This is a genomic window from Methylobacter psychrophilus, from assembly GCF_025583945.1.
Classification (GTDB): domain Bacteria; phylum Pseudomonadota; class Gammaproteobacteria; order Methylococcales; family Methylomonadaceae; genus Methylobacter_C; species Methylobacter_C psychrophilus.
This window is the reverse complement of the sequence record NZ_JAOEGU010000024.1, coordinates 1-57,671: the sequence shown is the minus strand read 5'-3', so window position 1 is coordinate 57,671 and position 57,671 is coordinate 1. Positions and strand designations below refer to the sequence as shown.

General features: G+C 40.6%; 40 protein-coding genes (1 of these 40 running past the window's edge). 9 read left to right on the top strand and 31 right to left on the bottom strand.

Features of this window, described 5'->3' with window-relative positions:
• The 8 genes from N7974_RS12370 to N7974_RS12335 form a co-directional block, all read right to left on the bottom strand.
• A protein-coding gene (locus N7974_RS12370) for a lipid II:glycine glycyltransferase FemX (RefSeq protein ID WP_262965916.1) crosses the window boundary here: on the bottom strand, positions 1–525 show its beginning. Its footprint begins 576 nt before the window's first position; 525 of the gene's 1,101 nt are visible here — the first part of the coding sequence; it begins with the start codon at positions 523–525; its stop codon lies off the left edge, out of view.
• A gap of 772 nt (positions 526–1,297) precedes the next feature.
• Positions 1,298–2,203: a glycosyltransferase family 2 protein gene (locus N7974_RS12365; protein ID WP_262965915.1), complete on the bottom strand. Its 906-nt coding sequence runs from the start codon at positions 2,201–2,203 to the stop codon at positions 1,298–1,300.
• Between the two features lie 571 nt (positions 2,204–2,774).
• Positions 2,775–4,202 carry a right-handed parallel beta-helix repeat-containing protein gene (locus N7974_RS12360; protein ID WP_262965914.1) on the bottom strand — a complete coding sequence of 476 codons (1,428 nt, stop codon included), beginning with the start codon at positions 4,200–4,202 and terminating at the stop codon, positions 2,775–2,777.
• A 172-nt stretch (positions 4,203–4,374) separates the two neighbouring features.
• Positions 4,375–6,399, bottom strand: a complete 2,025-nt coding sequence (locus tag N7974_RS12355) for a LamG-like jellyroll fold domain-containing protein (protein WP_262965913.1) — start codon at positions 6,397–6,399, stop codon at positions 4,375–4,377.
• Between the two features lie 1,666 nt (positions 6,400–8,065).
• Positions 8,066–9,283, bottom strand: coding sequence for a TonB-dependent receptor (locus tag N7974_RS12350; protein WP_262965912.1), 1,218 nt, complete (start codon positions 9,281–9,283; stop codon positions 8,066–8,068).
• 34 nt (positions 9,284–9,317) lie between these two features.
• Positions 9,318–9,917 carry a polysaccharide biosynthesis/export family protein gene (locus N7974_RS12345; protein WP_262965911.1) on the bottom strand — a complete coding sequence of 200 codons (600 nt, stop codon included), beginning with the start codon at positions 9,915–9,917 and terminating at the stop codon, positions 9,318–9,320.
• Positions 9,918–10,292: 375 nt separating this feature from the next.
• Positions 10,293–10,997, bottom strand: coding sequence for a transglutaminase-like cysteine peptidase (locus N7974_RS12340; protein ID WP_262965910.1), 705 nt, complete (start codon positions 10,995–10,997; stop codon positions 10,293–10,295).
• Positions 10,984–12,888: a bifunctional diguanylate cyclase/phosphodiesterase gene (locus N7974_RS12335; protein WP_262965909.1), complete on the bottom strand. Its 1,905-nt coding sequence runs from the start codon at positions 12,886–12,888 to the stop codon at positions 10,984–10,986. The genes N7974_RS12340 and N7974_RS12335 overlap by 14 nt, the downstream gene beginning before the upstream one ends.
• Positions 12,889–13,947: 1,059 nt before the next feature.
• Here N7974_RS12335 and N7974_RS12330 point away from each other — a divergent pair.
• The 6 genes from N7974_RS12330 to N7974_RS20770 all read left to right on the top strand — a co-directional run bounded on the left by N7974_RS12330 (position 13,948) and on the right by N7974_RS20770 (position 18,826).
• Positions 13,948–14,925 carry a helix-turn-helix transcriptional regulator gene (locus N7974_RS12330; protein WP_262965908.1) on the top strand — a complete coding sequence of 326 codons (978 nt, stop codon included), beginning with the start codon at positions 13,948–13,950 and terminating at the stop codon, positions 14,923–14,925.
• A gap of 145 nt (positions 14,926–15,070) precedes the next feature.
• A complete protein-coding gene (locus N7974_RS12325; RefSeq protein WP_262965907.1) occupies positions 15,071–16,483 on the top strand; it encodes an NUDIX hydrolase in 1,413 nt (470 codons plus the stop codon).
• Positions 16,480–16,719: a hypothetical protein gene (locus N7974_RS12320; RefSeq protein ID WP_262965906.1), complete on the top strand. Its 240-nt coding sequence runs from the start codon at positions 16,480–16,482 to the stop codon at positions 16,717–16,719. Before N7974_RS12325 ends, N7974_RS12320 begins: the two co-directional genes overlap by 4 nt.
• 52 nt (positions 16,720–16,771) lie before the next feature.
• Positions 16,772–17,602, top strand: a complete 831-nt coding sequence (locus tag N7974_RS12315) for an arginase family protein (RefSeq protein ID WP_262965905.1) — start codon at positions 16,772–16,774, stop codon at positions 17,600–17,602.
• Between the two features lie 214 nt (positions 17,603–17,816).
• Positions 17,817–18,653 (top strand): GIY-YIG nuclease family protein, encoded by an 837-nt coding sequence (locus tag N7974_RS12310; protein ID WP_262965904.1) that lies wholly within the window; start codon positions 17,817–17,819, stop codon positions 18,651–18,653.
• The gene (locus tag N7974_RS20770) at positions 18,599–18,826 is read left to right on the top strand and encodes a DUF4357 domain-containing protein (RefSeq protein ID WP_394813116.1); all 228 of its coding nucleotides are present in this window, start codon (positions 18,599–18,601) and stop codon (positions 18,824–18,826) included. Before N7974_RS12310 ends, N7974_RS20770 begins: the two co-directional genes overlap by 55 nt.
• An 852-nt stretch (positions 18,827–19,678) precedes the next feature.
• Here the strand turns inward: N7974_RS20770 and N7974_RS12305 are convergent.
• From N7974_RS12305 to N7974_RS12210, 20 genes are all read right to left on the bottom strand, one after another.
• Complete coding sequence (locus tag N7974_RS12305; RefSeq protein ID WP_262965903.1) at positions 19,679–20,974, bottom strand: PDDEXK-like family protein; 1,296 nt, start codon at positions 20,972–20,974, stop codon at positions 19,679–19,681.
• A gap of 314 nt (positions 20,975–21,288) precedes the next feature.
• A complete protein-coding gene (locus N7974_RS12300; RefSeq protein WP_262965902.1) occupies positions 21,289–21,762 on the bottom strand; it encodes an arginase family protein in 474 nt (157 codons plus the stop codon).
• 7 nt (positions 21,763–21,769) lie between these two features.
• Positions 21,770–22,141: an arginase family protein gene (locus N7974_RS12295; protein WP_262965901.1), complete on the bottom strand. Its 372-nt coding sequence runs from the start codon at positions 22,139–22,141 to the stop codon at positions 21,770–21,772.
• A 57-nt stretch (positions 22,142–22,198) separates the two neighbouring features.
• Entirely contained in the window at positions 22,199–22,438 is a 240-nt protein-coding gene (locus N7974_RS12290; protein ID WP_262965900.1) for a hypothetical protein, read from the bottom strand.
• Positions 22,439–22,449: 11 nt separating this feature from the next.
• The gene (locus tag N7974_RS12285) at positions 22,450–23,841 is read right to left on the bottom strand and encodes an NUDIX hydrolase (RefSeq protein WP_262965899.1); all 1,392 of its coding nucleotides are present in this window, start codon (positions 23,839–23,841) and stop codon (positions 22,450–22,452) included.
• A gap of 141 nt (positions 23,842–23,982) precedes the next feature.
• Positions 23,983–24,963 (bottom strand): helix-turn-helix transcriptional regulator, encoded by a 981-nt coding sequence (locus N7974_RS12280; protein WP_262965898.1) that lies wholly within the window; start codon positions 24,961–24,963, stop codon positions 23,983–23,985.
• A gap of 703 nt (positions 24,964–25,666) precedes the next feature.
• A complete protein-coding gene (locus tag N7974_RS12275) occupies positions 25,667–26,866 on the bottom strand; it encodes an ankyrin repeat domain-containing protein (protein ID WP_262965897.1) in 1,200 nt (399 codons plus the stop codon).
• Between the two features lie 209 nt (positions 26,867–27,075).
• Positions 27,076–28,185: a hypothetical protein gene (locus tag N7974_RS12270; RefSeq protein WP_262965896.1), complete on the bottom strand. Its 1,110-nt coding sequence runs from the start codon at positions 28,183–28,185 to the stop codon at positions 27,076–27,078.
• 455 nt (positions 28,186–28,640) lie between these two features.
• Complete coding sequence (gene brxL, locus N7974_RS12265; RefSeq protein WP_262965895.1) at positions 28,641–30,722, bottom strand: protease Lon-related BREX system protein BrxL; 2,082 nt, start codon at positions 30,720–30,722, stop codon at positions 28,641–28,643.
• Positions 30,723–30,734: 12 nt separating this feature from the next.
• Positions 30,735–33,335, bottom strand: coding sequence for a BREX-1 system phosphatase PglZ type A (pglZ, locus tag N7974_RS12260; RefSeq protein WP_262965894.1), 2,601 nt, complete (start codon positions 33,333–33,335; stop codon positions 30,735–30,737).
• 140 nt (positions 33,336–33,475) lie between these two features.
• Positions 33,476–34,153, bottom strand: coding sequence for a DUF3226 domain-containing protein (locus tag N7974_RS12255; protein WP_262965893.1), 678 nt, complete (start codon positions 34,151–34,153; stop codon positions 33,476–33,478).
• Positions 34,153–35,298, bottom strand: coding sequence for an AAA family ATPase (locus tag N7974_RS12250; protein ID WP_262965892.1), 1,146 nt, complete (start codon positions 35,296–35,298; stop codon positions 34,153–34,155). The genes N7974_RS12255 and N7974_RS12250 overlap by 1 nt, the downstream gene beginning before the upstream one ends.
• 36 nt (positions 35,299–35,334) lie before the next feature.
• Positions 35,335–39,081, bottom strand: a complete 3,747-nt coding sequence (pglX, locus tag N7974_RS12245) for a BREX-1 system adenine-specific DNA-methyltransferase PglX (RefSeq protein ID WP_262965891.1) — start codon at positions 39,079–39,081, stop codon at positions 35,335–35,337.
• A gap of 31 nt (positions 39,082–39,112) precedes the next feature.
• Positions 39,113–42,175, bottom strand: coding sequence for an AAA family ATPase (locus N7974_RS12240; protein ID WP_262965890.1), 3,063 nt, complete (start codon positions 42,173–42,175; stop codon positions 39,113–39,115).
• A complete protein-coding gene (locus N7974_RS12235) occupies positions 42,172–43,317 on the bottom strand; it encodes an exonuclease SbcCD subunit D (protein WP_262965889.1) in 1,146 nt (381 codons plus the stop codon). The genes N7974_RS12240 and N7974_RS12235 overlap by 4 nt, the downstream gene beginning before the upstream one ends.
• A 9-nt stretch (positions 43,318–43,326) precedes the next feature.
• Positions 43,327–46,965 carry a BREX system P-loop protein BrxC gene (brxC, locus tag N7974_RS12230; protein ID WP_262965888.1) on the bottom strand — a complete coding sequence of 1,213 codons (3,639 nt, stop codon included), beginning with the start codon at positions 46,963–46,965 and terminating at the stop codon, positions 43,327–43,329.
• On the bottom strand, positions 46,962–47,564 hold the full coding sequence (locus N7974_RS12225) for a DUF1788 domain-containing protein (RefSeq protein ID WP_262965887.1): 603 nt from the start codon (positions 47,562–47,564) through the stop codon (positions 46,962–46,964). The genes brxC and N7974_RS12225 overlap by 4 nt, the downstream gene beginning before the upstream one ends.
• Complete coding sequence (locus N7974_RS12220; RefSeq protein WP_262965886.1) at positions 47,561–48,178, bottom strand: DUF1819 family protein; 618 nt, start codon at positions 48,176–48,178, stop codon at positions 47,561–47,563. Before N7974_RS12220 ends, N7974_RS12225 begins: the two co-directional genes overlap by 4 nt.
• Positions 48,171–49,079: a WYL domain-containing protein gene (locus tag N7974_RS12215; RefSeq protein ID WP_262965885.1), complete on the bottom strand. Its 909-nt coding sequence runs from the start codon at positions 49,077–49,079 to the stop codon at positions 48,171–48,173. The genes N7974_RS12220 and N7974_RS12215 overlap by 8 nt, the downstream gene beginning before the upstream one ends.
• A gap of 378 nt (positions 49,080–49,457) precedes the next feature.
• Positions 49,458–49,754: a hypothetical protein gene (locus N7974_RS12210; protein ID WP_262965884.1), complete on the bottom strand. Its 297-nt coding sequence runs from the start codon at positions 49,752–49,754 to the stop codon at positions 49,458–49,460.
• 915 nt (positions 49,755–50,669) lie between these two features.
• Between N7974_RS12210 and N7974_RS12205 the strand changes: the two genes are divergently transcribed.
• The gene (locus N7974_RS12205) at positions 50,670–51,398 is read left to right on the top strand and encodes a transposase (protein ID WP_262965883.1); all 729 of its coding nucleotides are present in this window, start codon (positions 50,670–50,672) and stop codon (positions 51,396–51,398) included.
• A gap of 200 nt (positions 51,399–51,598) precedes the next feature.
• On the opposite strand, the gene N7974_RS12200 is transcribed toward N7974_RS12205, so the two are convergent.
• Positions 51,599–52,039, bottom strand: coding sequence for a hypothetical protein (locus N7974_RS12200; RefSeq protein WP_262965882.1), 441 nt, complete (start codon positions 52,037–52,039; stop codon positions 51,599–51,601).
• A gap of 96 nt (positions 52,040–52,135) precedes the next feature.
• Entirely contained in the window at positions 52,136–53,851 is a 1,716-nt protein-coding gene (locus tag N7974_RS12195) for an AAA family ATPase (RefSeq protein WP_262965881.1), read from the bottom strand.
• A gap of 1,613 nt (positions 53,852–55,464) precedes the next feature.
• On the opposite strand from N7974_RS12195, the gene N7974_RS12190 reads away from it, so the two are divergent.
• A complete protein-coding gene (locus N7974_RS12190; protein ID WP_262965880.1) occupies positions 55,465–56,196 on the top strand; it encodes a hypothetical protein in 732 nt (243 codons plus the stop codon).
• A 204-nt stretch (positions 56,197–56,400) separates the two neighbouring features.
• On the top strand, positions 56,401–57,039 hold the full coding sequence (locus N7974_RS12185) for a hypothetical protein (RefSeq protein ID WP_262965879.1): 639 nt from the start codon (positions 56,401–56,403) through the stop codon (positions 57,037–57,039).
• A 431-nt stretch (positions 57,040–57,470) separates the two neighbouring features.
• Here N7974_RS12185 and N7974_RS12180 read toward each other — a convergent pair.
• Positions 57,471–57,671, bottom strand: a 201-nt coding sequence (locus tag N7974_RS12180; protein WP_262965878.1) for a hypothetical protein, incomplete at its 5' end; no start/stop codon positions are given.

Genomic DNA, 57,671 nt, shown 5'->3' with positions numbered 1-57,671 from the left:
AAGACAATTTCGCCACTTCTGATCAAGAGTGACTCTCAACTCATCAAGAGAGGGTGTAAGATCTCTGATTAATGTTCGGTCAGTCTTGCTATTGTCTTGGTACTTATAGCCCTCTTCCTGAAGAATTATATTCAACTCCGCATCACAATCCCGGTAGGCCAGAGGGTAAATTTGCAGAACCAATCCCCTGCGATGGGAAAACTCATTACGAAGGGCGCGGAGTGCCTGGCGAAAAACTTCAGTTTCGTCCTGATTATCCTTTAACCGCCACATCGGCCCCCATCTTAAGTAAGCAATCCCGATTTTTGTTCCTGGCAATCGTAGAACTCTTGCTTGCGCTGCCGCGACAATTGTTTCCTTTTGTTTCAGGATCATGTGTATAACGCCAGAACGTCCATAACGTATAGTATCGTAGGGATGAGTCTGATAAATATTTGCATCCTGGAAGGTCTCCATGAGATTCCCCCAATACTCATTATCGAAATGACCAAATTCCGAACTATATTCTCCGCTTAATACTTTCATATATACCCATTTTCTCTAAACGTAAATTAAGTTTTTTGGTTTTACAAAGCCAATTCTTGACTGGCCAGTCATAAACGAAAGGTCGCGAAAAAATATTTTCAACTTTGCCTGACTAACACAAGAATATAAAAATATAATAATCACAATTTTTTAATTTAAAAATCAGCCAACTCTTATAAAGATAAGTAGGTACCTATAAATTTTCAGATAATTAATTTCTATACCAACAGATACCATCTCTTGAAGCATATAGATTTTCAGAAATTAAATTTCCATTCGCTTCGCTGTAAACTTCTACGGATACCATCCCTTCAAGGGATGTTATCCGTTAGTATCGAAATTATTTATCTGAAAATCTATAGCTACACAAGTCCTACGGCTCCTTCTCCAAAGGGAGAAGGTTGGGATAAGGGAATGTAACTGCTTGATTTTACTCTCCTCGGCAATTGCTCCTGCATTGCTCTACCTCCTGCATCCGTGCAGTCGTCGGCAATTGCTCCTGCATTGCTCTACCTCCTGCATCCGTGCAGTCGTCGGCAATTGCTCCTGCATTGCTCTACCTCCTGCATCCGTCACCCCAGCCCTCTCCAACAAGAGATGGAGCTTGGCGCTTCTGCAACTCGTTGTTTTTATTATGAGGAAAATTTGTGTAGATACCTATGCTCTTGAAGGGCTGGTATCTGCATAAGCTTTAAATAACGCGTAGTAGAAATTTAAATTCTGAAAGTATATATATTAACGGTCATTGCCCTATTATCATGGACGCCATATATTAAAAATCTCTTTCTTTTATGATCTCTATTCCGTATTTGGCCAACAACTTACCTATATGATCACAATCTTTAATGAGATATTTCATGAATAAATGGTGTCCTAAAAATAAAAGAAATGGTAAGGCAAAAGTATACAAATGACACGCGACTAGCGATTTTAGAACTTCCCGCCTTGGTATTGAACGAAGCCTTGCCTCGCTTACACCCCTCAGTAAAGCTCTTTTTATTAAATATGTTCTCGTAAAGCGCTCTAATGGTACTGTCTCATATACATTTGCTTCATTACACCATACGAAAACGTGGCCTTTTCCAATCATTCTTCTGAAAAAATCACTATCTTCACCTCCAGACCTTCCAAATTGTGGATCAAATGGACTCTCATCGCCGTCAAGTATTTTTCTGTCAAATAAAAGGTTGCCTGTACGCGTATATTCAGCTTTAAGTACCATACCGGTTATGAATGATGTGCGCTCAAGTAACCCGCTTTTTGTAAGCCATTGTGGAGGTTTAATCGCGAAATGCGGTATCACAGGACCTAACACGCCATCAGATGTTGTTGAAACCCAAGTTAAGTATAGGTTATTAAGCCAAGTATTTTCCGGGAATTCATCATCATCAATGAAGGCGATTAAATCTCCCGAAGAATTTGCAACAGCCTTGTTTCTTGCCAAAGAGATATTTTGCTCAGATTCAACATGATAATGGATTTCAACAGAAGAGCGCTTTCTCCAGTCATCTACGATTGCTTTGGCAGATTGATTACTGTCATTATCTACGACCACGATTGAAAAATTAAATTTTCCACGTTGTTGATTTTGCAATTCTTGCAAACATCTATCAAGCATTGCGGGCCGTTTGTAGGTGAGTATACAAACCGAGATACAATGGTTATTTTTATTAGTCATTATTTGTTTGCAATGTCCATTATTTCTTATATTGTGTAAGTAATGATTCAAAAGTCTTTCAATATTTTTAACATTACCAAGCTCTTCAAATAATTATAGTCTATGAAATCTACCGTATGTGATTTTGTTAAAATACTTTTGATCAGCGACTTAATAGGTATTTATGAAGTGTTTCTTCATCGAATACACCAATCTTGAATTTATGGATAGTTCTCCACGCGTATCTAACTCTGCCAGCTGCAGTCAACATCTTCTTGGCGATATAGGCGACCAAAACCTGGTGGCAAGAGAAAAATTCGAAACTGACTAATGCTCTCAACGAGAAGTTCACTTTCGCAACTGTTATACCACAAACCTTTGGCTTTTTTGGGGGGCACTGAATAATTAGTAATGACCTTGCAGTTTCTCTACGTAAATCTACAAGATTAAATACACACATGGGTCTGTCAACTCATTCTATCGTTTAAAGCATTTTATTCTAAACGAAGTGCATTGAAGAGAGCCTTCCCTGGCACTCCCATAATCATGGTTAAAATTAAACTAATTGCGTACTGATAAAGAAATACTTAATCTAAAGTATTCGTAAGTTGGTCGGAGCGGCAGGTGGAGTTGGCGTTGGAACAATAACACCGCCTTGCAAAGGATGAGGATAAGTGTAGGGGGTATAATAAGCCGTCCAGGTGTTGTTTGCTGTACATTTATATAATGTACCGGATAGAGGTGTAGAGGGATGCGCTCCTACCATTCCCGTTAGGTTTGTTGTTGATTGATCTGTTGCCCAATACCCTACTTCTTTTGTACACGTTGCAGGACGATTAGCCAGGGTTCCTGCTCCCATTCCTGATGTTCCGTTAAAAGATGCGGTGTAGTCGTAATAGTCTCTATTTGCTTTGATATGATTACCTGACGAATTGATAACCATAAACGGAACGTTACCATTTGTCTCGGTTCTATTAAGCCAACCATACACGGGAACAAGCGGTTGATTATATCCCGCTGGAGGAGAATTAACCCATAACGCTGCATCTCCGCCGCGCCCTATCTGATCACGGCACGGATAGCCGGTTGCATCCTGATTGCCGTCCCACAGTGAGGTTCCATTGCATTGACCGCCAGAGCCTACCGCAGAATAACTTCTGACATTATCAAGAGCAATTCCGTCGTTGCTCCAATTCCCGATGACACTATTGTAAAACACAACCCCTGTTCCGCCACGAATACGGAAAGGAAAATAAATGTTGGAGCCAGTATTATTTATAATATTACCGTAAATCTCCCATTTTCTCTCAGCTCTGTTATCACCCATAACCGAATGCGCTTCTGTATCTAATCCGTTCATAGTGTTATACCGGAATACATACCTCCCGCCATAGTTTCCGTCTACGCAATTTACACCGCCTGACCCTGTATTACAGATATTATCTTCGATATATACGGCTGATGGTCCGCCAATATCAAGATTGGTTATCCACAACTGGTTTTGCATTGTACCCTCCACCATCATATAGTTGGTTCCGTCTATACGAACGCGCATGTTGTTGAGTTCGTTATTGTCAACCAGTCCAGTTACAATCACAGGGGGGTTAATGTTTCTTGACATGACGGCAATACCATCAGTCCACGTCGAAAATGTGAGTCGGCAATGATCGATGCGGAAATTGTATCCATCGGCATTAATTATACCTCCTGAAAAGCCGAACCCCGTGACTCTTGATCCGGACTGACCCAGATTGAACGCTCCTCCAGAAATTATCGTTGAGTTCATCCCGGCGCCCATCAAGGTTAACTTCTTTGTATTCGCTATGGTTAAGTTGCCCGACCATGTACAGTTCCCGGCAGGAACGGAGACTATATCTCCCGTATTGGAAGAATTTATAGCCGTTTGAACGTTTGCTTGCGAACAACTCGCTGCTGTGATTGTTGCAGCGTACACTCCACCAATCAGAAAAAAGTAGATGGCTAAAACCATCGCTATAAATATCGTTAATCGTTTTTTCATGTCAAAGTCCTCGTTGATTTTTCTGTTTGCTAGGTATTGAAATAGATCCAGCCTCGTAAAAAATATAGAATAATTTTGCTGAAATTATATTTAAATATAGACGTTTAACTTAGTCAAAATCTGGCGATTACTGCCAACTATTTGGAGTAATTGGCAGTAATCAGCGAACCAATCAATACCCCAGCCCAAACACAGACATAGCCGAATTGGTTTGGTATGCTGTTCCCGTCCAGGTACCAGGTAATGTAGTCAGTCTGTTGGAAGAACTTGATTCCATCCGGCCTGTTGCAGAGCCTATTCGGTTAAGGTATGCAATTTGTCCTTTCGACCCCAGTATTGCAATCCAATAGGGTTGTGTAGCAGTAACCGAGGCTACCGGAATCGGTACCGTATTCCATGCTCCTGACTTAAGTGTGCTCAGTGAACCTTGAGCAACAAGCGCTCCTGGATGACCGTTATTGTCTTTATAGACACCGGCAACCAGTGCCGTAGCCGTTGAACTGGCATGCAGATATACCTGTACAGCATTTACTATTCCGGACTTTTGAGGAACTGTCTGGAATGCTTGTGCCTTGCCCTGAGTATTATAACCAACCCAAGGCTCCAGGGTCTGATTGCCCATGATAAACTTCGGCGGATTTGTCACACTGATTGCGGTCGCCAGATTATAGCTAACTTCCGCTGCGGTCAGAGCTCGATTGTAGATACGTACCTCGTCAATATAGCCTTGAAAAAACTCACTCCACATATTGTTTCCACCGATACGTAACACACCTGCAGATTGTTGGATCAAACCATTCTGCGTTTGCATACCGACTTGTAAGCCATTGACATAAAGCCGCTGATATTGTCCATCATAGGTTGCTACAAGGTGCGACCACTTATTCACCAGCAATTGACTGGGGCCTGAGACGTAACTGTAACTTCCAGCATTGATAAATGAAATAGGTACAGGGTTATGCTCCATCGAATAGAGACTATATAACTCATGCGTAGAGTTTTCTTTCAATATTACAGTCCTGTCACCAGTTGTGGATTGTGGATATACCCATGCCTCGAGCGTCATCCCTATTGAAAGATCCAGTGAAGGACTGTCATTGACAGTAATCCAGTCATTTACACCGTCAAATTTTAGCGCTTTCCCGCTATGCCCGTTAGGGATACTGACGGCTTCTCTAATTGTGCCATGATTACCATTTCCTGAAGCATCAGCAACAGTCGTACCACTGATTTCCTCAAAACCATAGGCCGCTACCAAGCCAACTAAACTACTGACTGCAACTGGTGGAGGAGGAGGCAAAACAATTGGTGGTGGTGGCGGTGGCAATGGTGCCGTGACAGTAATTAGATTCGGATAAGTCTTGGAAATGCTTCCACTGGGTGAAACTGCAGTCAAACTGACTGAATAAGTCCCTGCGGTTGGATAGGTCACGCTAACAACTTGAGCCGTTGAGTTCGTGACAGAAGGTGTCGATGATCCTGGAAAAGCCCATACCCAACTCGTAACTGTCCCCGTTGTCTTGGGTGTAAAATTCACCATCAAATTCTCGACACCACTGGTTACGCTTGGTGTAAAATCCGCCGTTACTATAGGTGTAACAGGTACCGTTAACGTCGCTTCATTGGAATAAGCACTCTGGATAGTTCGTGTTGTATCATAGGCCTTCAACCTGAAATAGTAGGTAGCGCCTTCTTGCAAGCCCTGAACGGTATAACTGGTCGTTTTACCTACATCAACGTTTGCCGTATAATTGCCGCTATTTTGACCATAATACAATATATAACCACCTACATTGGTTGACGTACTGGCATCCCACGCCAAATTTGTGCTTGCTCCTACCACCGAGGTTGGTGGCTGATAGTTAAACATATAGGCCTTCCATGAGCCGGCGATTAACAGGGCAATCAGAACTCCCAGCACTGCTCCACCCAAAGTTGCCGAATAAAATGTCTTGGGCTTTGAGCTATTAAGTTCTCGCCAGCGAGGATATGCAACCAAGGCTAATAATGCTAATCCGGCAAAGATGATGGCCAGTACCAGCGCTAAAATCCATTCCGGTCGACCATAAAACCAAAACAGCCAATTGGGAATGCCTTCCCCATTACTCGCTGAGGCTGTTTGCCACAACAGGAAACCTAATATCATTGAAAAGCCCGCGCTAATAAACGAGCTGCGTAAATCGATTCTAATATTCATAACCGCACCCTCACCTAAGTTTAACTTATTGATTCAACTACGAAATGGCTATTTTAGATATAGACTTTCAGAAATTAAATTTCCATTCGCATCGCTGTAAACTCCTACGGATACCATCCCTTCAAGGGATGTTATCCGTTAGCATCGAAATTATTTATCTGAAAATCTATAGTCCCTTGAAAATATAAACATCTACACAAGTTTTACTGCCTGTTTAACAGAACAGGGAGTTTTATATCTTTATAACTCATTGTTTTTATTATGCAGAAAAATTGTATGAATACCTATGTTTTAAAAGGGCAATATATTCCAAGTAATTAATATTTATTGTAATTTTATCTATTTATACGACAAGAATTATCTTTATATATCGCTGAGTCCAATCGTTTAGTTAAAAGCATAAATAATTGAAGAAAAGGCTTCTGTATATTAACTCTTTCTTTTTTCAGGATATTCGGTAAAAACAACCCCATTGGACTATTTCTATTACCTTTAAAATTTATGGTTATTATAAATAATAACCGATTCTGCTGGCAACTTTAAAAACAATATATCTCATAAGAAAATGTGCTTACTTTTACCGCGACTCACAGTTTGAAATACAGACTTGACCAGATATCTTAAATTACTGATAACAACTTATTATTTACATTAAAAGTAGATAACCAATTGATTTATAAATATCGTTTTCAATATATTAGGAGGCCATAAAGCCCCTGTAAAAACTGTATTTAATCTTCATAACAAACACAAAAACTATTTGTATAAATATATGTTGATGCAATAAATATAATCTTTTGAATTTTTTAAATAGACTGACTATATCTCGATAAAATGAATTTTTATATCTAACGTTAAAACATACGCGCAAGCATTAGTCAGATCGTAAGAAATAACAAACCAGCATGGTTAAGCACCCTCCCCCTTTGAAAATTGGGAATCAGGGGTAAAGTAAAACGAATGGTATATTTAAAACTTCCTCTTTCTAATCGGCAACCATTACATGAATCACCTGGAGCACCTACTTTTAGTGTTTTTGATATTTGCTGCAGATTAGATGTACCTTCTGCCATTCATGGCTGCGTCACTCCAGTATAATCTACAAGGACCAACTGAATACAGAGTTTACAAGAACAAATATCTGTCCATACAAGAAGGCTGTTTCAAAGAGGGGAAGCAAATTATTTGTATCATTTTATTGCGAGCAATCTTGGACAAAATGATAGGATCAGAACACGCATGAAAAAAGTTGGGCAACTTAAAACACACACTCAGTTCATCTGTCTATAAATTAATACCCTTCTGGTAAATTTATGCATGTTTCATAGATTGCAATTAGAAGCTATACTCCGTGCAATTACTATTACGGATTCTTAAATGCACTTAACACCATATATTACAAAGGGTTAATGTGTTTCTGTTTTATGTTTTCCGCATTCGTTACCGTGCAGAGTATAACAACGGACTATTGTTAACAGTAATATATAAAATGTTCATAATTCCAGTAGCCGGAAAAATAGTAGCACTACAACCATCAATAAACAATACGTACAAATACCTACAGATACTAACTAAAAATCAAATTACTTTGCTATTCCAAGCGCTCACTTAAGAAACTGTTGAGCAGTTTAAGAAAAAAACCAAGCATTGATACTGCTTGAGCAAGTTAATTTTTTATGGGAAAGCCATGCATTCCATCCCAAGAATAGTTTAGAGAAAGCATCACTAAATTAGAATCGCTCACCCCCGTATTTATATTGGCTACATTGTTGTCTTGCTGATAATCCTGCCAACGATAACTATAACTGCCTCTCAGTCTCCAGTTTTTTTCAAGCTCCCAGACAATGCCTGGAGATGCAGTAAAGTAACTACGGTTAAATTGGCTGGTTATATTATCAGTCGACTGCCCGCCGATTGATTCGCTACGTGAATAACTACTGACAAGATCCAGCACAACATGCCGGGATAATCGGTACGAATAATTGGCAAATATGGATCTGGTTTGTAGTGTTTGCCCAATGGCACTCGGATTAACCGAGTTAGAATATCCGCCAGAAAATTTGGCCAACTGGCCATTAAAATTTAAACTGATATTGGCAATACTCCCTAAAGACAACGAAGAGGCCTGTCCAGACGAACTTTGTTTGGTATCAACCCAAACTGGGCCACCGCTCGCACTGACTGCCCAATAGTGGTTAATGGTGTAATTGGTTCCCAGTTGAAAGCCAAACAGATTTTGAGTCGATGAGTCTGACCCTGTGTATTGGATATTGGAAAAAACAAGCTTTCCATTTAAAGAAAGCCGTCGACTCCATAGATGATTAGCACTCAGATTAACAGCGTAAGTATCATTACCACTGAAACCTATGTCAGTATTTGAAGCGATGCCACCTAAAGAGTTGCTGTAGCTTGTTTTGGAATATGAAGAAGCCAGGATCATTTGATCACGAGCTGTCCACTGCCAAGTCCACGAGGGTGCCACTCGATAATCTGTAGACTGACTATTAGGTACCAATATCCCGGTCTGGGTGAGTTGTTGAGCATAAGAACAGCTAACGGTATACCCGCCATTTAAACTAAAGACACTGCGCTTGGTGCGGTAAGCATTGTTTAAACCCAGATTATAATTATCACAATCCCAACGCGAATCATCGTAACGACGAATATCACCCTGCCCTTGAAAGCCAATATCCAAGGATTCTGTCTTGCGGGCGGCTTGTAAAACTGGTGTTAAAAGGTATCCAACAACAGCTTCTTTGCCAATAGTACTCAAGGCAATATTATCATTATACTGAAATTGTTGTCCCAAAGATCCTTTCAACGTCCATTCGGCTGCACTTAACTCTCTCCCGCAGCCAATACAGGCGATAACAAGCAATGTCATTATTTGGTTCCAGCGCATGCTTTTCTGAAACAAATCAAGGTACAACGATAGTATCGCCGCTTTGCAACAGGATATTCGATTCTATGTTTTTTCCATCCTCAATATCGCCATACTCGAAGGGCAAAGATTTATTACGTCCGTCTGTTTCACTCCTTAAAACGATGATGTCATTTTTTTTTGCAAATGTCGTCAAACCACCCGCCATGCTCAAGGCTTGTATAACATTTGTGGGCCTTTTCATGACGAATGCACCCGGATGAGCGACCTCGCCGGCAACATAAATTATATTACCCTCTGCAGCAAGCAGCCTGACATTTATTTGGGAGTCAGGAATAAATTTACTCAACCGTTCCCGCAGCAAGCTAACCAAGTCTTCAGTCGTTTTACCGGCAGCAGCGACGTGACCAACCAAGGGAAAAGAGATCGTACCATCCGGCAGCACAACGACCTCCTGTTTTAAGTCCTCCTCCTGCCAAACCGTAATTTCCAGCTTGTCACCTGGGTTAAGTCGATAAATATCTGCCGCAAAGGCAAAAGACTGGCTAGACAGCCAAAGTATGCAACCGAAAAAAAACACCACGGCATTGCCCCTATAATATGAAAAAATCAAACTCTTTAAGATGAATCTGGTCATTTGTTAGTAATCCGAAATCGTCGCGTTAATTTATCAACGTATGTTTTAATCGCATATTTATCGTTTCTATACGCTTGGCATTTTTAAAAACAAGCATACCTTTTCAAATAAATAATTTTCCTGCGGCATCAAGAACATCACTGATTTTAAAAATCTCTTGTAAGTATAGTTGGAAATTTAATTTCCGGACGTGAGTAGGAACGTTTTTTCGTTTCTACAACTTAGGCGATTTCTGAACAAAACTTGACTCACTAATGTATAGCTGTAGCTATACATTTTCAGATAAATAACTTCTATACCAACAGATACCACCCTTGAATGATGGTATCTGTAATGGCTTTAACCCACTATTTATTAATAGATGAGTAGTTACGATTAAAGCAATTTTTCCAACATCCGTCGCTTAAGATCAGCCCACTGATTTAGCTGATCGGCATTACCGACCAGTTGCCCACTACCTTTGATTTTCGCCAACCATAAACTGCGGCCATTAAAACTATAAACCGGTAACAAATCATTACGATCTGTCGCATAACGGATATTAGGCTTGAGGCTGTCTAATACCAAAGGTACAGCCTGAGGAGATTCAAAATAAGTCAGTACCATATGCGAGAGATTAAAATCCAATGCCTTAACATAAGTAATTCGCAGTTTACTTTCATCAACGCCAATTTCTAGTAATGTAAAATATTTGGCAATTGAAAAATCCTCGCAATCACCAGCGCCCTTGGCTAAAAATTCGAGAGGTGTCGCCCAATAGTCGTTCTTTAGCCATAAAACGGAGTCGTCGACAAAGTTGATATTACGATTAAAAAAATTATTAACCTGCTCGAGTTTATCTTGCTCTGTCATTATTTTTCCAGTGTCCATCAATTTCTGCCAACCAACAAAGCGCTGCCTCGCGGCCGAACCATATTTTTTCTCAATCTTATCCAGCATAACAGGCTGAAGTTGCAACCAACCTTCAACACTGCTTGGTTCTGAAAAAAATGCACTAATGATAAATACACTATAAAGTATAACTATAACAACAATTATAACAATAATGCGACTAGCTATAAGGTATTTAACGGCTGGCACCGGCAATCCCTATTGTCTTTAAAAAAAGATAGTCGTTATCAGCATGAACATTTTCAGCCAATACCGTAATATCCAACAAGACTCCCATTTGTTGGATAGCCTGAACAAACCGGTACTTTTTTTCGGACAGACTGATACCGTTGCCAATTTCTCTGGCAAGCCTTATAAAATCGGGGTTAAGCTTTTTTGTAAGCTCAGGTGGCATTGATTGGCTTTCAAAGCGCTTAATCATCACTCTGCCGCCCCATTGATGTACTACATCAATAAAATCAATATAGGTCTCCAAATCTTGGGCTACTGCATATGCTGAAAAACTAAATACCAGCTGTTGAGTTACCAATGGATTATTTTTAATAAGCTTTTCCAACCAAAGGCGAAAACCGATATTTTTGATGGTGTCAGTTGACAAGTTAACAGCAACAGCATGTGAAATCTGAGCGTTAAAAATATAATCCAACACCTTATTGATTACGCCTTTATCCAGATCGATAATTTTAGCGAGTTTCTCGGCAATTGAGATAAAAGGCCCAATGGCGACTAATTGGCCGCTCTTGTCATGTACTTGAGTAAAAGCTTCTTCCATGACAAGCTGTTCAGTTTGAAAACAGGTAATTTGACCAACATAAGACAGCGAATAGTCGGCATTATCAATACAATTAAAAACCAATTCCTTCCAGGCAAAAATGTCTCTGGCAAAGCTCTCGTCGGAACGAATGTAATAACTGTTTGGGCCGATTAATCGTGCCTGTTCATAAGCCTCATGAGCAGACTCCAGTATGCTTTCAGGAGTACCTATTGAATTAACCGGGGCTATACCAATATGCGTCAGGCCAGACTTGGCATATTTTTCGCCAAGTTCGAAAAAATCGTTGCTTAATGCTTTGGCAATTGATTCAATCAGCTCACTATTGGCGTTCTTGATCAACATTGCAAATTCGCCACCATAAAAACGGTAAGTTTTCATTATGGTATCTGCATGTTGTTCTTCCGAAATTTTCAATTTTTCAGCAACGGCTTGCAGAAGTTCGTCAATAATATCGTTGCCTCTCTCTCTGGCAAGATTAGGTAAGCTGTCCACTCTGATTATCATCAGATAAGCCGGACTATAAGCCATCATTAGATTCATAATATCAGTTTCGAATACCGCTTTTTTATAAAGCCCGGTTAAATCGTCACGCAATAGACTTGCACCCATTTTGTCTAACTTACTGTTAAGAGCAATAATGGTATTTTCTATTTTTTTCGACATCTTATTGATCGATACCGTGATATTTCTTACTTCAGTAGTCCATGGCAAGTTTTCTATTGTTTCAAAATGGCCGTCAGCAATGTGTAGAGCACAGTCATTAATTCTTTTTAATGATGACAATGTTATTTGCAATAACAGCACTAACAATATAATCGATAATGCAAAAGTCATTAACGAATAGTAAAACGAAGTTTTAGCCTGTTGATAGAGTTTACTATAAGCAAAAGAAGGATTTATAGTGACATACACCACACCGCGTATCATCCAGTTGTAACTTATTTCGCTTTGCGCAATAATTAAAGGCATAGGCAAATAACTGATAAACCAACTTGGTACCCCGTCAATACTTTTACCATTAGTCAAAGAGATCAACTCTTTATTATTGGCATCAACCAGACGAATTTCCTGATAATACCCCATATCGAAAATGGCGCTGACCATGGTTTTTATTATTGGATCACTAGTATCCATCATGTAGGGACTTAGCGACAAACCTAAAGAGGTTGCCGTATCTTGCGCATGACTTTGCGATTCGCCTTCCAGATAAGTCTTGATATTTTTGACACTTAATACAAAGTTGACACTAAAAAGTATTAAAAATAAGGCTGAAATTAATATTAACAGTTGTTTTGATAAGGACATTTATACACCAGAATTTATGCGCTTGGCACTAAGAATTAATGTCGAATGAAGGTCGTTGTTTAATCTGGTTACTTCCAAAAGCTTTACCAGCTTTTTAAGGTCTCTCCAACTATAGTCTTTTAGAAGTTAAGTTTCCAAATATAACAGAAAAAAGCGTTTAAAATCAATGTTATTTCATATACTAATTGGAAGTTATTTATCTAAAAGTCTATAGGTAGAAAAAATAATTATAGCGCCCAAAAAGCTTGAATCAATCATTGTGCATCCTAAATTCTTATATCCGGTTTTTTAGTTTATCACTCATCTTTTTTAACATGGGGATGTGGGATTCTAAATAGTCGTAAATCTTCGCTTCGGTTTTTGCATGATGCAACCGATCAACATATTGAGCTAAGGTGATATCCGAGAATTAATATACCCAAGTCAATATCTTCGTCAATTTGCATGAGTAATTTATAGATATCTGAGGAAGAAGAAAGGTCAGAGAAAATGAAATACAGCCTCTAACAAAGTATTTGGAGTATTTTTATTTTAGGCATAAAAAAAGCAATTACTGATTAAATCTAACTGCTTGTTTTTATTTATTATTTGATGGTTGATCGTGCGCGATTCGAATGCGCAACCATCGCATTAAAATTCCCCAACCTACTACTTTAAACTCCTTTTATCTTCCTATAATTAACAGGATAGCACACATAAAAAGTAGCTCCAAGTAGTTGTGCATCGTTCTAAGTATTTGATTGTTTTTTGGCGATGCGCATTATTTGTACACCAAAATGCGATGTTTAGCTTTGATTTAACGTGGGATCAAGACATTGCCTAAACACTTCTTACCGATATTTCAACAGCCTTAAAAAAACTCACACAGACTATTGCTTATAATAATTTCAAGAATGTTGTCAGGATCTAATCACGCCCATTAATATGAAATATTCCGGGGCCGCCTTCTTTACAATGTAATGGGAAACCGGTAGAACTCTACGTAAGCAATCTCAATGCCGATAACAACTGGTAATGGGATTGGAAAATATCAATCGACATTCTACGAAAAAACTCACTATGAACCGTACCGAACGCTTTTATCGTATTGACCAGCTACTGACTTCCCACAAGTTGCTAACCCGCCAAGCATTGTTGGATGACCTGGGCATTTCCTGGGCGACCTTAAAACGTGATCTTGCTTACCTGAAGGATCGATTCAATGCACCCATCATCTTTGATTACTCGGCTGGGGGTTACCGCTTCGATACAGCCAATGTCGGCCCAGCCTATGAGTTACCGGGGCTATGGTTCAATGCTGATGAGACCTATGCACTATTGACTATGCATCGCTTGTTGTCCGAACTGGAGCCCGGCTTACTGGCTCCGCATGTTGCCCCCTTGCTCTCTCGTTTAAACAGCATTTTGGCGCAAAATACGGTTGAGTCATCTCAAGTGATCGAACGCATACAACTCACCAGCATTGGTAAACGCCTTAAAAATCCAACTTATTTTGGTCTGGTATCACGTGCCACCTTGGCTCGACAACAACTCAATGTTCGTCATTACTCCCGAGAACAGAACCATTACACTGATCGCATACTTTCGCCGCAGCGACTGGTCTTTTATCGCAATAATTGGTACCTGGATGCCTGGTGTCATCAACGGCAGGCATTACGACGCTTCTCGGTAGATGCATTAGAAACCATTGAGCTACTTGCTGAACCGGCTCATGAGGTTTCTGATGCCGACATGGCAGCAGAATTTGCCAGTAGTTATGGTATTTATTCAGGTTCCGAAGCGCATAGCGCCCGTCTGCGTTTTTCACCGGCAGCGGCACGTTGGGTAGCTGATGAATCGTGGCATCCAGACCAGATTGGACAGTACGATACGGAAGGCTACTATATTCTGGAAGTACCTTATGCCGAGCCGACTGAATTGCTCATGGATATTTTGCGGCACGGACTGCATGTTGAGGTACTTGCCCCCCCAGCGCTACGACAAACGATCTGTGAGGTTATTCAAGGCATGACGAAGTTATACCCGGCAGCAAAATAATAAACCGGAAAAAACTTATCTTTTTTCAAAAGGCGCACTATTTGAGCCTAATGCACGCTACACTCATTTCTATTGCGGTCGAACAGCCGCAGTAAACCCATCGAACGGTTTTTATCAGCGTTAACTCATAAGGTGCTCAACACAAATGTCACATCATTCGCGTAAAATTTCTACTGTATTAGCGGCTGTTTCTTCCTTCATTTCTTACCATGATAAAGCAGATTATGAAGGGGTTATCATTGTTGTGCGCCAGAGAAACGGTCTCTATGATGCCTTTACTGGCGGTAGCGCCGATGATCCTGATTACGCCGAAGACTGGGGTGCGGCCCAATTTATTGTCGAAGCGATATTCGAGGATATGGCTGCCATGGCTGAGGACAATACGCCGCAACTACAGGTGATTGGCGGAGGCGATACACCGATGCCAGTGGAATCTGCCATTCCCCAACTAAGCGATTACCCCGAGATAATGCAAAAAGTCTACCATAAATCACTACACCCCGGCACTCGCCTTAATGACAAGGGTGAGCTTGTTGATGACCCCGGTGTTTGTCATCCCCGACTTAACGATCAAGGCAAATGGGTATCCATCTATCATCCCACAACACCCCAACCCATGTCGGCGTTTGCTGATCCGTGCAGCGCTGCCGTGATGTTACCCAATGGCCAAGCACCAGCGATCTTAAATGGCATTGACTTTCAGGCTTGGCAGTCAGCGCCCACAACTCTCGCAGGCTGGGTACACGTTGATGGGCAACTGGTTATGGATGAACCCGTCTTAGTGCCAAAACAAGGTAAAAAACTGGCAGCAGGGGTTGTAATTATGGAACCTGATGGTCGCTTTTGGCTGGTGGCTCCAACCAATGCTTTTGGTGGTTACAAGACCACTTTTCCCAAAGGTCGCCTGGAACCGGGCATGAATCCTCAGTCAACAGCAATCAAAGAGGCTTTTGAAGAAGCCGGATTGCAGGTCGAAATCACGGGACTGATCGGCGACTTTGAACGCACAATGACGATCACCCGATACTACACGGCACGTCGGCTTGGTGGCTTGCCTACCCAAATGGATTGGGAATCACAAGCAGTACTGCTGGTGCCAAAACTGCAACTGTTGAAGGTACTCAACCATGCCAATGATCATGCGGTGATTCAGGTGATGAACAAACTTAATCTTGGAGTGAACAGGAATAACGACAAAATTTTGATAGCCTCTATAGGTGGTGAAGGCGGCGGAGCAACTATTTATGGCCGCCAAACCGATAATACCTGGGCATTTTGGCGCGAAGGCTCTTCCATGGATGATGACGACATTGATATCTGGATTCCTTACCGCTCGGAGCCCGTTCCGGAACTGGATGAAGCACTACCTCCCTGGTGGATGAACGCTTACCCGACGGAAATCAATCCGTCGTTTATACATTGGTTCAGAGAGCGCTATGAACAGCACTGCAAAAACGCTTCGGTATTCCCAGAGGACTCTTACTGCAGTGATAGAGACAGAGAAAGATGGTTGGAAATTCTGTATAAAAATCAGAAAATTCAACGGCAAGAGCTATGAATCTGCTTTTAGCCGCTGTAGCTGCGGCCAACTGTTACCACCTGCCGGCTGATCAACTTGCCTACTGCCGTGCACTTGAACATCAGGAGGTCGCTCACTGTTACAGTATTCAGGACAGTGCTTTGCGCACCGAATGTCGGGCACTATTACATCAGCAGCCCACGCTATGCGATGGTGTAACAAACCCTACCGAGCGCCGACTATGCCGATCGAAAGTTGAGAATAAGGCGCGGTAACCCATGCGATTACTCATCCTTTGTCTTAATTTTTTATTAACAGGACGTTGTTATGAAAGTATTTTATACGCCAAAAATGGTTGCCGACTCTGAATCATTCTCACCCAGCGCTTCCAAACCAACGTTAGTTGTTGAGTCATGGCTGGCGCATGGCTTCACTATTGATATTAGTGAACCAAGCCCGGTAACTCTTGAACAGCTATATCGTGCGCACAAGCCGAATTATGTCGATGGCGTCTTAACCTGCCGAATAGCTAACGGCTTTTACAATCATTCCAAAGCCGTGGCAAAGTCATTGATTTACACCAGTGGTGCAATGCTTGATGCCGCCAAATCTGCTATTTTAACAGGCGATGTTGCTTGTGCTCCCGTATCGGGTTTTCATCATGCTTGTTGGAATCAGAGCGGCGGATATTGCACCTTCAATGGCCTGATGGTTACCGCATTATCCTTGCTTGATGACGGTCTGGCCAAAAAGGTTGGCATTCTGGATTGTGACCAACATTATGGCAATGGCACCGATGATATTATTGATGAGCTCGGTATTCGGGATTTAGTACATCATCATACCGTTGGTAAGCGAAGCATTATGCCAGCTGATTTTTTTATTAAATTACCTGAATTGGTCTGGTCATTTGCTGATTGTGAGATTTTACTTTATCAGGCGGGTGCCGATCCACAGATTAACGATCCGCTGGGAGGTTGGCTAACCACTGAACAGTTAAGGTTACGTGATCAGGTTGTTTTTGAAACAGCAAAAGATATGGGCTTGCCGGTTGCCTGGAATCTCGCTGGAGGCTATCAGCGCGATAAGCAGGGAACCATTCGTCCTGTTCTCGATATCCACGACAATACCATGAGAGTTTGTCTTTTTGGGCATTAATAAAGCCATTGCAATAATTAATTGCAATATCCATCGGTTACAATGGAAAGAGGCAGAGAATATCTTATTGATTTCTTTCACATTCTTTTCGGAATGAATAAATAACTGGTGTAAATTCTATTAGCAGATTAATTGCTTTCTCTGGTTTAACTTTTGAGACCAGCCAGCGACAATAAAATTTTTAAATTACCTACCTGACAATATTAAAAAAACAATGGCCAATAATAAAGCAAGATCAATCAAAATATTTCTACTTGATGGCGACCCAGATGGAGTTCGGACGGCTGAAATAGACATGTCAACCATTCAGGCCATCGCCTTTCGACGTAGCCAGTTAGCTCGTGTAAAAGATGAGTTTAAAGAGATAAGCCGCCCAGGAGTCTATCTATTGTTAGGCACGAACCCAGATGATCCTGATAGCAACATTGTCTACATTGGGGAATCGGATGATGTTGCTAGGCGTTTATATATTCATAACAGCAATCATAGACAAAAACTAGAATTCTGGACTGACACTATTGCGTTAGTGAGTAAAGATGAGAATTTAACCAAATCCCATGCCCGGTATGTTGAAGCGATATTAATCAAAGCCGCCAGTGAAAATAATCGATGGAAATTAATTAACGACCAGCAGCCAACAGAAGCAGGAAAGTTACCTCGTCCTGATGCGGCAGCAATGAATAAATTTATAGAGCAATCAAAAACGATTACAGGAACATTGGGTTGGGATCTGTTTAAGCCGGTCACGGGTCATCATTTGGCAACACAGACCGATTCTGTTCAGCCCGGCAGCACTGAAAATCTGGACAGCCCGGAATTTTCTTTTTCAGGAGGAGGATTTTCGGCTAAAGCAATTGTTTCTGGTACGACAGGAAATTGGATCATTAAAGAAAATTCTATAGCCAAGCTCCAAGCTGCGCCTAAGATTCCGGAAAGCGCTAAAAAGTACCGCAATCAACTTATAGCGGATGGAATTTTAATCGAAAATTCCGGGGGTTGGTTTTTTCAAAAGATTGTTCAGTCAAATCACCCTCGATTGCTGCGTCTATAATCTGTGGAACGGCAAAAGCTGGCCCCACTGCCTGGAAACTGCCCTCTAATAAAACCTATGCGGAATGGGATATGGAAAGGATGGCCGGCGATTCTACTGCCAGTTTCAGCGAAGCGACGCTCATTTTACCTGATATGGACCTTGCTTTGGATGAAGCCGCTTTAGACAATTAAAGCCCGATCTTTTCTAACTTTACGCTTGTTATAGACTTTCAAAAATTAAATCTCCACTATGCCTTATTTAAGGCTTATACAGATACCATCCTTTCAAGGAATGTTATCTGTATACATAGAAATTATTTATCTGAAAATCTATAGGTAGGGACTACTCATAAGGCCATTTATTTGGCCTATGCAGCCATGGGAAATTTCAGACATAAAAAAAGCACTTCGACTAATCGTAAGTGCTTGATTTATTTTATCTTTGGTGGTGGGTCGTGCGCGATTCGAACGCGCGACCATCGCATTAAAAGTGGTGTCGTTAATTTTAACCAGTTGATTTATATACAATAAAATAACCAGGATTTACCGTTGCTATCTGTATTAATCCTCTTTGATCTGTATAGAGTTACCCAAAAGTTACCACAGCCACTTTAGTAGAGAAATTCAACATTACTGATTTTAAATATCGATTAGTACCCAAAAATGCCGTTCAAAAGTAGCCATGTCTCAAATTAAAAGTACCTTACACAACAACTTGAAACAACACCTTAATCCTTATACATATATACGCAGTTTCAAGTTGTTTCGATATTTAAAAAAAGAATAAATGGGACAGCGCCAATCTGCTGTAACGGAATTGATGCCCTCTTAATTTGGCTTAAATATTGTATGGACAATGAAGCCCACTTTAGTGTGGGTGCGAATCGCGCACTTAAAACCGCAGTCATAAAACGGTTTTATTTTCACCACAATCTATTATTGTTTTCTGTCGGTAGCCTATTAGGTTTTTCCTCTGACATGAAAAATGTTGCGCGATGCCTGCCCTACGCGGCTACCCGTTAATAAAATGGTATAATAAAAAATTTATTCATGTACTTCATAGCTAAGAAGAGGAATTTTTTTTGTAACTTTTTTAATAAAATTCTGAATATTACCTACCCCCCAATTTCTAGCAACGTAGTATCCTTTGTTATCAAAAATTAATTCTGGTTCTGTATTTGGCCTGTATTTACTGTACCTTATTTCTGTTTGCGTCATTTCCTCTTTTAGTTTCAATAACTGAAATGAACAACTTCTATCATTGCTTAGAAAAGAAAACATTTCTTGATCAATTAGGTTTTTCTCATCAAGTAGATGCACAGTGCTATATCCAAGATCGGATTTTTTTATTTTATCCACCTGTAATTCACCATTATAGAAAATTGAAAGCAGGCTTCTATCTTTTTGGTTACTAGAAATACTTTTTAAGGCGGAACTTATATTGTCCCTTATATCTTTCTCTTGATCTGGATCTGAGCTTATTGCATAAAGTGCAGATAAAATTAATTTTTGATTTTTATCCCAAAACTTAGTTAATAAATCTCTTTCTTCATTCCCTATTGCCATGATTAACCCTTGTCGATGTTCTTCATCTTCATTGTTTTGTGTTGGTTGACTTAGAGCTTGTAAATATTCTTTTATAATATTTTCTGTTTTTCGGGAAATGTTTTTATTAAGAATCGGCTCAAGCAGATAATCAACTAAATTTTGATAATTTGTTTGAATATACTCTTTACATAAACATTCAGGCTCTGAAAGCTCACTAAGCTCAATACCTGATAGTGGAGTTAAATAAATATATAGATTGTTCCACGTCTTATCTTCTAAGCTTTCAAAATAATCAAAATATCTTACTGTTTGATCGCTATGTTCTTTGGATGTGACTTTATTTTCTACGATGATTCTTAACTTTTGTTGCTTGCCAGAGAAAGAAATATTTAACTCAATAAATATATCAATTCTACCAACATCCTTTATTGACATCTCTGTAAATATCTTCAGACTATTAATGGATAAATCACCTGTAATAATAGCGTCAAAAAGCTCTTTATGTTTCTGTGATTGACTGTTTTTACTCGAAATAACTAATATTTCGAGAAATTTTTTTATTGGATAAGATGATAAATCATGGCTTTCTTGATCATTAAGTAGCCATGCAATGAAGTTGCTGTGACTTAATTCCCTTCTACTGACGCCAAGGATTTCACTATATGATTTTGTACTGTAATAATTATCTAGGCGCTGTGAACCTATATCATTTTTAAATTTAATGATTTCATTTCTTATTTGGTCGATTGATAGATCATCAAAGCTTTCATCTACATCCATTTTTTCATTCATGTTTTTTCCTTAAATCTCGCCCTATCGTATTAGTTGAAGTCAGTAATATTTCCTCCACTGTTGTTTGAGTCTTTTCTGTATTGAGTAATTCTTTCATATACACTTTCTTCTTTTTAATTGCCCTCAACGAGGGTTAAAATCCCAACGCACACGATAAACCAAGCCCACTAAATCGTTTTGCACCGTATTAATGGACAATCCGTCTATTAATCAATTTATGAGATAGATTTAACAATTATTTTTGGCTGCATCAAATCTTAGCGTGCGTATCTGTGGCACTGGACTTGAAACCCTGCATTATAGGTTAATGCTATTTAATTGCTGAAAAGGCCATCTTGGTGTCCAGAAAGACAAGCCTTCATGGTATTGTAGTGAATCTGCAGGACTGGCAATATTTGACCATTTGCATCACGTTGGTAACCACCTGCAAAATTCCATGCCACAGGAAGTCTCATCTCGCGAGCAATCTCAAATACAATAACGTCTCGCTCATGCAATTGTGCTGTGGTCATCCAGCCACCGAGAGTATCATTTATATGCAGATCTGCACCTGCCTGATAAAGCACAACATCACAAGCCGAGTATAGATTTCTGAGCCTGTCAGCCAGTGTTTTCAGGAAAGAAACCGGCTCAAAGTGACTCTTTCCAGTGGTGAAATGGGTAATACGATCCTCGTTACCGAGACTTTTGATAATATCGCCAGTGCCGTTTCCGTAGTGATTATCACAATCCAGAATCCCTACCGTTTTGGCAGTTCCCAACGTAAGCAAATCAAGAGAGGTTACCACCAGACCATTAAATGTGAAGGCCCACCGCCTTTATCCCAACAGGCATGATGAAAACCGATACGGGAGCACAAGCAAAGCCGCCCGTTAAAATAGCATCCTTTACGGCATCCAGCATCGCGCCATTAGTGTAAATGAGCGAATTTGCAACTGCTTTGGATCGGTTGTAAAAGCCATTAGGTATGCGGTAAGTTAAGACGCCATCCACATAATCCGGCTTGTGCGCGCGATATAACTGTTCAGCCGTTACTGGACTTGGCTCAACAGTATCAATAGTGAAGCCATGCGCTAGCCATGACTCAACAACTAATATTGGCTTAGAAGAGCTGGGTAAGAACGATTCAGAATCTGCAACCATCTTAAGAGTATAAAATACTTTCATAACAACGTCCTGTTAATAAAAAAATTATTAACAAGGGTCAACATTCGACATTACTGGTTACTGCGCCTTGTTTTCAGTCTTGGATCGACACAGATGGCGTTCGGTAGGGTCTGTTATGCCATTACATACACTGGGTTCCTGATGCAGCAGTGCCCGACACTCTGTGCGCAACGCACTGTCCTGAATACTGTAGCAGTGAGCCACCTCATGATGTTCAAGAGCGCGGCAGTAAGCAAGTTGATCAGGCGGCAAGTTGTAGCAGTTGGCCGCAGCTACAGCGGCTAAAAGCAGGTTCATAGTGCTTACGGTTAAATTTTCTGATTTTTATACAGAATTTCCAGCCATCTGTCTTTATCACTACCGTAAGAGTCCTCTGGGAATGCCGAAGCGTTTTTGCAGTGTTGTTCATAGCGCTCTCTGAACCAGGGTATAAACGATGGATTAATTTCCATCGGATAGGCGTTCATACACCAGTGCGGCAGCGCGTCATCGAGTTCCGGAACCTGCTCTGAGCGGTAAGGAATCCAAATATCAATATCGTCAGCATCCATGGAAGAGCCTTCGCGCCAAAATGTCCAGGCATTATCGTTTTGGCGGCCATAAATAGTCGCCCCGCCACCTTCACCACCGATAGAGGCTATCAAAATTTTGTCGTTATTCTCGTTCACTTCAAGGTTAAGTTTGTTCAACGCCTGAATCACCGCATGATCATTTGCGTGATTAAGTACCTTCAACAACTGCGGTTTCGGCACCAGTATAACCGCCTGCGACTCCCAATCCATTTGAGTAGGTAATCCACCTAAGCGGCGTGCAGTGTAATATCGGGTGATAGTTGTCGAACGTTCAAAGTCTCCAATCAAGCCAGTAATTTCGACCTGCAATCCTGATTCCTCAAAAGCTTCCTTGATTGCTGTTGTCTGAGGGCTCATACCAGGTTCCACTCGGCCTTTGGGGAAAGTAGCTTTATAGCCGCCAAAGGCATTGGTAGGAGCCACGAGCCAAAAACGGCCATCCGATTCAATGACGACAACACCAGCAGCTATTTTTTTGCCGTTTTTGGGTTTCAGTGGTGGTTCATCGATTTTTTTCTGACCTTCAACATGTACCCAACCGGCCAGTGTTTCAGGCGCGGTTGTCCAAGGCTGAAAAGCAATGTCATTTATTGCGGTGGGGGATTGCCCGTTGGGCAACATAATGGCCAATTTTGTCGGATCGGCAAAGGCTGACATGGGCAAGGGATGAGTGGGATGAAAAATAGTGACCCATTCACCGTGGTTGTTAAGACGAGGATGGCAAACACCAGGGTCATCAATCAGTTCATCGTCGTCATTGTAGCGGGTATCTGGATGCAACGATTTCTGATAGATAGGTTGCATCATTTCAGGATAGCTGCTGATGTCAGGTACTGAGGATTTAACCGGAACCTGTCCCTTGTTATCTTTAACTATCTGCAAATGGGGCTTCTTCGGATCGCCCATTTCAGCGATATCATTAAGCATGGATTCCATAATAAACGGCGCTCCCATCCATTCGTCGACATATTCTGGGTCATCGGCGGTACCGCCCGAAAATATCTGATAAAGGTCATTACGCTGGCGAGCAATGATAAAAACACCTTCATAATCTTCTTTGTCGTGGCAGGACATGAAGGAAGAAACAGCCGCTAATACGGTAGAATTTTTACGTGAGTGATCTGACATCTGTGTTTGGTGCCTTATAAGTTAAAGCTAATAAAACCGTCTGACGGTGGTGATGCGGCTGTTCTACCACAATAGGAATCAGTGTAACGTGCTTCAGGCTCAAATAGTGCGCCTTTTGAAAAAAGATAAGATTTTAGAAGTTTATTGTTTTTCTGCCTGGTATAAGTTGGTCATGCCTTGAATAACCTCACAGATCATTTGCCGTAGCGCTAAGGGTTCAATTACCTCAACATGCAGGCCATGCCGCAAAATATCCATCAATAATTCAGTGGGCTCGGCATAAGGTACTTCCAAAATAAAATAGCCCTTTGCATCGTACTGTCCAATCTGATCTGGATGCCACGCTTCATCAGCCACCCAGCGTGCCGCCGCTGGTGAAAAACGTAGACGGGCGATATGCGCCTCTGAACCCGAATAAATACCGTAACTACTGGCGAATTCTGCGGCCATTTCAGCATCAGAAACCTCATGAGCCGGTTCAGCAAGTAGCTCAATAGTTTCTAATGCATCTACCGAAAAGCGCCGTAATGCGTATCTTTGATGACACCAAGCATCCAGGTACCAATTATTGCGATAAAATACCAGTCGCTGTGGAGAGAGTATGCGCTCAGTATAATGATTCTGCTCTCGAGAATAATGACGAACCTTGATTTGTTGTCGCGCCAATGTAGCACGTGATACCAAACCAAAATAGACTGGATTTTTAAGGCGTTTACCAATACTGGTAAGCTGTATGCGCTCATTTACCTGAGAATACTCAGCCGTATTTTGCGCCAAAATGCTGTTTAAACGCGACAGTAACGGTTCTACATGCGGAGCCAGTAAGCCAGGTTCCAGTTCAGACAACAAACGGTGCATAGTTAGCAGCGCATATGTCTCATCAGCATTGAACCAAAGGCCAGGTAACTCATAAGTTGGGCCTACATTGGGCGTATTAAAGCGATACCCGCCGGCCTGGTAATCGAAAATGATGGGTGCATTAAAACGATCCTTCAAGTAAGCAAGATCACGTTTTAAGGTAGCCCATGAAACCCCCAGATCATCCAGTAACGCCTGGCGGGTTAGCAACTTACTGGAAGTTAGTAGTTGATCAATGCGATAAAAGCGTTCGGTGCGGTTCATGGTGAGTATTGTAATGGGATGTTGAATTCATGTTTTCTAGCCCCATTATCCTCTTTTAACGGCATTGAGATGAACTACGTAGTGCCTGAACGAAAAAATCCATTTTCACACAATCTGCCGAAAAAACCTGTAATCAACATTACAAACCCTTAATAACCTATTAATGTAAAACATGCGTATAAAATTAAAAAACTTTTAGCAATTTTTTTACCATTTAGAAAATACCATAGGAGTTCTTCCTGACAAATTTTGACGCTTTTTTGCAGACTTCCTGGTCATTTCTCCACGCTTTTTTACATGCAATATCCGCTGTCCCTGTGTTCTTTTACATTTTTGGCTGGGCGGCGTTTTACTATATTTTTGATACATTCTTACTATATATCGATTATTATTAATTTCTTGTTTATTTTAAAAATAACAACTAACAGGTAGACATATCGTTTACAGATAGCATTCTCATTGAGCTCAACCACTCCCCTCATTGCCCCCACATGGAGAGACAATAAATGAACAAGGGGACATTTTACGTCCCCTTGTCTCTCTATTTAGCCTAAGCAACCCCACCTTAACGATGATGCTTTTTTACGATGTGAATCACTACGATTCTGACAGGTTAACAAATAAAAATGGATCTTCAACTATAACGTAGAAAAATATCATGCAAGAAAGCCACCTTTGCCTCATTTTTCATTTGCTATGACACTTAAACATCAGTCACACTTATGACCGCTGAAGACCAAGTTCCTGCATCAACAGGATGCCAAACTTGCCCATATTCAACATGAAATTCACATACTCCAATTGTAGTGTTTATATAATCACTAAACCTAGCATTAACTCCAGTAATTTTATTAAATGCATTGAGCAACATATCTAATAGCTTATCTTGTGATTTCTTTTTTCCTGCTATACCAATAAAAGCTGAAAAAGCCATATGATCAATAAAATTTACGCTTTGTGTTTGATAAACGTAAATTGTCATTACAGATTCTGGATAACGAGTAATAAATACCTGTAACACTTGGTCTACTATTTTTTGGTAGCCATGATAATCTTGAGGTAGACTATCAAGATCTACCTCAACTGTTGGCAAAGAAGCGTTAGTGCGTATAAATTTCAAATCTGAAATAGGATTATCTAGCATAGAACTTTCCATTGGAATATTTTCTGCTACTTGCTTAGCTGATATTTCAACTTTTTTAAGATAATCAACAACAGTTTGATTACTTGAAGTCTTGCTTCTATCGTTACTTCGTATTGCAATATCTAATGCTGTATTCCTATATTTATCTTTTATAAAAACATCCGCACCAAAACCCAATAGTTGTTTAATAATCGTTATATTCCCTTTTTTAGAACCAAACAAACCAGCTCCTTCCGATGCAAACATTAAGGCGGTTTTTCCACCACCATCCTGTTCATTTACTGATGGTGCAAATAATAAGGCCTGTTTCTTAGGCCAATTTGAATCTCGACAACGCATCATTTCAATTAAAGGGGTTCTTCCATATTTATCTCTTGCATTTATCGATGCATTACATTTGTCTATTAACCATTGGCAAATTTCATGTTGTTTAGATACTGCTGCCCTAATTAATGGAATATCCCCCTTATCGTTAATGATAAAATCAACATTTTTATTTTCTAATTCACAAATATTTTTGACCTCAGATAAATCACCTTTTTCTATAGCATAGAATAAATTATCTGGAAAAGTCTCCTCTTTCGATTGAAGGTCTCCTTTGCACTCAGGACATTGGGCTCCTAAACAATCTCCACAAATAAAAAAAACCTTTCTACACTTAAGACATCGTTGATGTTGTGGTCGTTTATCACCACACTTTTCAACAACATTCTTGTTACATATAGAGCATTTTTCAGAATGTTCAATAATAAACACCATATCTAAGACCTCAACTTTATGTTGTTTTTAATTGTAGAAAAACATATAACCATCAAAATTATCCTCATGTAAATTATCTTAATTGCAGTAAATTCTTCGCTACAGTACCGTGTTGTTGGATGATTTGCCAAAAATATGAATGTAAAGAATTTAAAAACTTGAACATCGAATTTTAGGTTTTCGTATCGGTCATTTCTAAAGCTGATCAATTATGATGCTTTTTTTAGTTCAAGTTTATTTAGCATACATAACAGAAAACTTTCCGCCAATTCGAGTAATTTATAATGAATTAATTGATAGTGTTGAATGCTCATAGGATATGAAGTGAGTCCTAACCATTGAAATTGTTTAGACAAAACTGCCCATGATTTTCGGATTTCATTATCACTGCCATGATCAATATCGTGACGACCCCACTTATTTCTCAAGTGCTTTATACACCAAATTAAATCACAATCGTTAGTAGTTAATGGACCACCATATTTATCAATAAAGCGAAGCTTATCTTTCCCTGCTCCTTCATAGAAGATGAAATACAAACAATCGATTACATCAGCCATCCTCCACTTGTCAGTCGCAGAAATCCAAGGTAAATCAGCAAATACGGTCATCATACAAGTTGTAGGTTTGAAGAACTCCTCTCCATTCTCAGACATTCTCCCTGCATTATTAGATAAAACTATTAGATCCAATACACGGTGAGCTTTCTGTTCTGTTCGAGCAGTTGGGCTAATCGCTACTAACGCATTTATGTCATTTTCATCTTGAGTATTCCCTCTGTAACAAAGGAGTTCTTGCTGCTGTATCAATGGTGCATTTAAAATTCTCTTGTCTTCTGGCTCATCATCATCGTCCGGCATTACTATAAAGGTACTGGTAATATCAACAATTCCAAGCATTTGATATTCTGCAAGGTTCAGACTGCTTCTTAATCGGCTTGCGATGTCAGGCACTACATTAGTAGCAAGCTTGTCTGTCGTTTGTCGTACAAATTCAGAATAGATATTTGGAACTTCAAACAAGCGAACTGATAACATCTCACGTTGAGTCATCAGGCCAATATTATTCATCTTATCTGCCAGCCTGGTTGATGTTATCTCCAAAGCTAACTCAGATTGTGCTATTAGTTGGGAATTAATCTTGTCGAAACCCATTGCGGCGACTCGGATAGATAAACTATCAAATAAGGCTGCTTGCTCATTTATCATTTTTTGAATTGCTTGATTACCCCATGTTTGTTGAAGAAGTTGAGATCTAGCAGTATTAATATGAAGGCTGTACTTCTTTTCATCATCAAGGATGCGAGCTAAGTGCTTCACTTGAGAAAACCCCTGGCAATCTATCTGAGTGCTCGCCTTAATAGCCGCAGATACGCTAGGAGGCTGTCCGAGAATAGAGAATCTACTGCGGAAAAGCCATTTCGGCCAGATCTTCCGCCCATTTTCGTTAAATAGAACAACTATTCGCCTCAAATGACCAAAAAATCTGACTCAAAATGGCTTTCCCTCGCTACGACTCCTATTCTCGGACAGCCTCCTAGTTGTTAGTTGATCATATTGCTTTATTGCGTTCATCGCTATGGAGGCGGTAGACAACTCTGAAATTTGTGTCAACTTGGTCATATCCAACATCATGTCAATATTAGATTGATTTAGTCCTTTATTTTTTAAATTCATTTTTGTATATAAACTGGTAAATTAGAAGATATAAGCTTTTAATAGATACTGGTTAATAGCTTGCATTAGATTTACTTCATATTTATACGAGTCAGCCATCACTGAACCCCCAACGCCTTGTAAACTGCATCAACCGGATCGGCGAAGAAGCTGATCTGAAATTTAGAAAATATCTCGGCGGGTACCGTAGGAATATCCGATGCTGATGACATCGGCAATAGCACGCGTTTTGCGCCGCTTTCCAAGGCCAATTGCAGGCAGCCTGCCAAGTCTTCAACCGGATTAATAACGCCACCCAAAGTCATATCACCCAAGACGACCATTTGTTCCTGAACCGGCTTGTTCATTAAAATTGAACAAAAAGCGATCATCGCTGCCAGGCTTATTTTGTTACTGGGGCCGGTGTTATGCAGTTCGACGGCATGGATGTGATATTCGTGATCAGAGAACTTGGCGGTCACACTAATACGGTTCAGGTTGCCTTTAAAGTAATCAAAGCCCACCCGAACTGACTCTTTAGCCGCTGTATTGGAACCTAACCCTGAGACTGAGTGTTTGCCATTACCAGCAGTCATTTGTGTTTCAAAACGGTAAAGGCCTGGTTGATCTGTTGCCCCTTTAGTCACCAAATGCACTACACCAGGCTTGGCAATGCCTTCGGGGATAAGTTGGCTGCCGCCTTGTTCAGGCACATTAACAAAGAACTCTTCAAGGGTTTCATTATCGATGTAGCTAAAATGCACATCAAAAAATTCCATGCCGCCCAGTTTTTTCAGCTGTTCTTTAATACGACGCCTGACTTCAAGCGCGTAGGTCAGACAAGTCCGGACATTGTCTTTATCATAAATACCGTTGGGATAAAGCAGCTTCATTAAGCCGGATACCGTTCGGCGCACCGCAATCACATCCCGTTGATTGAGATTATTGCCCAACTTAAAATATTTATCGATGGCATCGGCAAAGCTGCGTTTACGCATCTCCCGCATGTATTCGGCCAAGTAATCGGTAATAAGGCCGAAGCGGTCGGTAAAGAATTCTGGACGCATTTTAGGAATTTCCCACCCTGGAATATAGGCATGAAAACGGTCAAAAAACGCGGTATCAATCATGGCTTCCGGAAAAGGTGCCAAGAGGTGACTGGTCTTTACCAGTGTTTCAACGCTGTGGTTGATGTTGCCAATAAAAACCATCGAGGCCTTGCCTTCAATGGAATCACGACCTCGCGAAAAGGAACCCGAAGCCATATAATCCTTCATGATTTGTATGCCGTCCCTATCCTTAAAATTCATGCCGGCCACTTCATCAAACGCGACCACATCCCACATACCCACCAAGCCGATTTGTCGGCTCGTCATATTGTAGAAGAGGTTAGCGACCGTCGTTTGTCCACCCGATACCAATAAGCTGTTGGGAGAGCATTCTTTATAGACATGACTCTTGCCCGTTCCGCGTGGTCCTAGCTCACAGACGTTGTAGTTATTTTCTACGAAGGGAATCATTCTGGCGATTAAATGCCATTTAACCCTAAGCGTTAGATTGGTTGGCTCCATACCCACCGAACGAAGCAGGACGTCCATCCATTGGTCAACTGTAAACTGTTTTCTGGCCTCGAAAATCTCTTCCATATCCATCGATGGCATCTGGATCGGCTTGAGCGTCTGAATTGAAAAAGGAGAGGTTTTCTGGCCTTCTTCGTAAAAGTATTGCGCAGTGATAATGCACCAGATACCTCCGGTTAACAGCTTTTCATTCTCCTTGACGATATTGGTGGGCACCAAGGCATTTTTAATACCTAAATTAGACAGTAGTGCCTCATAAACATCCTTATTTTGGTTCAGTTTTACGGTGACTTTATCAATAATCCGATAATTTCCCCGCTCACGGATCAGCGACTTTATCTTTTCGGCTTCGTCAGGACGCACATAATTTTCTGTCAGTATGCGCTTAACGCTCTCCATGCCGACACTGACCACTTCATCGTCATTGGAAGCGCAATACATGCCCAACAGGTATTCAAGTACATACACAGGGACATTCGCCCCTTCTTTTAATTGCTTGGTCAGGTCTTTTCGAACTACACGACCGCTGAAATACTTGTTCAGCAAGGCATCAAGATCCTCACTGCGTAGCTCGCTCATTTCAGCGCCAGGATTTATGTTTGTCTCAACACTATCATTCATGTCATCGTTCATTTAAAAAAAGTCATCCTGAATTGCCAAGTCAATGGTGACGGCATACTGTTGATAACGGGTCTGTGTTTCACACGCTTCCAATACCAAGGTATAGGCGGCATGTCGATCAAACTGTGAGCCAATCAATTTTAACCTCGCTTCTCGGGTACGCTCATCCATCACCTTGGAGCTACTATCAAAATTCAGCGTCTCACGACTGGAAACAATACGGCCTTCACTATCGACAATGTAAACTTCTAACTGCCGTGGAATAAAGCCCTCCCCTACGGGATCGGTTTGGATAAACTTAATCTTGTCGATATTGTTCACCAGCTTGATCGGTAACCTGGCGACAACGACACCGACCTGCTGTTTCTCATGCCTGGCCGCTTGGTCTTTTTTAAGACTTTTAATATAGACAACGGGGATACAGATTTCCTGTAGCATGGCACCCCCATGAACAAACTTGGCTCCACCGACAAAATGGAAACGTTGTATACCTTTGGGTACCACGAACTCTGTGTCACCCGAAGCACCCGCCGTATTGGCCACTTTACCTTTCCAGTAAGCCTCATCTGAGGGCAGATTATCGCCAACGATATAGCGTTTCTTGGCTTCAATAGCGCCGTTGGGTTTCATCGACAAAGCGGTCTTGTCAGGTTTATCTAAGGCTTTCTGCTGAAAAAGAAAGCCGTGATCTGACGTTAATACTATCTGGCTGCCATTTAGCCGATTAATAATCCGGCCTATCAAGTCCGTAAGTTCACCGATTGCATCACGGCATACCAGTGGTGTCCGGTCTTCGCCGCCTTGCTTGTCACAGATAAAATCAATGGTGTCGTGATAGATATAAACCATCTGGCTATCGCAGATTTTTTCTCTACCCTCTTGATTACTCCAGTTCATCAGCTCTTTAGCGCTAACCGCCATGCCATTAAATTTTTCCAAAACAGCATTCCGGTTATCCAGACCAGCAGTTGATTGCCCATCAACCAATACGGTGGTGCTTCCTGCTTGATATTCCAGTGTTTTATGGGGCAACAAAGCGGCCATGCCTAATTGCGTATAACTGGGTAACACGCCTAATTGCGATGATAATTCTGCTTTAAAGCGCTTCTCACCGTTGATAATAACGGTCAGTTCTTCGGCAATCTCATAACGCAGGGCATCAGAAATAATCACAAAAATGCGCTTGGTTTGTCTGGCGGCAATCCGTGGCTTAACGGCTTCTTCATAGAATTTGTACTGCGAAGAAATACCCGACAACCGCCAGCTTTCCAGCCGCTGTTCCTTTGCCAACAGACGATCCCAAGCAGTGCCCAGTTCATAAAGATACCAGTTGGTGTAAAGGCTCTCCACCGCATCATCCAGTTGCCTGAGTATCTCGGCACCAATATTCACCAACGCCTGTACATGCTCGTTAAAAAGACGGTACGCCTGATCAAACTGATACAGATCCGTCACATAAGCATCGTACATTACCTTGCTCGACTCATAATGAAAGCCATCGACAAAGCGTTGCCGTAAATGCAGCAACAATTCTGCATTGCGCATGGCTTCGTAAATGGCAGTATATTCTTTTCTGGATAAACACCAATGGCCGACCAAACGACGCGAGAGTATGGTTTCAAACAACGAACGATCCAATGACTTGGCGCTATCCAATAAATCACGCACCAAGCCACGGATGATGGCTTGTTCAACAACTTCAAAGCTGCAACATTCAACTAACTGATTGGGCTGATAATGCGCGCACTTATTAGCCACTTCCAGCTTCTGGCCCAACATATTAGAAATAATATCGTGATACTGCGCATAACTGCGACTGTCACACCAACTCGCCATAAAAGCCAAAGCGGTTGCCCGTCCGGAAGACGTTTTCAGCACATTATTAAGCAACCAGTCACGATCCGCCGCGTCAATCTGGCTCCATAACTCAGTGCAAAACAGCTTTAGCGCAAAATCAGGTAAGCTGGGCTCTTTTGCCTCATAGCCAAACTCCTCAGCCAAATTAAGCCATAAAGAATCAGCCAGATTAAATTTAGTAACCGCCTCTATTAAGGGTAGTTCGTCAGTCTCAAGCCCTACGGCATAGTCCTTTAGCAAGCTTAAAAGAATATCAGGCACCGACGCCGAATCAGCCTTAACCACAACGGCCAGCATTTTACGATCCAATGAACGCTCATCTTCGTTTTCAGTGATGAAGCGTTTCAACGCGGTAATACGTTGTTTACTGGCAAAAAAGTCTTGTCGATTGCGGATATGCGCTCTCAACGACATCTTTTGGATACCTAGTTCGTTAAGCAACATTGAACTGGCATCGGCGTAAAACTGTTCACTGTACAAACGAATATCCAGAAACCAATCCTTATCGGGATCAGGCTCGGCATAAGGAAAGTACAACAAAAAACGGCCTTCAGGCTCATCCAGCTCTATACGTTTCTTGGTCTCAAAGATTGATACACCCGACATATCCAACACTGTCACTTCAGGTATTACGATAGAGGAAAGCACTTCATGAAAGCTCTGTTCAGGGTCGTGCCAGAATAACAATCGGCATTCTTTAGCCGTTCCAATAGCAAATTTTGCTTCGATGCCTTGCTGTAATTGGGTAATGTCCATTAACAATTTTCCATTTTGAGTCTGTATTTTATGCTGTTAGGTTTATCTGGGATCGTCGGCTCTACCATGCCATTCTCATTAATTAGATTTGACTCCATGTACTTGGTGCCTACTTGATGCCGACTTGGTGCCATTAATAGCTATTGCCCTGTTTCCTGAGCAAATATACGACACAACCACAGCTCCAATTCTTTGAACAACGGTAGTTGATTGTCCAAAAGCTGATCGGTAATCGCTGCATAAAGACCATGTCCAGGTTGTTTTTGCCATGCCAGCCAGGTTGCCACCTCTGCTTTTGACAATAAATGTTCAGGGAATTTACGAGTAGAAACTTGTTGTACGGCCTGTGTTGCTTGTTGAAAAAGTGCTTGTTCACTCACGTTGACGCAGGATTTTATCCAATCTTCCAGCATGCCTTCATCCTGATTATTCGGCATTATCCATAAACCAAAATCGGCTAAGCCATCTGAATGTTTATAAAGTATTCCGCTTGCCGCATTTTGATCAAACTCAAAACCAAATGGCCTGACTATATCTGATACCCTCTCAATAGTTTTTTGATAACCCAAGCCATTGAGAACTAGATAATCAGCATCAACAATTATTGCAATATGTGTTAAACCATCTTCAATAAGCAAGAGAGGTAACAAAGTGGGCAATAAATTAAATACACCTTGCTTAGAATTGCGTACACCCTCTAAATCCTTCGGTGAGGCGACCCTTACCTCAGTATCTAACACTAATGACTTACAAATTTGTTCGAAAAAGCCTTTATCCGCCTCACCCTCAACTAACAATATTTTCTTAGAGGCTGCCATTAACGCACCTCAACATCAGACTGGGTAATACTATAAAGCTGCTCTTGATCGAATACAGTTGAAATAACTCGCCCTTTATCACTGGTACGAACACTTTTACCCACTCTAAACAACACGCCATCAATGTCTTTTTTATCCATTGCGACTTTGGCAAAACTCTCAATACAATCCCAACTATGAGTAGTCGCAAATACCTGAATATCTAACTTATCCGATAACTCAAACAATAAGCGCCATACTTTTTCCTGTACGCTATAGTGCAAGCCGTTCTCAAGTTCATCAATTAAAAGGAAGCCATTTTTAGCAGAAAATAGTTTTAATACTAACTGCAAAATTCGCAACATACCGTCCCCTAAACTATTTAAAGGTACTGGTCGTGATATTCCCTTAATTTTGACTTTAGCAACACGTCTAACTGCTTTACTTTCACTATAAGAAAAATCATTAACAAAGGTAAGATTCACAAATTCAGGCAAGATGATTTTCATGGCTTCCTTAACTGTCTCTTCGGCCTCAGTGAGAGCAATACTATCCCAATCATTGGCTAACTCATTCATTGCGATTAATTGCGTGGGTATAAAACTACAGGGCATCGGATTACCCACCGTGACATATCGTCTAAAATCAGCGCTAACAACATTAAAATCGATAGTCGTTGTGTCAGTATTTTTTTTTACCAAAAGCCCTTCACTAAGCACCTTACAAATTTTTTTTAACTCAATATTTGTAATGGAAGTAGAGCGCTTAATCGTTTCTTTATTACCCTGCTCATCCGAGACAAAGTAGTCTTTTTCAACGATAAAGGCGTGGTGAATTTTTAACGCTGTATCAGTACCATCAATCTCACCGATAACAATAGGGCTTTCACCCTCTGGAAACGCTCTATGAGTAAATAAGTCTTCATAGGGCAATGAGGTATCAAGACCATCATAGAGGTTTTTATCTAAAAAATGCTTCTCATCATGACTTTGAGCAATTTTCTCTAACAATTCTTGATTAGCATTACCCGCATATATCCTTAATGCTTCCAGCACCGAACTTTTACCCGAGTTATTTTTACCAACGATTAAGTTAACTCGTCCTAGCTTAGTAACCTGAAAATCTTCAAGTGACCTAAAATTTTTAATGTTCAGTGAATTAAGCATATTGATTCCTAGGCATCCCATTAATAGTATACTTTCTCATTCCTTACCACCCGTAACAGCCTTAACCTCGGCCAGTAAATCACCAAACTTGCCGTAGTTTACTTTTACGCCATCATCTAAATCTAGCTTGATGCGCCTGTCGGCATAATGTTTAAGCTTGTCATCAAATGCGCGTAGTTCGGTTTGTTTTTTCTCAAGAGCGATTAAGTCTTTCTTTAACCGTGTAGCTTCAGTGGTACTGGCGTCTTCCATTTGCTTGTTGAGCTGCATGGCAAAAGAGTCATACTTACCCAGTAAAGGCGTGACATATTCAGTACGCATCCGCGACAGCGTGCTTTCATTATAACGATGCAGGTAAACCAGACATTCAAAGCCTTTTTGCTTGCCTGAACTGAACAGCCAATAGATCGGGCGTTTTTTATAGGTTTTCAGGTGGTTTTTATAGAATTGGTTGCATAAATAACGACGAATCGTTTCCAAACTCTGTTCACCGCGTTTGGCAGTAATTCCACTCAGACATAAGCTTTCGGCAACAAAGTCGAGATTTGTTTGCAGATTATCTTCACCCCACACCGTGCGCACAAAGTCACGAAAACGATTGGTGGCATCGTCTTTAAACCATTCCTGATCGGTTAAGGGAATTATGCCGTCGTCGTCAGGTGCAAATTGTAGGGGCGAATTTATTCGCCCCGTAGCGGATGAATCCGCCCCTACAGCGTTGTAAATTTGGTCGAAATCAATATTACCGGAATGGGCATAAATCAAGCCTGATTTATCGAGGCGATAGCGACCCATCATGCAGCCGATGGAGTAGCTAATCAGTTCGGCCAAGGTATCAGATTGGAAGCGCTGGGCAAGTTGTTCGTCGTTCAGGTTGCCGCCGTAACGATATTTTGGGTTGATGGTCAGGGTGATTTGTTCCAGCAGTACATCAGCATCAAGTTCGTCTTGCAGGCCGTAGGCATCGATGAACAAGCGATTATTTTCTTGTTCGAGGCGTTGCATTTCGGCAATGGTTTGGCGGTTTTGAGTTTGCCAATCCGCATAAATAGTGGGTAGATTGTAGGTTGGGTTAGCGGCTTTATCGCGTAACCCAACATTGGTGGCGTCGGTTTGTTGGGTTACACCCTCTGAGGCACAAGCGCTATCGCTAACCCAACCTACGATTAATGGATTTTTTTTGAAGTCCCATGAAGTTTCGTATGAGTCCCAATCAGAGCGGGAAATTTTTATACAATCTTTAATAAAAGCAGAATGTATTGGAATGTACGGAATTGCTTTAATGTCCCTTGGAAGATAAGTTAAAGTAGGATTTAATATATCTAAGATTAATTGCGCTACTTTCGAATTTAATAAACCAGAAATATCTTCTAAATTGTATTCAGAAAACCCACAAGTTCCAGTGGTGTCAAAAGACGCACCTCCAAATACAGATCTTGCACTAAATTTACCACTTCCAATATACGACCAAGAAAGCATGGGGTTAAAAAAGTTTTTTATTCCATCAGGTCTAAATCCTTTTTCTTCTTTCATTTTCCTTAATGCTTCCTCGGAAAAAGATAAACAATATTCTCCGTTTCCATACCAACGTCGAAAATCTCCGCCTTTCATGTGTGGGACATAAGTTTTATTCGATGGAATCACACCAACTTCTAAATTTCTATCAAATATGTTTATTGGAATTTCATGCCACAATCTTAAATATTTTTCATTGCATCCGGTCGTTATCCCAGCATAAGGAAAAAATATCGAGTTTAATTTTGAATTTTCAAATATATCTAAAAATTTATCACTCACCCAATAAGCAATCGGACTACCTGGTATTTTATTAAAGTCCTCCTGTTGTATTTGATTATAGGTATTTTCTTTTTTTAACAAAGCAAGGCGCTTTACTTCTTCATTACCCTCAATCAATCGAAAGAAAGTCGGTCGATAAGTTGAAATAGGTTTTTTAGCCAAAACAAACGCTGTAGTTTGTACAACCTCACCCGATATTTGCCCAAAAGCTCGCGCCCCTAAATGTGCCATAGTGATAAAGGTGTGCGTATCCAATAGTTTTTCACGCATGGCTTGATAACTGGATAAAAACATCCAGCTTTGCATATTGACTTGAGCGTTGTAGCCTCTGTCGTTTAATAGATAAAAAGCCCGTTCCATAAACATCGCAAACAAATCCGATTTACTATCAGGAAAGTGTTTTTGAGCAAATACTTTTAACTCAGGATTCATGCCTTTACCACCCATATACGGAGGATTTGCCACCACCGCATCATACCTCTGCGCCAACACGCAAGCCTGTTCCACAAATGGCAATAACACCCTTGCAGCCATTTTTTTATAATTGTCGCCTTGCTCAATCAATGGCTCTAATTGGTTTTTTAAATCATGCAAAAATTCAGCTTTATCATGAGGAACCTGAATTAAAGAACCAAAGGTTTTCGCGTGTTCAAACAAAACTAAAACGCTCTCTAACGCTGTATAGTCAACATCATCCACTACGTCGATTAGATTGCTTTGAGCATCATCAAAAATGGACTCGGTTGTACCCACTTGCATGACATTATTTAAATCCAACTTCCGCCATAAATCAGGCAAGTTTAAATCTTGAGTGGATTGTAGCGCCAAGACGTTCAACTTGATGTCACGGGTAAAAATACGCCAATCATCTTCCCTGGCTTTCATCATTAAGGCAAAGCCGGCCAACTGGGCAGCTCTATCGTCTATATCCAAACCAAACAGATTGTTTTCCAATATCAGCTTGGGAATGTCCCGACTGCGATAGCCACGTTCTTCATAAATGGCTTTCAGTAAGTTGTAAGCTTCTACCAAGATATGACCGGAACCACAGGCCGGATCAATCACTTTGATGGTTTCAGGTTCAATACTGATCGGTGTCAGCGCGGCTAAAGCGGCAGTTACCGCCGCTTCTTGTTCGGCGGGTTCAATGTAATACTCCATTTGACTTTTCAGGCTGGAATCCGGATAGGTCATCATCCACTGACGACCGACCGAGTTTTGCACCAAATATTTGACGATCCAGTTCGGTGTAAACAATTGGGTAGCGGCGGGAATATCCTCGCTTTTGACCACCTTGCCGATCACCTGATCTTTCTTTTCGGAGATATAAAACTGATACAACCAACCGATAATTTCAACTTGTTCCCAGTCTTCTTCGGGAATGCCATCCACCAAACCGCGTAGTATGGAATCGGTGCGGGTTAAGTTATCGGGCAGCAATAATTCTGTTTCATCATCCAAGGCTTCAAACAAAAAAGGCATGGCCTGATGCAATTGATGGCATTGTCCCAGTAGTAAATAACGATAAAGTTCTTCATCCTTGTTGCCTGCCAGTTTCAATTCAACAATAAAATCACGATCCAGACCCAATGCTTCAGCCGCATCTTGGGCATGATCAAGAATTTCAAAACTATTACCCTTTTCCGGATGCGATAAGACGCGGAAACCGTGTTCCAGATAATCTGTCTTTAGTTCCATAAAACGGATGGCACAAAGCCGGTTAAACCAGGTATAAGCCACCTGCTCTATCAAAGCAGCAAAACCCAGTTGTTCAGCACGAAGTACCAAACGCTTGCGGGCTGATGCCAATGTAGCATCAAAAGCGTTGCCATCAATCTGCATCACCGAACCGAAAAAAGTCGGCTCGCTGATCCTTAATGACTTACCATCCGCATAAATACCAAATTGGTTGAGTCGCTTACCGATCGCTTCAATAAATTCACAACGAGCTTGGGGAGCGTATTTTTTGATGTTGTTGGTGTTCATATCAATGATTTTCCAGATATTTTATTTGTTTTCATGCTGCTATGGTGAGTATGCTACTGCCGCTTTTTGAGCTCATTACATCAATCCGCAAAGCCATTTGCTCTTTTAATTCGGAAACGTGAGAAATGATGCCGATCATACGACCGCTGGCTTGAAGGTCAATTAGAGTCCTAATTGCTAAATCTAATGACTCTGGATCAAGACTGCCAAAACCCTCATCAATAAACAACGTATCCAATTTGATACCGCCTGCGTAGGACTGAACAACATCTGACAATCCTAATGCTAAGGATAAAGCAGCCATAAAAGACTCTCCTCCAGATAGGGTCGCTACTGAACGGTTTTTTCCTGTGTAACCATCCTCGACTTCCAAATCCAACCCAGAGGCTTTATTACCTTTGGCTCGGTCTTCTTTACGAACTAATTGATAGCGGCCATTGCTCATCATATTGAGCCGTTGCGAAGCTTGAATTAGGACATCATCTAGCAGAACGCTCAGCACAAAACGCTGTAGACTGATCTTGTTCCCCGTTTGTCCATTGGCTACTTCACTGAGAGTTCCGTATACGGCATACTGGGCGTCAAGCTCGGCATTTTTTTCATGGGCTTTGGCTAACTTTAATTTGATTGCTTGTAACTGATTACTGCGCTCTTGCAGTTTGCGCCAAATATCATCGAATGATTTAAACAGGTTCGATTTTTCGGTTAGTTCTAATTCAAGTTTATCCATGTCAGGTTGCGATTGTTCTGCAAGGTCCGTCCTAAGTTGTTCCACCGCACCTTTCAAACTAGCCAATGCAGTACGGAAATTATCGATTTCGTCTTTAAGGACTTGTTGCTCATCTTCTCCAATTAACGATTGATGAAATACCTCAAAAAGTTCGAATGGACTTTGCATTAGCGCATCGTTCCATCCCTTCTCGGCTTCGTTGCATTCAAGTTGAAATTCACTTAATTGTTTGCCAAGACCTTCATGAGAAGAGGCTGCTCTATCAAGATTTGACCGTTTTTGGTCAAAATCTGCCTGAGTTTTATTGGCAGTGTCGGTCAAAATTGTGATCTTAGATACTAACTCAGTTATAGCTTTGGTTAATGCCAATGGGTCTCGATAAAGTTCGGGGATATGTTTTTCTAACTGCTCTACATTAGCTCGCGCAAGTATGGCCTGCTCATTATCAAAATTCACTTTGATTTCCAAAGCTGATATTGTTTCAGCCATTCCAATAAGCAGTTTTTTAATTTCAGTAATTCTCAGCGCTATTTCTTTTTGCTTGGTTTGTTTTTTTAATAAGTTTTTGACCTCAGTATCTTTCTCGTTAAACGTTTGTAAAACCTCATCCAACGATTGATCAGAAAGCTGTTCCAACTGCTGCTCTAATTGAGTAATATCTTTCTGATTACCAACGACTTCAAGATTAGCGCCATCGTATGCATCCTTCGCTGTTTGCAAGTGATCACGCTCTGAATTCTCTTTTGATCTCGCATCATCAACCTGTTGTTTAGTAACCAGTGCTTCATCATTAAGAGAATTAGCAGGGGCTGGATGCTCTTTACTGCCGCATACCGGACATGACTCGCCTATTTTAAGCTCTTTGGCCAGTAATGCTGCCTGACCAGAGTGCCATGCTAATTCGGTTTGGCGGACCTGTTTCTGGATCAAATCAAAAGACGTTTTTTTGGCTTCAAAGACATCAAGCAGTCGACTTGCATTCTTTTCCAATTGTTGATGTTGAGTTCGCTTGGCCTCTAGAGCCTTGCGATTTCCAAGTTTAAGGCGATAGGCTTCCAACTCGATCTGTTTGGGAGCTAGAGCTTCTAATTCAATCGCTATTTCATCTATTTTTGTATTATTGTTGGCAAGCTCATTCGATAGGGATTGTTGCGTTATTATTTGGCTATCAAAACCAGCTTTGCTGGCATCAAATGTTTTTTTACGGGTTGCCAGGATATCTTGAGCTTGAGACAACTCTGCGACCCTTTCTTGATATTGTGTTAACTCAATTTGCTGTTTCTTTAATGCATCAACGCATGTGTATGCAGTTTTAGCTTCAATTGATGCATTTTCTGAGATGATTTTTTCTTCTGTTGCTAATTCAAGTAATTGTGCATTTGCAGCAATATTGGCATTAAGTTTTTGCAGCGCAGCATTTTTTTCTTTATGAGCCTTATAGAGTGGATGTATTTTTTGGGCGTTTAATGCGTTATTAAGCTTATCTTGTTTGGCGGTTATTTCAGGTTCAAATGCTACCTTCTCCGCAAGCTCAACTTCTTTACTTTTCAAGTTATCAAAGCGTTGTTTGAGAGCTTGCGCTTGCTCCTTGGTATTGACAGCTAAAACTTGCTGTTCATGGGCTTGATCTTTATTGATCTGTGCCGTAAGTAGTTCCGGCACTATTCGTTCTAGTTCCTCGCCAATTTCTGCTTCGGAATTAACATCTGCACTTTGCAAAATGCCTTTTATTTGATTTTGATGTTGCTCGACAGCTTGCTTGATTGCAGAAGCCTGAGTTCTTAGTTGATCCTCAATACGCTTGTAGATTGAGGTCTGAAACAGTTGACTGAATATTTTTTCGCGTTCTTTCGAGTCCGCCATTAACAAATCGCGGAATTTTCCTTGAGGTAGCACCATGACTTGGCGAAATTGTTCTACATCCAAGCCAATCCGTTTCCTGATTTCGTCGGTTGCATCATTGACACTCTTGGCAACAATAAGGACTCCATCTTCGGTATCATCGAGCTGCCAAAGCTGTGCTTCTGCTTGTTGCGTTGTCGTACCTTCCCCGCGACTTTTTGGGCGATCCTGGGTAGGAAGCCGACGAATACGATAATACTTTTCTCCTAGTTTGAAATCCAAGGTGACTTGAGTAAGTATGTTTGGATCAGCGTGATCACATCGCATTTGAGAAGGCTCTCTTTCCGCTCCCGTTGTTTGCCCATACAATGCAAAACATATCGCATCCAAAATCGAGCTTTTACCTGCACCTGTAGGTCCATTGATCAAAAACAATGGATTTTGACCTAGCCTTGTAAAATCAATACCTTCTGAACCAGCGAATGGACCGAAAGCTTGCAAGGTGAGAGTTAATGGTTTCATGCGACCCCACCTTCAAAGGTAATAATTTCTGCAATTGTTTTCTTGATTGCCTCGTCTTGTTCCGGAGACATACCTTTGCCATGCACCTGCTCGAAAAAATCACGGAACATCTCGAATTCTCCGCATTTTAGCTTATCTCGACTAGCCTGATGATCTGACATTTCAAGCATACCTGGTTTTTCTAAATGCAGTACATTGGGATAGACCTGCCGTAATTTCCCCATTGGATCAAGAATGGCGTGTCGATCAGTTAATCGGACTAATAAATAATCTTCGTTATTTGGATCAACCTTACCTTGTTCGAGGATGATATTCAGTTCCCCTTCTACAATCCGCATATCTCGTAATGGCATCAATGGCAGATGGGTAGTTGATTTAATACCTGTACTATCCATTTCTACGAGCGTCACGCCCTTATTTTGCCTCTGTTCAGAAAAGCTATACTTTAAAATCGAACCAGAGTATCGAATATGAGATTTGCCTTTATGTTGGGGACTATGTAGATGACCCAGCGCAACATAATCGAAATCAACAAAGGGTTCGTAATTAATTCGATCGGCTCCTCCAATCGATAAGGGGCGTTCTGAGTCTGACTCATCACCACCATCGATAAAGCAGTGACTAATAAGTACTCTTAAGGTCTCATCGGACTTTACCGAATTGATCTGCTCGACAATAAACCGATGCGCTTCATCATGAGTAAAAACGTCTACACTGAAATGATTGCGGACTGTTTCGGGGTCGTTGTAGGGGATACCGTAAAAACTAACATCAAATCCTGCACCACTAATAATCACTGGTTCAGTGATCTGAGTAAGTTCACCAATAATGTGCAATCCGGCTTTTCTTAGTTGCCTGGAACCGAAACGTAGTCGTTCTGCTCCGTCATGATTGCCTGGGATAATTAGTACTGGCACTCCCAAGTCCATACATATTTTATTTAAAACATCATCCAGCAGTTCCACAGCGGCTGCAGGTGGTACCGAGCGATCATAAATATCCCCTGCTATGACAACTGCATCAACACATTCATTTTTAATGTGCTCAATCAACTGATCCAAAACGTGCCGCTGATCTTCAAGTAACGAGACATTATGAAACTGTCGCCCAATGTGCCAATCCGATGTATGGATAAATTTCATGTTCTGCCCTTACCTAATCCTGACACGGTCACCCGCGCTAATTGCTTCTGCTAGACGTTCACGTAGTGTCTTGAGATAAAGCTCGATGTCCTTTTCAGTTTCAATAAAACCATTGGAGGACACTTTATTTAGAACCTCGACTTGACTGATGGTGACTGTTCGTTTTTGGAGAGGGACAGGAGTTTTGTTTTCCTTGCCAGAAACAGGCGTTACCGTTTTTGGGATTTCCTTTTTACGCAGGGACTCAATGTACTGATTAATTAAATCATAAGCATCATCTTCATGACTTACTGCTTCAGTTTGTTCACTATTAAGTTGCGGAATTGAGTCGGTATTATCAATACGCTTTTTGCAAAGCTGTAGTTCATGTAATGCCTTGTTCTGTAAATCAAGGGGCGCACTGGCTTCTGTCAATGCAGACTGTACGCGACCAATACGCTGGTCAATCTGTTCATGAGCAAGCTTGCGTTTATCGAGAACCAATTGGTTATTAACGTTTTGAACTTGCTCGATCAGTGGCTTGATGTGCCTAAGTTGATCATAGGGTGCTGCCAATTTATAAATACGCTCTAATTCATTCAGCGCTTTAAAGGCCGGTTCGTCTTTTTCAAGTGCTAAACGGTTGGCCTTAAATTGATCATTAAGCGCCTTACTAAGCGCCTGCCAGGTTTGGAACTGGCTATTATAAAAGTCATCCAGATCTTCAAAGTTTTCGGCAAAGTCCTCCAATGCCTTGGTATCTTCAACCATTCTTTGAATCAGGCTAAAACTATTGGCTTGCTCAACCAGTCCTGCAACCAGGATCAAGCCTTGTTCAATCTTGGTTTTACCAGGGAAATGCCCCGTTTGAGCCTTATTGTTAAATGAGGTTAACTGGTCATTCCATTTTTTGAGCTCTTGCTGGATAAGCTCAGACAGTTCTTTTTCGCCTGAACCATTAAAGGTTTTATTAAACACCTTTCTAACAACGCTCGCCGCCTTTTTGAGCTGTTGCTCATCATGCTGACGGATTTTCTGGATACGGATTTCGCCACGCTTACGCGCACTGGTAAACGGTTCATAGGCTTTTTTAAGCGGTAAATCTCCGTTTAGGGTAAAACTGATTTTTCCTGCCAAGCCTAATCTGGCAACCAACAAAAGTATTTCATTGTCTGGCCAACCGTAAGGACGACGGCTAAACCGAGTAATAACATCGCGTAGGTACACGGGCTCATTGCGTTCAATTTTTAAAGAAATGTACAGCTCAACTTCGCGGGTCGCCTCCGGATTACACTCCACATCAGACATGTCCAGACCAAGCTGTCCCATGTCATCAGCCATTAGAACCGATTGGAGTTCACGCAATAAATTGCTCGGATCACCTGTTGTTAATCGCAATAAATTTAACTTGGCGAAAGTGTTTTCAATAACGTATTTATAAGCTTCTTCCAGCATGGTTGACGGCGTGGAAGACTTGGACTGCATCTTGGCGCCAATCGCATAAATGTTGACCTCGGTAAAGAGCTGCTCAAAGTCATGTTTTAGGCGTTTTTCACGCTCGATATTTTCCATCTGCTTTTCACGCAACAGGTATTCCTGTTCCGGACGTTGCCCTGCGTTTTGCTTTAAGAAGCGATCCGTTTTAATAAATCTGGCAAGATCGCCATCCAGTCCTTTGTAACCAAAGATGCGCGGATGATCGGGCAGTTTAACCAAAACACAACCATCGCCTTCCAACGTAGCATTTAAACATTGTTGGTCATGAATAAAGTTATCGTAATGTAAATCCAGCGGTGAAATGACTTTAACCACCAGGTCTTCTAAAGTCGTCCCATCCTTAGGATGACCATTACAAAAACGACTGATGCCATACGGTTGCTTATTTACGGGATAGCGATAACTATTTTGCCTTGACAACAATTCATCAAAGATAATATTTGATAGCTTGGTAGTGAGCTCTGAGGGCTCAATATCGGTATGTTGAATTTCATTCTCGATTTCCTTTTCTTCATTCGTTAAGAAAATAAATTCATCGCCATTTCGCGCAATTAATAGCTCACGTTCCAGACGATTAAGGCTCTCACCAATCTCTTTTCGTAAGGAAATTTTATCCGCATCAATTTGCTCAATACTGAGTGTTACCAAGTTATCGAGGGTACTTTTTAGGACGTCAACATAGCGAATAAGAAATAGTGTTTTTAATATTTTACAATCGAACTCAGTCAAGGTCTTGAGTTCACACGCTTGATCAATCGTGCGTTTGACAGCGGGTTCAAGGAAGCTCTCTATGGGCGAATAGAAGCAATAAAAAGGGATTAATGCACCAATATCCTGATCCTTAACCTGCTTGGCTGCCGACTGAAAAGCATCCAGTAACGAGCGTTCACCCATGGCCAAATGCTTACCGGTAGCGCCTTTGGTTCTGATACTCTCAAAAACTTTTTGCACCAAGGGATAGTGATAAGGCACAAAGGGATAATTATCAATAAACGAGGGAACATCGCTGTAGCCATTGAGTGCAGCGGTGGTTGTTTTGTCGAAGGTTAACTGGTTGCGAAGAATGTCGCCTTTTTCTGCAAACACGGTTGCCAGAGCGACAACCGCTTGTTCAGTTTTTTCAAGCAGACGCTTTTGAATAACTTCTGAGGTATTTGAGCTGGACAATTGCAATCGCGTATAAAACCGCCCCTGGATCTTCGAGAAATCTTCGCCATCACGCTTATCAAACTGACCGATTGCGACATCAATATCCGCTTGTGATGTCACAATAACCCAGGCACGACCGCCACAAATAGAGCCTAAATCCTCAGTAATGGTCTGCAACTTCAACATCATTTGGGTGTTTTTCCCGATGAACTGTCCGACTTCATCGACCATAAACAAGATATTTCTATCACCATTGCGATCAAGATAATCGTTTACCCATTTGCAAAAGTTAGTGATGTCTAACGGTAGATTGGTTTCCAGTTGCTCAACCCATTGCTGTGTTGAGACTAGCGATTGGTTGCTTGCAGCCGCCAAACTTTTTGCGAGTTCATCGCGATAGAAATCATAGGCGTCACGTTGTTCTTCCCATGCGGAGCCTGTTAGCTCGGCAAATTTATCTTTAAAAGCCTGGTATTGGTTACGCTTATCCAGCTCTCTTTCCATGTGAGCGATATGAGGAAAATCTGCGCAATAACCGACACGTTCGTTGAATACTTTTAGGAAAACTTTGAGGATAGCGTTATCACCATCATCGGTATTAGCCCTCGAGTCTATGTTAAATAAAATCACATCAGCCGGTTTCAAAACGGCATTATGTATGTCGCCATACAGCATCGCATCTTTAATTTTATCTGCAAAAAAGGTGATCGCTTGGTGGCTTTCGCCATTCTTTTCGACCACCCGATTTTCTAACAGGTAGGCCAATATTTTAATGAAATGCGATTTACCCGAGCCAAAGAAGCCCGACACCCAGACGCCAATCTTACTGGCGACAGCAGGATTTCTATTTTTAACGGCAGGAATATACGTTTCAAAAAAATGGCGAAAATGTCGATCCAATTCTTGAGTGATAACGTATTCATCGAGTTCAACATAAACACTGTCGTTATCGACCTGTTCGGCTTTAACAACACCGTTAATGTCGCGGGTGAGTTGTTTGGAAAAAATGTCTTCAATGATCATTGTGGATTAACACTCTTGGTTTTTTTGCCGTCTTCAGGTACCAGCTTGAAGGCTCGGTAATAATTTTTTGAATCGATCATGCCGAAAGGATGAAGATCTCGACCGCTATACTCACCTGGATAAAACAACACCAAGGGCGTTTTGCCCATGACATCTTGTAATGCGCTTAATAGCTCATGTCCTCTGACCAAGGGCCAGGCATTACCCAGCCCTGAAAAGAGTACAAAATCCAAGGTGTCAGGCTTAATCTTTTCAGCGATAAATTTAGCGATTTTTTTCTGGCTAAGTGGGCCGGCTAAATTAGCTCTAATCGCATCTACCCCTGTCTGTTTCTCGCGAATAAAAGTTCGTTCCAACAGACCTCTTGACGCCAACATTTCGATCAGTATTTCGTATATATTAATCGTGGTAAATTTATAGCCACGCTTATCCAGCTTGTCTGTCAGGTGCTTAATATAGTCTCTGACCATGAGTTCTTGTTTTGCCGGATAGTCAAAAATCCAAAAGCCAATTTCATTACCCAAGCCATCATTGTTAAGAAATCGAGGATTCTCTATTCTTTCAAGAATTAAATCGAGCCTGCTTTGTAGCGGTTTCATAGCGTGCATTCCATAATTGTTTCGAGATCCAATCTATTGAGCTTTTTTAACCAAGCGCTGGTTTCTGGTAATAAATAAACGGGTTGCAGGCGTCGATTTTTATTATTATCGAGGTAATCGGCTTCAACCAAGGCACGAATAACACTAGTGCCGCTTTTTTTGAGCGTTGACTCAGATAAGTCATTTAAGCCTGGTAATGTTCGAGAACGATCAAGAATAAATGTCTCCCAAGCATCTGGCTCTAAATTTGGCCGATAAATCCGTTTTGTTTCAGCAACAACATGCCGCATGAAATCGGGAAGAACCGGTGTATGTATCATCAAAGCCAGCATGATTAGCTGCTTATAATAAGTATCAGGGGCATGAATGACGTCATTAATAAACGCCTCACCTAACGGTTCAATCCGTCTTCTGACAGCACGGGCATAACGGATGGCCGTATACGGGGATTTTTTTTTAAGGATATTGTCTTCCATGAATAAACGGTTCCATTCAGGCTCTGACAACTCTGACAGAAGAGTTTCAGCAACAACTCGACTTTCGGTAATCAACAAACTACCGCCAGTTAAATCACGGATATACTGTTTTGCCCTGTTAAGTTCGACTTTATTCAATGCCTGAATTTCCTTTTAGCGCCAAAAAACCAGGCGTTAAGATAAAGTTTTCTACGCCGTTTAATGCTTGGGCATTTTTTAGCCAAAGGTGATATTCACCACCTGCGGTCAAATCATGATTTTCAGTGCAATCCACATTCCAGCGTCGCAAGACATAGCCTGCAACCGCAGCTCGCACCTGAACAGACAACAATCCATTCGCCATGCCGTATTCATATTCGATGGTCTCAGGATGTTTTAACGAAGGATGTGGAACAAGCTGTAATTCAACCATACTGTGCCATTGAAGATCAGCGGCCTTGCTTTCAGTGTCAGTAACTAAGTTGCCGGTAAGAAGACATGGCTTATCAATTCTATTAATCACAAAGTCAGAAAATTTCTGCCTTTGTCGATCGAAGCCTCGTACATGCCAGCGTAAACCGTTATCCACCAAAGTATGCGGAACAATTTCCCGTTGAGAAAGTCCGCTGGATAGAGACAGATAGTTAATCCTTATGGCTTGTTTATTGTGAATTCCCCGTGTAATGCAGGCCAGAATATCACTTAATGGCAAATTAAGTTGCGTAGGTGCCTCTGTTGGCACAAAAGCGGAGTTGGACATAACAAAATCATCGCCATAGCCGTACAGCAAAGCAGACAGCCCTTGATTATTATTAAAGTTAAACAGCGGCTCAAAACCTTCGCGCTGAATATAAGTTTTGGCTTTAGTGTCATACTCCAAATTTTTTGGAGCCAACTCTTTATAGAGCGAAATATCACGCGTAGCAGCAGCCTGCTTAATACCAAAGCGCGACTCAAGATCATATCTATTAATAGTACCAAGAAAATAGAGCCGAAAGTCTATGTGGAATAGACGTTCACGCTGAGCTTGGTTGATGCTTGAAAGTTGTGATTGGAGCATTTCTCTTAAACTTCGCCGATGGTAGCTAAAAAATCAATCTCATTAAATACAGATCAATTTTATGACCACCATCAAATTAATGCAAGATATGATTTTTAGCGCCGGAGTCGGTGCTGATTATGTCCTGTATGGCGTTATCGAGGACACCATCTTAATCGACTATCCGAATTTTGGGATTCACTATACTTATATGAATAATAATTTAGATTTTAAGAAAATCTAATACCTATAATGAAAAAATAGCAATGATAATTACCCTAAAAATTTAATTTTCTTAAACCAATCATGGTGTTTTTTTAGTAAATTAAAAAGTGGTTTAAAGCCTCTCCAGATGTAATATGGTAAAAACTCTATCGTTTTTTCAAATTAACCACATAATCAAGATAAGCATCTTAATTCTTTCTTTGTATACGTGCCAACATAAGTAAATCCGGAAAAAAATGACTCACCAACATTAATTTTATATTTTGAGCAAGCAGCATCTTTATCTGCTAGATAGCAAACAACTTCATTAGTTTCTTCATTAATAATTACGTCAGCATGTCCATCATAATTATCAGTCATCGCTATTACATCATCACCAAATGATGACGCTTTAGCTACCGCTAAAGCTACTGTAGCAATGCCAGTTATTTCATCGCCATCGAAACCAAATTGATATTTATATGTACTCATTTTTTACCTTTTTATTTATATTAATTTTAAAATATTTATTATTGATAAATAAATATTGGGTCATTAGCTTTTAAATTCAAGTAAAAATTAATATTTATTTTTACACTATTTATAAAGACTATTTAAAAGAATTTTTTCTACGCTACTTTTACAATCACATTTAACAACTTTTGGTTAATTAACTACAATATTTAAAATGTATACCAGCAATTGTAATGGTGACTATCAGCTAAATTAAAGTAAGTCCGACTTTATTTTTAAAAAATTATTCGATAACTTAACTTTATGTTAATTAATCACAGTAAAAATTTGTGTCGCTAACCTATTATAGATTTTTTTAAAAAATCAATAATATTACGACGGTCATTATGATTAATTGTATTGCTATCATCATCTATAAGTTCTTTATTTTCCATTATTCTATCAAAAATTTTGTTAAAAAAACGGTATTAACATGCACGTCATTAATGATCGATTTTTTATTTTTTCTCATAAAACCCTGTTAAACTGTAAAATTATTTCTAATAATTTAATTATATTTCTAAATTCACCTATTGTTAATAGTGTTAGCGGAATAAAAAAGCTTTGTTGGCATTAAAGCAGTTTATTAGATAGATATAGAGTTTCAGAAATTAAATTTCCAAAAATTCCGTTAGAATATGTTCATTTAACAATATAGAGTGATCATATTAATGGCAGTGTTAGCAATATCTTTTTCCCAAAGCGCTATTAGAAATAGCTATGAGCAATTTTGTTAACCGCGTTTAAATTAAATAATATTCAAGCCTACCTATTAGCAACAACACCTATTTGTTATAGATGAAGGATGAGGAAAAACATGAAAAGACCAGAAAAATCTAGCTGGAGGAAACTGTACCCGCGCTGATCAAAAAAGCAAAAGAAGAAAAATCGGTGGTGTTGTTTGGTGATGAGGTCTCCTTTGCGATGTGGGGTTCCTTGGCCCGCACTTGGGCTCCGATAGGACAACAACCAACGGTTAAAACCAGAGGGATACGCAAGGGACTAAAAATGTTCGGTACGATTGAACTGGGAGGCGGAAGCTTTCAATATCGGCAATTACTTGCCTATTCCCTGCAACCAAAATCGCTGAAATTATTGAAAGAGGCAGCATTACCTACGGATCTGCTTGCTCTGCTGAAGACTTTAAAAGGCGAGCTGTATGCAACAAAATTTGATTTTTTAAACGCGCTAAAAGCACTTGTTGATGAAAAATTAATGATAACTTATCAATCAGTTATACTAAAACATACCGAAACAGCAGGGAAATTTAATGGGCTCAGTTATATTGAGTTTTTAGAACAACTACTCACACACTATAATGGTAAAGTTTTTCTGGTTGAAGACGGTGCGCCTTATCATCATAGTAAAATAGTCAATGAGTTTAAGGCGCTTCACGCGGATCGTCTTGCGATTACGCCGCTCCCCGCCTATTCCCCTGATTACAATCCCATTGAGAAGCTTTGGAAAAATACCAAACGTGACGCAACCCACTTGAAATATTTTAAAACGTTTGAAGACCTTCATGATTCAGTCGTGAAAACATTCAAATCTTATATGCAGGATGCCAGTAAAATTATCTGTGTTATGCAGAAAATGCGTAAGGATTTTGATATAGCCTACTGATATATTTCGCTAAGCGGCGTAGAAATTATTTATCTGAAAAACTATAGTCCATGCCAAGGAGTTTCACCAACAAAAGCGATAGCATTGCGGCCAGTGGTTTGATCAATTTCATGTGCCATTTTATGTCCTTTATTTGGGTAATTGCGGTGCAAGTTCCATCCGAATATTCCGAAATTTTCAGTTCGAAATATTTTATTAGTTTAATTATGTTTCACGCTGATCTCTTTTTTAGTGAAAATCGAGTAGTCATTAAGCTTTTCTTTCACCTCGTTGTAAGAACCATTAAATCCGACATTCATACCACCGCAATCCCCTTTATCATCGGTTACTATTAATTCATTTTTTGTAAAAGTAAGTGTTGCTTTACACTTACCAAGTGAATAATGCGCGACCCCATTTTTAATTTTTACCGTACCGCCTATCTCCCCGAGATGCGGACTCCCCGTCACTGGAGACCATACGGCAAGGCCTTTAACCCGCAATACACCACTCCCCTCCTCGCGAATTGTAATTGATGCGTCATCACCCGTGTCGTATCTTTCGTATGTTCTTTCTTTTTGATCAGCATAAATACCCACAGACAAAGTAATTAATACCGCTGATAACAAAATTCTAGAGACACCGCCATTTATTATTTGCATTCTCGTATCAACCTTATATTAAAAGCATAACCGCAATTATTTTAGCGCCCCAGGGGTAGCAAATATAAGGGCTTACCCTGGCGGTGCCAAAAAAGTTTAAACAGGCATTATAAAACCAATGCCAGATTTACGTTTTTTGCTAACATCACTGTCTTTAATATCTTGGACGATTAAATAATTGCGCTTATCAAAAGCAGCTAAACCAAAAGCCTGCTCCAGTAATTTCCTCACTTTGCGCGGGTGGTGATTGCACAATTCGTTCCTTACATCATCACGTATCTCTTTCTCAAAAACCCCACCGGATGGATGCTTATCTATAAAACGCTGGTACTGACTATTCACAATAGCAATCATTTGATCGGCATCCGGATCAGCGATATTGAAAACCGTAAAACGATCTAAAATGGGTGCCTCAATCAGATCAATACTATTAGCAGTTGCTATCCAAATAACATGTGATGCGTCAACAATAATATCTGGTACTGATAGATCCTGAAAACGCTTTGCCTGCCTTGGTTCAAGCAAAGTATGAAGCGCTGCCAGAGGATCATAGTCCGAGCTCGAATTCGCCTTGTCCAGTTCATCCAAAATAATAATAGGATTAGCCACGTTTCCGACACCCAAAACTAATTCAGTAAATAACATCCCTGGCTGCGTATTTCCCCAGTAGGATTCGCTACCCGTCAGTGCAGTACCTGTCTGTGCGCTGGATATATCAATGATTTTTAGGGTTGTTGCAAAATACTCACTGATCGTTAGACAGATCTCAGATTTTCCAATACCAGGCCCACCAACTAATAATATTGGCAAAAATCTTAAGACTTTATCGCCTAAATCGGATAAAGCCAGTTGATTACGCAAATAGAAAATAACCTCGGTGAAATTCGGGAACTTAAGTGCTAAATTATCGCAATACTCACACCATTGATCAGGTATTGTCACCAGTTTTTTACGAGGTGAGACTTGCTTAATCTTCTTTACCAGCCCCTTTATCCTAGCAACTTGATCTCGCGATGCTTCAGAATTATCACTTAATAATTTGTCAACATCAGCCATGTCAAATATAGCTACACTTTTACCAGATGGCGCTTTAAGTAAAGCATCTTTCTGTTTATCGCGTTTGTTCTCATTGTCTTTTGCTTGTTGAATTGCGCTCCTCTCTCTTTTTTCTGTATTGCTCAAACACTCCGCCTCTTCCTCCGTTATTTTTGTTAGAGCCTCCGTCAACGATTGCTGGTCATTCATATCACTCCAGTGCTGCTTACCACCGTCAACTGCGTCAATTTCAGCGGTTGAATAACTTATCTCTTGCTTGTCTTTTTTCCAGTCTCCAACGGCACATGATATGCAAATACTCGCATCGCCTCTACACATTTTGTCGGGAGGCATCGTTGGTAAAAATGGGGCTAAGCGCCGCACTTCGTCATCATTAATATTTATCATTTCAAGCTCATGGCCGCAACGAAAACAAGTTTTCAACGAAAGAAATATTGCGTTCTCCGCCATATGTATTAATGCTTCGTCGCGTGCTTTAATTTGATGATCAGCTTGCATAAAAATACGAAGTTTTCGCTGATACAACGCAGATATTTCTTGGTTTCCGCCCATCCCATCGACTTCTTCTGTTATGCGTAAAAAAGCAAGGTCGGGCTTATCAGTTACAAAAATATCTTCGATATTATTTAAAAAATCGTTAACAATAAAAGATAAACCCACAGAAACACGAATGACAAAGTGCTCTATCCAGGGGTGCAGCGATAAATTGGTTTGAAAAGTTACGTCGGAATTAATTGATTCTTTGAATGTATACATGATTTTTTATTACCCCCATTTATTAAGCCACTGATTATCTTCTAATAAAACTCACTTATATGAGCCAGAAAAAAATAGATTTGTGCTACTGACCATGGCCTGTAGCTTCACCAGGAACCTGCCCTGGCGGGGACAATAGAAAAAACCCTCGCATAAATAAATCTAAAGCGGGGGGGAATGCTAGTTTCACACATACTTTATTAAAATACAAAGGATATGTTTAAAAACATATCATATAATAAACGCTATAGCTCTATACTTTTATTTTTGCCTATCTATTTCCAGCTTTAAGGCGTTGACCATTAACAATTTGCTTTAAAAAAACTCATATTAATCCAAACTTCTCTGAAAGCGGGTTGATTTGTTGAGGGGGATTTGAGACTAAAAAATACCCTGTTAGGAAAATAGCGGAGCATTTTCTTTATGAGTATCTAAAACATCAGGGAAACGTGACCGGCAGCAACCGACCCCTATGCATAGTGCCTAACTATGAATAGTTTATAGATGGTTGTAGGCTGCGAAGCTCTATTTCATTGGTCTACAGAAAAATTGGCAGTCCATTATCTTCACATAGTTTCGCTGGCGTTCTGAAGTGAAAAATCCACCAGACTCAAGAAATTGTATGGATTCTTCTCACTGTCATTTAATCATTGGTCAACTTAGCGATGAAGGGCAAAGAAATGGGGATATCCAAAAAACCGATACAAAAATGTACCGCTAAATCATCCCGATGATGGCTGATCAGGCACTGTAACTATGTAAAGATTGCTACCAGCAATGCCAGGTAGCGCAAGGGGTACAAGTCAAAACGAAACACTTCTATACATAGTTAGGCACTATGCATAGGGGTCGCTATGTAAAGCTTTACATAGCGACCCACAGCTGTCATTCGCCCTTAATTTTTGGATGACAGCTTGCTCACATAAAGCTGCCAGTCAATTTTAGTGATTCAAGCAGCACTAATGATCAATAACGACAATGGCAAAGTAAGTAATCTTCATGTATTTTTTTAACGTGTTTAAAATCGTCAGCACACTTTTGACAGCTAAAGCAGCTTATTTTTAAAGCTAGTTGTTATAGGTATTTATACGGATTGATTTTTCTATTTTAAGTAATACAATTTTCCTGAAGTTTAGTTGGTGCTTGGAAATGCTTTAAATCTACACATTGACCTTGATCGTCATTCGACCCACAACGGTCATTGACTTCTAATAACTGACGGTTCGGTTCCCCTCGTATTGCAGACAGTGGCAATGCTAGAAATGATTGGTAAAATAATAATTAGAGGCAAAAAATTCGTTAGAGTTTTGAATAGATTTTTATTATCGTCCAATATATTAAATCAATACTTCGGACACTTTTAAGTTAGTGGTATGTTATTTGACGAATCTCCTTCAGAAATACTATAGTTTATACTAATAAATAACTCGTTAATTTTCAATTAGTTAATATTTAATGCGACTCTGCATTTTGCATAAGTTTGATTTAATTCTCCACAAACAGCTACAAGCCTTGTTATTCGTGAAGCATTAACTATCAAAACTCCCCTAAGTATTGATATAAATTAAGCAAGTAAAGATATTTTTTTTCACTTAAATTCAAAAGGAATACTAATGAAGAAAGTAAATAAAATGATTGGCGTAGTTACGTTTCTAACAGTCAGTGTCGCCTCACAGGCTTCTACTACTTATGATCTGGCAACGGATTTCAGTGATGCGTCTAATCCCAATGGCGTCTGGTCTTACAACCAAGGTGGAGCGCCAATTACGCAAACAGCCCCAACAATTTATCTAGGAGATAGAATAGGGTGGAGTTACCTGGCTGGTCTTGATGGGTCAGTTTTACAGTGGCCGACGACTGATTATGTTGGTTTACATGATCTAAAATCTGGAGATATTACAATACATACGCTTTCAAGGTCTTTGGGTGGAGACACTACTTTTGTCGGGATAACATGGACTAGCCCATCGGCTGGGCTATATTCTATTTCAGGAAATGCTTGGGATGCTCAATTCGGGTGTTGTCGGGATGCTAATTGGACCCTTTCGATTGGTGGAGTCTTAGTTGCTGAAAATAATACCGGAGTTAATGGTTTATATCGGACTGATACTGCCGCTCAATTTAACGCAAATTTGTTCCCTGGTATGTCGTTAACTTCCATGAATATGACGGCGGGCGAACAAGTTACTTTTCTTACTCAAACAACCACTTTGTACGGGCAATATATGGGGGTTAACATAACCGTTACTGCCGTTCCGATACCCAGCGCGCTCTGGCTATTCTTAAGTGGTTTATTGGGTGTACTGTCATTCACTCGCAAAAAAATCGCTAACTTAATGCAATAGCGTACAGATGCAGCTTTATTGGATTTGTATTCTTAGATTTTTAATTACTTCATTACCTTTTTGAGCAGAAAGGTCTTCAACTAAGTGACGACTTCGTCATATCAAATGGCAAAGCATTTTTCGTGGTAGATATAAGGAAAACGATTTAATTACTTATTAAGCGGGGTGGTCTCGCTGGGTCAAACCGTAAAGGGGGAATCAAAAATGACAAAGAAACATTTGGCAGGATTGGCAATTGGCGTAATGATGTTTGGAATGACTAGTGTTGCTGTTGCATCGCTGATCACTTCTTTACCTGGAGGTACCATTGTTTCTATGCCTGCCGTGAATTATGTTGGGTTGGGTCCAGTAACATTTTCAGACATTAAGTGGTCTTCTACAAACGCCTCTTTCTTCGGGCGTGATAGTGGTTTCGGTTTTGGCAGTAACGGATTATGGGATGGGGCTTTAGGGCCTATGGCAGATGTTTATGGACTCAGTACCTTAGACACTATGAAATTTGAATTTAATTCGCTATTGAAGGGGGTCGGCGGGTTTTTGAATTATCTTCCAGGTTATGGCAGCACTCCTGTCATTGCGGTTTTTGATTCCACAAATACTTTAATTGAGTCTAGTGAACTTAACTTTTCAACTGGAGGAGGAATTAATACAGGACAGTTCTATGGATTTCTTGAGAATAGTAATTCAATAAAATATTTCACTCTAACAAGTGCCTATATAGGCATTACTAATCTCACTACAACTAATGCAGTTCCTGTTCCGGCTGCTATATGGCTGTTCGGTTCCGCAATTCTTGGCATGATTGGATTTGTGCGCCCTAAGTCAGGTAATCGGTCACGGTAAGGAATATACGCCAACGTTCGTGTACTGTAAAAGATCAGGTCTTGCAATCAAGTATAGTTAAGCTCACAGGCAGGTATCCATTCAAATGCCGTCACTGACGGTCAAAATGCAGTCGTCCGTAAATGGCCGTCAACGGCCCGCCAAATTTTTGATAAAAAAGTTAGCGGATCTGGTTTTTTGTTCAACGTTCGGTATCGACCCAGACTGTGTCAAAACTCAACATCACCAATACTGGTGGAAATAATTAACGGATTATTGATTGAATTACACTTTAAAATGGAAGTAACCATTGATAGTTCAACCTGTTTTTACCAGTAAATGGAGTAAATTTAACCTCTGAAGAATTTGTTTGTGAGTTTTCACACAGTCTGGACCCAAATGAGACATTGGGGTATGGATTTAGGCTTCCCTATACCTGTCATTCGCGAAGCTTAGTAAACGGCAATAAACGGGTTTTGGTTCATGAAACTGTCTTTCACCATAGACGCCCATAATACTTGTCTTTCCACGATACGAAATGGTTGCAATGCTGATGGCCATGTAAAAATAAGCTGGTTGCGCTTTTCCATAAAAACATCAATGGCCAGAAATTTATTTAATAGCGCATAAAACTGTCTTGGGAATACATGTGA

Excerpts from the sequence above, each read along its gene's own strand:
- N7974_RS12235 (WP_262965889.1), bottom strand. The coding sequence starts at position 43,317 with ATGAAATTTATCCATACATCGGATTGGCACATTGGGCGACAGTTTCAT.
- N7974_RS12240 (WP_262965890.1), bottom strand. The coding sequence starts at position 42,175 with ATGAAACCATTAACTCTCACCTTGCAAGCTTTCGGTCCATTCGCTGGT.
- N7974_RS12215 (WP_262965885.1), bottom strand. The coding sequence starts at position 49,079 with ATGCTCCAATCACAACTTTCAAGCATCAACCAAGCTCAGCGTGAACGT.
- N7974_RS12290 (WP_262965900.1), bottom strand. The coding sequence starts at position 22,438 with ATGAACCTGCTTTTAGCCGCTGTAGCTGCGGCCAACTGCTACAACTTG.
- N7974_RS12350 (WP_262965912.1), bottom strand. The coding sequence starts at position 9,283 with ATGACATTGCTTGTTATCGCCTGTATTGGCTGCGGGAGAGAGTTAAGT.
- N7974_RS12305 (WP_262965903.1), bottom strand. The coding sequence starts at position 20,974 with ATGAATGAAAAAATGGATGTAGATGAAAGCTTTGATGATCTATCAATC.
- N7974_RS12310 (WP_262965904.1), top strand. The coding sequence starts at position 17,817 with ATGGCCAATAATAAAGCAAGATCAATCAAAATATTTCTACTTGATGGC.
- N7974_RS12365 (WP_262965915.1), bottom strand. The coding sequence starts at position 2,203 with ATGACTAATAAAAATAACCATTGTATCTCGGTTTGTATACTCACCTAC.
- N7974_RS12345 (WP_262965911.1), bottom strand. The coding sequence starts at position 9,917 with ATGACCAGATTCATCTTAAAGAGTTTGATTTTTTCATATTATAGGGGC.
- N7974_RS12315 (WP_262965905.1), top strand. The coding sequence starts at position 16,772 with ATGAAAGTATTTTATACGCCAAAAATGGTTGCCGACTCTGAATCATTC.
- pglX (WP_262965891.1), bottom strand. The coding sequence starts at position 39,081 with ATGAACACCAACAACATCAAAAAATACGCTCCCCAAGCTCGTTGTGAA.
- N7974_RS12335 (WP_262965909.1), bottom strand. The coding sequence starts at position 12,888 with ATGTCCTTATCAAAACAACTGTTAATATTAATTTCAGCCTTATTTTTA.
- N7974_RS12250 (WP_262965892.1), bottom strand. The coding sequence starts at position 35,298 with ATGCTTAATTCACTGAACATTAAAAATTTTAGGTCACTTGAAGATTTT.
- N7974_RS12210 (WP_262965884.1), bottom strand. The coding sequence starts at position 49,754 with ATGAGTACATATAAATATCAATTTGGTTTCGATGGCGATGAAATAACT.
- N7974_RS12185 (WP_262965879.1), top strand. The coding sequence starts at position 56,401 with ATGACAAAGAAACATTTGGCAGGATTGGCAATTGGCGTAATGATGTTT.
- N7974_RS12255 (WP_262965893.1), bottom strand. The coding sequence starts at position 34,153 with ATGGCAGCCTCTAAGAAAATATTGTTAGTTGAGGGTGAGGCGGATAAA.
- N7974_RS12225 (WP_262965887.1), bottom strand. The coding sequence starts at position 47,564 with ATGAAACCGCTACAAAGCAGGCTCGATTTAATTCTTGAAAGAATAGAG.
- N7974_RS12285 (WP_262965899.1), bottom strand. The coding sequence starts at position 23,841 with ATGTCAGATCACTCACGTAAAAATTCTACCGTATTAGCGGCTGTTTCT.
- brxC (WP_262965888.1), bottom strand. The coding sequence starts at position 46,965 with ATGATCATTGAAGACATTTTTTCCAAACAACTCACCCGCGACATTAAC.
- N7974_RS12275 (WP_262965897.1), bottom strand. The coding sequence starts at position 26,866 with ATGGTGTTTATTATTGAACATTCTGAAAAATGCTCTATATGTAACAAG.
- N7974_RS12195 (WP_262965881.1), bottom strand. The coding sequence starts at position 53,851 with ATGTATACATTCAAAGAATCAATTAATTCCGACGTAACTTTTCAAACC.
- pglZ (WP_262965894.1), bottom strand. The coding sequence starts at position 33,335 with ATGGACATTACCCAATTACAGCAAGGCATCGAAGCAAAATTTGCTATT.
- brxL (WP_262965895.1), bottom strand. The coding sequence starts at position 30,722 with ATGAATGATAGTGTTGAGACAAACATAAATCCTGGCGCTGAAATGAGC.
- N7974_RS12280 (WP_262965898.1), bottom strand. The coding sequence starts at position 24,963 with ATGAACCGCACCGAACGCTTTTATCGCATTGATCAACTACTAACTTCC.
- N7974_RS12320 (WP_262965906.1), top strand. The coding sequence starts at position 16,480 with ATGAATCTGCTTTTAGCCGCTGTAGCTGCGGCCAACTGTTACCACCTG.
- N7974_RS12325 (WP_262965907.1), top strand. The coding sequence starts at position 15,071 with ATGTCACATCATTCGCGTAAAATTTCTACTGTATTAGCGGCTGTTTCT.
- N7974_RS12330 (WP_262965908.1), top strand. The coding sequence starts at position 13,948 with ATGAACCGTACCGAACGCTTTTATCGTATTGACCAGCTACTGACTTCC.
- N7974_RS12355 (WP_262965913.1), bottom strand. The coding sequence starts at position 6,399 with ATGAATATTAGAATCGATTTACGCAGCTCGTTTATTAGCGCGGGCTTT.
- N7974_RS12360 (WP_262965914.1), bottom strand. The coding sequence starts at position 4,202 with ATGAAAAAACGATTAACGATATTTATAGCGATGGTTTTAGCCATCTAC.
- N7974_RS12295 (WP_262965901.1), bottom strand. The coding sequence starts at position 22,141 with ATGAAAGTATTTTATACTCTTAAGATGGTTGCAGATTCTGAATCGTTC.
- N7974_RS12200 (WP_262965882.1), bottom strand. The coding sequence starts at position 52,039 with ATGCAAATAATAAATGGCGGTGTCTCTAGAATTTTGTTATCAGCGGTA.
- N7974_RS12190 (WP_262965880.1), top strand. The coding sequence starts at position 55,465 with ATGAAGAAAGTAAATAAAATGATTGGCGTAGTTACGTTTCTAACAGTC.